Source organism: Hellea balneolensis DSM 19091, assembly GCF_000428525.1.
GTDB classification, from domain to species: Bacteria; Pseudomonadota; Alphaproteobacteria; order Caulobacterales; family Maricaulaceae; genus Hellea; species Hellea balneolensis.
On sequence record NZ_AUAC01000003.1, the window covers coordinates 512,086 to 569,756 of the forward strand.

Below are 57,671 nucleotides of genomic sequence, written 5' to 3' on the forward strand. Positions count from 1 at the left end.
GTGAATAAGACCGGCCTCATTCGCCGTAAGCCTCATGTCGTTATTTGTGTGCCTTCAGGCGCCACCGCTGTTGAGCGCCGCGCCATTCACCAATCCGCTGAACAAGCCGGTGCGAAGCGCGTTTATCTTATTGAAGAACCTATGGCGGCGGCACTCGGTGCGGGACTACCTATTCATGAACCTTCAGGTTCTATGGTTGTTGATATTGGCGGCGGTACAACCGAAGTTGCTGTCTTATCTCTGGACGGTATCGTTTACTCTCGTTCTGTCCGTGTGGGCGGCGATAAAATGGATGACGCTATTATTCAATATGTGCGGCGAACAACAAATCTGCTTTTAGGTGAAATGTCTGCTGAGCGCGTGAAAAAAGAAATCGGATCCGCGATGATGCCCTCAGACAATGAAGGCATGACAGTTCAGATTAAGGGCCGCGATCTGATGAATGGCGTTCCGCGCGAAATTCGTGTCACCGAAGCCATGATCGCAGAGAGTTTGGCGGAACCTGTCGAGCAAATCGTTGAGGCTGTGAAAATGGCGTTAGAAGCGACGCCGCCTGAATTGGCCGCCGACATTGTGGATAAGGGTATCATGCTGACGGGCGGCGGAGCATTACTGAGAAATCTGGATGCTGAGATCAGCAATCGCACAGGGTTGCCTGTTTCAATTGCGGACGATCCGCTTTCTTGTGTTGTCCGAGGCTCAGGCACAGTCGTTGAAAATTTGAAAAAGTGGAAGAGCGTCCTTTCCAGCGGCGTCTAAACCTACTCATAAAGGAGTGTTTGGGGGTCAGCCCTGACGTCAAATATGTTTGGTAGCCCTACTGATAACACTCGCGCTTCGACGATTGCGTTCATTCTGGCTTTCATAGCCTCTGCCATTCTTTTCATCTCTGATCGCGGGAGTGAGCGTCTTTTACTGAGAACCCAAACAAATGCTGAAGCTGTCACGTCACCCGGGTTAGCCATGCTTTCAAAACCCTTACGTGGAGCTGAAAGCCTTGTGGCAGAATTCAAAGACCGCTCACGCGCCTTAGAGGAAAATAAATCCTTGAGGGAAGAGCTCTACGCTCTTCGGGAGGATAAACAACGCGCGGAGCTAATAGAAATGAAGCTGCGCAGATTTGAAGAAATATTAGGTGCGGATAGTGGATTGGATATACCCGCACAAAAGATTGCGGCGCGTGCCGTCAGCGAAATTGAGGGCCCATTTGTGCGATCTGCACTGATAAATGCAGGCCGCAAGCAAGGCCTTAAAAAAGGTCACCCTGTTATGACAGTTGAGGGGCTTTATGGTCATATCTTAAGAGCTGGGCCAAAGGCTTCGCGTGTTTTGCTGCTGGGGGATTTGAACAGCCGTATTTCTGTTATGTCCATGCGCTCAAGTGCCAGGGCGATTTTATCGGGTGATAATAGTGACCTTCCGCGACTGGCTTTTGTAGATGATCGCGCTGATTGGGCCGATGGAGATAAAGTCATCACGTCCGGAGATGATGGAGTTATGCCTGCAGGTCTGCCCATTGGCGTGGTTAAAGAGCAAGCCCCACGAGACTTTGTTGTCGAGCTATATTCGAGTCAGAAAAATAATGATTGGGTTTGGGTTTACCCTTACGAACCTATCGTGCTTTCCGAAGCAACAGAAGATGATTTGCCAGACTCAGATCAAGTAACAGCAGCAGACGGGCCTGATGAGGTTCAACCTGAAACGCTTGAGAGCCAAACTCTGGTGCCGCAGCCGGGGACACCCTAATGGTTATGCGCGGCTCCTCACAGACTTATGGAAAAGGCGGCGTATGGAAGGGGGCAGCCTTTTTATTCTTACTGGTTTTAATCTCTGTGCTAAACATAAACTTGGCCGGCCGCACAATTGCATTCATCTTTATACCCCTCATGGGTGTTTGCTTATGGCCGCGAACGGATAATGCGATAATGTCAATCCTCGTAATTACATTGATGGGGCTGTTTCTTGATCTTCTCTCTGCAGGACCTTTAGGTTTATGGGCGTTGATATTCTTAGCGGTTTTCGGTGTCTTCCGGCCACATATGCGCTCAAAACCACATAGCTTTAAGTCGGCTTTCACATTGTGGATTATGGCCTTGTTCATGGCGCTTACCGCTTCTTTCTTTTTAGGCTGGTTTGCATTGGGCAGCCGCCCAGAAATCACGGCTCTGGTCTATCAAGCCTTAGCCGCATTGGTTTTATTTCCATTAATTTACGCCATACGACATCTTGGCCGTTATATTCTGACTGATCCTGATTTGAGGGGGATGTAATGCCAGAATTTGATGAAGGCATTATCACGCGCCGTACCGCTATGTTGGGGGCCGGAGGTCTTGGCGTTTTCGGAGTTCTGGCCAGCCGCCTTTATTATCTTCAAGTGGTTAAGGCGGAGGATTACCGAGTTCTATCAGATGATAACCGCTTTAACTTCAACATTACCATCCCGTCTCGGGGGCGTATTTTAGATCGGTTTGGAGAAAACCTCGCGGTCAACAGTCAAGACTACCGCGTGGTTATGGTGCCAGAACAGGTCAAGGACATTGAGGCGACACTTAAGCGTGTTTCAGACGTGATGCCACTTAATGATAAGACTATAAAGCGTATTAAAAAAGATATTCGGGAACATGCGGGATTTGTGCCCATCCTTATTGATGACCATTTGGATTGGAAAACATTCTCAGCGCTTAATCTGAATATTCCCGATTTGCCGGGCGTCATCCCCGAAGTCGGGGAAGGACGATTCTATCCGAATGAAGGTATATTTGCTCATACGCTTGGATATGTCGGACGTGCTGATCCGCGCGATGTACAGAAAGATGATGACCCAATGCTGCGGCAACCCACATTCCGTATTGGGAAAACGGGGGTAGAGGCCGCCGCAGACAAGACGCTTCGTGGGGCCGCCGGAAAATTAAAGGTTGAGGTCAATGCGCTTGGACGTGTGGTTCGGGAATGGCCTGAACCCAAAGACAAAGCCGTGGATGGCAAAGACATTTGGCTGACCATTGATGCAGAGCTACAGCGTTATGCTGCAGAGCTTTTCGAAGAGGATAGCGGGGGTATCGCCGTTATCGACGTTATGACGGGGGAGCTGAGAACCTTACTCTCAATGCCAACATTTGACGGCAACATGTTTGTCTCAGGCCTCACGCAAGACGATATGAACAAGCTCAATAATGACGAAAAACGCCCGCAATATAATAAAGTTCTAAGCGGTGGTTACCCTCCAGCCTCAACTTTTAAAATGGCGGTCATGTTGGCAGGTCTTGAGAGTGATCTGATAAATGTTGAAGGAAAGACGGTTTGTACGCAAAAAATTCGTGTCGGGAATCGGAACTTTCATTGCTGGAAACGCGGCGGGCACGGGCTTGTCAATATGAGAGACGCGCTCAAGCAATCTTGTGATATATATTTTTATGAACTCGGCCAAATTATAGGCATGGACAGAATTGCGCAAATGGGCCGTAAGCTGGGCTTTGGAACGGCCTTTGACGTTGGCATTTCAGGCGTGAAATCGGGCATTATGCCAGACCCTGCGTGGAAACAAGCCAAGCTAGGTAATGGTTGGCGGACAGGCGACACGTTAAATGCTTCGATTGGGCAAGGCTTTGTTCTGGCAACGCCGCTACAATTAGCGGTCATGGCTGGACGTCTCGCAAATGGACGCAAAGCCTTGGTGCCCAACCTTTTAATTGGTCAGGATTTGCCTGAAATGGAAGACCTTGGCATTGATCCAGAGCATATTGCAATCGTTCAAGATGCGATGTGGTCTGTTTGCGAAGAGCCAGGCGGGACAGCTTACCGTGATAATGGAGTCGGGATAAAGGGCTTTGATATGGCCGGGAAAACCGGAACAGGGCAGGTTCGCGGGATATCAACATCAGAACGTCTGTCTCGCTTGCGGAGAAATGAGGAACTGCCTTGGAAGCTAAGGGATCACTCCATTTTCGTGGGGTATGCGCCATATACTAACCCTCGCTTTGCCGTGGGCTGTATCGTCGAACATGGCGGATCGGGCTCTAAGCGGGCAGCGTCAATTGTCAGGTCTGTATTAAACAAAGCCTTAGAGCGCGATGGTGTAAAACCTGTCACAGAAGCTAAAACAGGGGAGCAATCCCTTTGATGAATACGCTATCCTCAAAGGCCGGCCTTACAGCAAAGCTTTATGAGATAAATTGGTTATTGGTTGCGCTCGTCACGCTTGTTGGTCTTGTTGGCGTTGTGATGATTTTTGCGGCCACAGATGGCGTTTGGTCGCGCGGAGCACAGCAGCACCTCATGCGCTTGATTGTGGCCGGGGGCCTGATGATTGGTGTTGCTATGGTCGATGTGAAGGTCTGGTATACCTTAGCATACCCAGCTTATATCGGCGCTTTGTTATTATTGATTGGCGTTGATGTTATGGGGGTTAGCGTCAACGGTTCGCAAAGGTGGCTTGATCTTCAAATCATACGTTTGCAGCCTTCTGAAATTATGAAGCTCGCTATTGTTTTGGCGTTGGCCCGCTATTATCACGATTTGCCTAAATGGCGCGTCTCACGGTTTTTCGGACTATTAGGGGCCGCTATTTTAATTTTAATGCCAATGGCATTGATCCTGCGCCAGCCTGATTTAGGAACGACTTTACTGGTTGCGGCAACGGGTGTCGCAATTGCCTTTTTGGCCGGCGTGAATTGGCGGGTCATAGGCGGCGCGGCTCTCGCAAGTGCTGTGGCTTTGCCTCTGTTTTTTCGGTTTGGGTTAAAGGAATATCAGCGCTCGCGCATCCTTACATTTTTAGACCCTACGCGTGACCCGACTGGGGCGAGTTATCATATTACTCAGTCTAAAATTGCTTTGGGCAGTGGCGGCGTTTCCGGCAAAGGTTTCATGAACGGCACACAAAGGCAGCTTGAATATGTTCCTGAAAACAGAACCGACTTTATCTTTACGGTCATAGGAGAGGAGTTCGGTCTTATCGGTAGCCTTCTGACGATGGGATTATATATGTTGGTCATCGGGCTTTGCATTTGGTTATCCATGCAATGCAAGCACATATTCTCAAGATTATTGGTCTTGGGGCTTACCACAACCTTCACGCTTTATATCTTTATCAATTTGGGCATGGTGATGGGGCTCGCGCCTGTTGTCGGCGTGCCCCTGCCTCTGATATCTTATGGTGGCACCGTTATTCTAACGGTCATGACAGGGTTCGGCCTTATTTTATCGGCGCATTTACACCGAAAAAATGAATTGCCGCGCAGCTCTTTCTGATAGTTCAACGGATCAAAGTTTTTGGCGCTGAGCAAACTAATCAAAAGCACATCTTGACCCTAGGGCTGAATGTCTTAACGTGCGGAAAAATTAAAAATAACCTGTAAGGGGGTTCTCATGGCGGCAGCCGGTACAGCACAATGGTCATCAAAATTTGCATTCGTAATGGCAGCCGTCGGCTCGTCGGTCGGGCTTGGAAATCTTTGGCGGTTTTCCGCTGAATTAGGGACAAATGGCGGCGCGGCTTTCTTGGTTGTTTATGTCGCGTGTATCTTCTTTGTCGGCATTCCTGTTCTTATGAGTGAATTCATGATCGGACGTGCGGGACAAGCCTCTAGTGCGGTTGGGTCTCAGAATGATCTCACTGTCAGAAGTGGTGTCTCCAAAGGCTGGAGCGGCGGCGCGTGGCTCGGCATGATCGCCTCGTTTTTGATTGTAAGTTTCTACTGCGTGGTCGCAGCTTGGGTATTGAATTACTTGGTGCGCTTCCTTGGTGATTCCTTTTCAGGCCTACCTGCCACCGATATTGCCGCGAAATTCCCCGCTATGCTTGAAAACCCGACTGGCAGTGGCAGCATATTAACGGATGTTTGGCCCTACTTCTTTATTTTTGCGGGCCTAACGACATGGCTTGTCGCGCGCGGCGTGAACCGCGGAATTGAGCTCGCAGCCAAGTTGCTCATGCCACTCTTCTTCATACTTCTTGTGGGGCTTGCACTTTACTCTATCATCAGCGGCATGCCCTCTGGCGGAACAAAAGAAGCAATCGGCTTTATGTTTACGCCTGACTTCTCCAAGATATCACCAGAAGTAGCTGTCTCCGCTTTGGGTCAAGCCTGTTTCTCAATTGGTATTGGGAATGCAATTATGATTACCTATGGCTCTTATCTGCCGCGTAATGTGAGTATTCCAAAAGCGGCCGTCGGTATTAGTGTTGTTGATACGCTCGTTGCTATAACAGCGGGTCTCGCAATTTTCCCAATTGTCTTCGCCAATGACCTCGATTTTAGCGCAGGAGCAGGCATCTTCTTCCAGACCCTTCCAACAGCTTTGGCAGAATTCTGGTATGTCGGAGCCGCCTTCTTCTTTTTAGCCTTCTTCGCAGCGATTACCTCGTCGGTCTCACTACTTGAACCCTCCGTGGCTTACGCAGCTGAAAAATTTAACATGTCGAAGAAGAAAGCCGCTTGGATTACAGGCGCTGCGATAACAGTTTTTGGCCTCGGCTCATTATTCTCACCTGCGTTCTTTGACTTCATTGATACAGGACTTGCGGGGCCGATTCTCGCGCCGCTCTCAGCCCTCCTGATCGTTCTTTTTACAGGTTGGCGTTTGAGACCAGCCTTTGTAGCCTTGGAGCTGAACGGCCCAGGGTTCCACTTAGGGCTTTTTATAATGTTCTTCGTCAAGTGGATTGCTCCTGTCTTTATGGGCCTAGTCTTGATTCTCGGTACGACATCACGGTTCCTTCCAAAGCTAGGTGAAAAGCTTTCCAGTAATGTTGGGCTTTTCGCTATGTTACTTGTAGCGTATATTTGTCTCGCGACGTTTCATAACGTCACGAAAAAAGAGTAGCTGCATTACAAACTTGTAAAGCGCTATTCACGTCTTGCGAGTGCGAATTGGCTGCCGTAAGCAATCTTTAACGCTATTCGTTCAGACAATATTCAACATGGCATGCTTAAAGAGGCGCATAGATTCTTTGCTTAAGCCATTATGCTTTCGTCAATGAAGTGTGGGATTAGATTTATGGGACTTAGATTGACTATTGCACTTACGGCTTGCCTGTCTATGACGGCTTGCGCGACGGTTGACCTTAACGAAGTTGCCCTTCAGTCCAAACCTTCTGCAAGCAAAGCGGTTGACATAAATGTTGTGCAGCGTGCGACGGCTAAACTCTATGCGGCTTTTACCAGCCGTGGATTTGTTGACAAAGACAGCCGCAATAAAATGCGTTCTGCCGCGCGTGTCTTACTTGAAGGGCTTGAAGAAAAAGATGTAACGTCGGAAGCTTCTGTCGGTTACGCGGCCCTCGCGTCTGACAGCCGTATTGTTTTATCAGATATCCGCATAGCCTCAACTCATGTTGAGCAAACGACCAAAGCTGCTGAAGTTTATTTAGCTATGGCCCCCGCAGAGAAGAAGCTTCGCAAAGAATTAGTAAGTCTTGAAAAATCTCTTATCGCGTCCCGCGAAGCGGCAACGATATTTGAAGAGGCTTTAATTAAAACAACAGGCCGGGCTTCTGATACAGAATTTGTATCCTTCAAAGTCTCAGTGAATGAACTAAGAGATGTCACCAATGCTTTTGGTGACCGTGTTCGCGAGTCGCAAATGCACAAAGCTAACCGCATCAACTAAAGACTCTTAGATTATCCCCAAAGCGCTCGCGATGCCGGGTGAACATAAGCGCCTTCATAAATTATTCCGTCACGTCTATCTTTTGCAAGTAATAGCGCACCATCCAAGTCAATGTAATCGGCGTAACTTTCTAGCATCATCATAGGGGCCATGGCGAGTGATGTGCCAACCATACATCCCGCCATTATGATAAAGCCCTTCGCCTTAGCAGCTCTCATCAATTCAAGCCCTTCGGTCAGTCCGCCGCACTTATCAAGTTTCACATTCACAGCGCGATAGCCAGCTTCCCAAAGCCGCTCTAGGTCTGTGGCGACATGTAAAGACTCATCGGCACAGAAAATTGGCAAAGCTTTGGGCGTATTAGGAATAGAGGCAAAATGGTCTCTGGAGAGTGGCTGTTCGATCATAATGACAGGCATGTCTTTCAGAGCCGCTTGAAAGCCCGCTATATCTGAGGGACTTAAGGCTTCATTTGCGTCTATGATAAGCTGGGCATCGGGCCTGGCCTCCATTACGGCCAAACATGATATAAGACCCTCCGGGCCTCCTATTTTGATTTTTAAGAGAGGATAAGCTTTTGCGTTAAGAGCTGCCTTTTGCATATTTCTTGGACTATCTATCGATAATGTGAAAGCGGTCAAACGCGGAAGTGGGGCAGGTAGTCCCAATAGTTGCGAAATGGTGTTTCCGCTTTTCTTTGCTTTCAAATCCCACAGCGCACAATCAACAGCGTTTCTGGCCGCGCCCGAGGGAAGAAGATTTTGCAGCTCATTTATATTAAGGCCATTTTCAATTTGGGTCTGAACGTTTTTAATCTGCGCAACGACACTCTGGGCGCTTTCGCCATATTTCATATAAGGCCGGCATTCACCGCGCCCCATGTGATCATCTTCTTTAATTATAGTCGTAACTACAGTGATTTCTTTAAGGGAACTCTTGGCAATTCGGAATTCTCCCGCCACGGGCCAATGCTCAATTGCTATTTTTACGTGCCGCAAAGCTAATCCTGTCTTGACCAATCGCCGGTAGATACGCACGTTAGAGGAATGTCGTCAAACAGCAATTCACACCCCCCGGAATATGAGCTGTCCCAATCTGGACGGATTATTACCTTCCGCGCGAAAGGGTCTTGGACCTTACGGGATATCGGGCCTATTGACGAAGCTTTGAGTCAAAAGCTGGAGGCTCTGGATTACGACGCGGTCCATTATGATGTGGCTGATGTAAGTGAACTTGATACGGCAGGGGCTTATATGTTTGCGAGGGCTGTACGAACAGCATCAGGTGAGTGCCATGAGTGGGAGGTTATTGCCGGAAGCACAGGGCAACGTACACTCGTACAGGCTGCCGCAGATGCTGTTATGGGGCGTCCGCCTGAGCCGACCCGGCAATGGTACGACTCTCTAACCAATATGGGCCGCGCCTCTGAACGGTTTTTTCTCGAATCCATTGATACAATTGCTTTTATTGGTCAGTTCTTCGTCGTGCTCTTCAAGATGCTGCTAAGACCAAGGACGATCCGTTGGAAGTCTGTGGTAGCTTTAACTGAAGAAATCGGACTCAACGCCGCGCCGATTGTGATGACGCTTTGTTTTTTTATCGGAGCCGTGATCGCCTATCTTGGTGCGAACCTGCTCTCCACCTTCGGGGCCTCAGTTTTCATGGTGGATCTGGTTGGCGTCTCTGTCTTGCGTGAATTAGCGCCGATCATTACAGCCATTCTGATAGCAGGGCGCTCAGACTCAGCCTTTACAGCCCAAATAGGCGCTATGAAAATGCGCCAGGAAATTGACGCTATGACGGTTCTCGGGTTGGATACATTTGAAGTGTTGGTTGTTCCTAGGGCACTGGCTTGCCTTATATCTCTGCCTATCCTCACATTTTTAGGAATGATGAGCGGTATTTTTGCGGGTATGCTGATTGCCTGGCTTGGCGGATTGGATATCTCGCCTATTTTATTCTTTGCGCGCTTGAACGAAGTTGTAGAGCTTAAGCAATTTTGGATCGGTATGGCGAAAACTCCGTTTTTTGCCATTATCATTGCTCTAATTGGGTGCCGACAAGGCTTAGCTGTTACGGGCAGTGTCGACTCTCTTGGAGCGCGTACGACAACAAGTGTTGTTCAGGCGATATTTGCGGTTATCGCTGTTGATGCTGTCTTCGCGCTCTTCTTCTTCCAAATGGGTATTTAGGATGGCTTTGAAAATTGATAAGACAGCTTCGCCCATGGAAGCGCGCGGAATTCTCACACAATTCGGATCGAACGTTATTCATGAAGATTTGAATTTTCATCTGCCAAGAGGCGAAATTGTCGGCCTGGTTGGCGGATCCGGTACGGGTAAATCTGTTCTGATGAACACGCTTTTAGGTCTTAAAGAGCCTGAAGGCGGTATGATCCGCTATTTCGGCTATGATAGAGAAGAACTGTCTGCAGAGCAAAGATTTGAATTAAATACTCAGATTGGCGTGTTGTTTCAGGGCGGAGCTTTGTTTTCCTCACTTACGGTGCGTGAGAATATAATGGTGCCCTTGCGGGAGCATACAGACTTGCCCGTAAAGCTGATGCGTGAATTGGCGGATATGAAGATACATATGGTCGGATTACCGCCGCAATCTGCCACGCTTTATCCGTCGGACCTTTCAGGAGGAATGAAAAAACGCGCAGGTCTTGCGCGATCGCTCGCGCTTGACCCAGAGATATTATTTCTGGATGAACCAACAGCAGGGCTGGACCCAGTAGGTGCTAATGCGTTTGACGAGCTGATACTGGGTCTGCGAGAAGCCATGGATCTGACTGTTTTATTGATTACCCATGATTTGGATACGCTTTACACAACGTGTGATAAGGTTGCTGTTCTGGTTGATAAACACATTGCCATTGTGGATAGTCTGCCTAAAGTAATAGCATATGAGCATCCCTGGGTGCAGGAATATTTTGGTGGGCCGCGCTCTAGAGCAGCTCTCTCAGCAGGAAAGACTTAAATCGGGCGAAAGATGGAAAATAAAGCACATTATGCCTTGATTGGCGCGTTTGTACTGACTGTGCTTTTCGCAGTAATCGGTTTTATTGCCTGGCTGTCTAATGCGCAGCTGGATCAGCGCGTTGATAAATATGAGGTCTCCTATGTTGGCGGCGTTCAGGGTATGTCTCAAGGAACAGAAGTCAGGTTTAACGGGCTTAAAGTCGGCGAGGTGACCCGTCTGAGGATTGACCCTAATGATACCAACTCCGTCTTGGTGGATATTGAGGTGGAGCCGGGAACCCCAATCGATACGAAAAGCATCGGGCGGATGGAGCCTCTGGGCTTGACCGGATTGAACTATATTCAAATCATCCCCGGGGGTGAAGGCTTTCCGCTTATCAAGGATTTACCAGGCAAGGGGCCATACCGCCTTGTTGGGGAGGCAAGCCGTATTGACGTTCTTTTAGGCGGCGGCGGCAACGTTATCGAAGCGGCGCAGTCTGCCTTGGCGCGCGTAAATACCGTGATGTCTGACCAAGGTATCGCGGATTTCCACGATATACTGTCAAATGTGAGTCAGATGACCGGCAATCTTAAAGACCTTGATATAGACGGCGCTCTGGTAGAGCGTACGCTGGCTGCGATTGAACAGGCCGCTAAAGATGTTTCAGCCGCCGCAAATGCGGTAGATGTCGCGGCAAACGACTTTGATTTGCTTATTAATGAAGACGTGAAATCTGCTTTATCCCGCGCGGAAGTCTCTATGGCAGAGCTTGATAAAGCTCTAGGCTCCATTGGCACAGCCGCTGATGGAACTGGCGCACTGATCACGGATAGCCGTGATGCGATAAACAGGCTGTCAAATTCAGGCCTTACTGATCTGGAGGAAACAGTGGATGGGTTACGCCGCCTGATCGTGACATTGGGACGTGTAGCGGATAGCCTTGAGCGCAGTCCGGCGCAATTTATCGCCGGAGAAGAACGCGAAACAGTAGAGTTACCGCAATGATCAAGATATCTTTTTTCAAATCTTCATTCGCCTTATCCATATTTGCATCACTGAGCGCTTGCGTGTCTTTGCTGCCTGAACCTGCTCCTGCAGATAATGTTTACCGTCTCAATGTTGCGCGTGAGCGTGCACCACAAGCCGCAAGTGCGAAAGTTATCAGGGTTGATCGCCCAAGCGCCTCAATTGTTTTTGAAACTCAGGATATTATCGTCTCTCCAGATGGCCGCCGCCTTGCTGTTGCTGGCGGCGCGAAATGGGCTGAGGTCATTCCTGTATTAGTCCAAGAAGCCTTGATCGATGTCATGGGCCAGAGACCAAATTTGGTTGGAGTTATCCCGTCTTCGGGCGCGCGCACAAATACGCGCATTCATTTGACGATTAAAAGCTTCGAAGCACGTTTTGACAGAGGTGAGGCGAATGCGCCTCTGGCCGTCGTGCATTATTCCGTGACACTTTCCAATGCGTCTGACAGAAATTTTATGGGGTCTTTTGATGTGGAGGAAACTGTCCGCGCCGATGCCGCCCGCGTGACAGCTATAGTTGATGCGATGGATGAGGCGAATAAAGCCGCCATGAACGCCATCGCAGATTGGCTTCAATTACCCGAAAATCAAAGCCAGAGTTAAGAGCTGTCTGCCTCTTTATTGCGCCCTAGTTTGCTCCGTATTATTTGAACCGTGACAAATATAAAGGCCGCGCTAACCCCGATAATGGGTAAGAGCCATTCAAACTTCTCGCCCATAACTTCGCCTAACAGGTGGCAAATCGCAAATATTATGATCGTATAAAGCGTTGCTGTTAGCGCAATAATTAAGCAGAATTTCGCATAATTTACCCCAAAAAAACCGCATGCTACATAGGCGGGAACGCGCGCAAGCGGTATAAAGCGGGCGCCGAATAAGGTTGCCAGAGTATAGCGCTGCACTTTGTCTTTCAGATCAATAACATGTTTCTTTTCTGCAAAGGCTCTTGCACGCTCATTCTTAAGCGCCGCCCAGCCTATCCAATATTTCCAAATATCAGATAATATCAATCCGGCCAGAATAACAAAAAACATGGTCGGGTAATATGACGGGTTATTGGCCGAAAGGCTCGCGGCTAATAAGACCGCAGCATCTTCTTGCACAAAGGGACCGAAGAAAACGCTAATATAAGGAAGTAACGGGGAATCCATCAGCCAATTCATTAATCTGTCTCAGCCTTTTTCTAAAGAGTCCCGATTCTTTACCTAATGAGCGTTTTGAGTGCTGATTGGCAAGTAAACACTGAATTTTTGCGAAAAACATCGTTTAACAGGCGTTGCGTTCATATAATGAAAGTGACATAAGGCGCGAAATTTCACTGACAGACATGGGTGCTGAGCGAGACGCGTTGGCACTCTTCCTGTTTAAGACGATGGACGAAAGTCATGAATATTAAAGAACTCAAAGCCGAAGGCCTCAGCAAAACTTTCGCGATTACGGTGCCCAAAGAAGATTTGGACAGCAAGCTCGAAGCCAAAATCAAAGAGATGCAGCCACAAGTTTCCCTGAAAGGTTTCCGCCCCGGTAAAGTTCCTGTGTCGCATATCCGCAAAATGTTCGGCCAAAGCATCATGAAAGATGTTGTTGAAGAGACCGTAAACGAGACAACACAGCAAGCCATCAATGATAATAAAATTCGTCCAGCGGGTCAGCCCCAAGTTGACCTTCGCGCCAATGGCGAAGAGGTTACACAGGGCAAAGCCGATCTTGAATATCAATTGACGGTCGAATCCATACCTGAGTTTGAACCTGTTGACCCTGAAACTCTAAAATTCACGCGCCTTACACATGAGGCCGATGAAAAAGAACTCGAAGAAGAAGTCGCTAAACTTGGCGAAGGTCAAAAGTCTTATAAAAAGAAAGCTAAGACTGCCAAAGCTAAAAAAGGTGATGCGGTTCTGATTGATTTCATTGGCACTGTTGACGGCGAAGCCTTTGACGGCGGCACAATGGAAGGCCATCAGCTTGTTCTTGGGTCAGGTACATTTATTCCAGGCTTTGAGGATCAACTTATTGGCGCCAAGGCGGGTGATGAGCTTGACGTTAAAGTGACATTCCCGGACCCGTATCAGGCGGCTGATTTAGCTGGTAAAGACGCTGTCTTTGCTACGCGCGTTATCGAAGTGCAGGGCGAAAAAGACGCAGTTATTGATGATGAATTCGCACAGAAATTTGGTCTTGCAGACCTAGAAGCGCTTAAAGCGGCTGTTAAAGATCAGTATTCCTCGCAGCTTGACATGCAATCACGCATGAAACTCAAACGGGCGATATTGGATGAGCTTGATAAGAAGCATAAATTTGATCTCCCACCACAAATGGTGGAAGCGGAATTTTCAAATATCTGGTCACAGGTTCAGTCTGAAAAAGAAGCTGGCCAGCTTGACGAAGATGATGCGAAGAAGACAGATAAGCAGCTTGAAAAAGATTATCGCAAAATCGCCGAGCGCCGTGTGCGCCTCGGCCTTGTCCTCGCTGAAATGGGACAAAGGCAAGAGATCCAAATTTCTAATGAGGAATTGCAGCAAGCTATGATCGCTGAAGCCCGTCAATACCCGGGACAAGAGCAACAAGTCATCGAGTTCTACCAAAAGAACCCGCAAGCTATTGCTCAGCTTCGTGCACCGATTTACGAAGAAAAAGTGGTTGATCTCATCATCGAGAAAGCAAAAGTTACAGATAAGAAAGTCACGAAAGACGTTCTCTTTGAAGAAGACGAAATGATTTAGTTTCGTAAGCGATACGTAAAAATAAAAAGCCCGGCTCACACGCCGGGCTTTTTATTTGGCTAAATACTTAAGACTTAAGCCGCTTTAAGAAATTCTTGGAGTGCGTTTTGTATACTGCGCGCCTCTTCAATGTCTATGCGGCCATCGATGAACTTGATAAAATTATGTACTGAATTAGCGCCGTCATTATTCATATAATTGTGTAAAATTTGTTCTTCTCTGTCCAGAGCAGGGTGGCTAATATTCAATCCCGCCCGTGCAAAATTATAAAGCTTTGGCATGATTATAAATTTTTGAACATTTGGCTGACCTGAGGCCCCGATGAGAGCTTCCCAAATTGCGACATCTTGCTTTGCAATGGTTTGAGCACGTTTCATACGCGCAAGTTCTTTGTCTGACATAATTTCGCCCCTAAATTTGATAAGCTGATACTAAAACTCACAGCATAAAGCACCAGTGGATACTCCATCTTAGTGATGCCTTAAAGAAATTTTCGCCTCTAAACCGTGATTTCCATCACGAAGGACACATCATGTGCTATGCGGCGTAAAATCTTGAAAGGGCCCCTTGTAAATAGGTGTTGAAAGACGAATATAGGAAGCTAGCCGTCGCGTATTAAGCCTTAATAATATCGCTACCCTATGTGTATAAAAGCACGATATGATTCGAATCCAAGGAAGTTTTCATGCAAGATCCACAAGACGTTTTAACCAATTATCTCATTCCAACTGTTGTTGAGCAGTCCAGCCGCGGCGAACGCGCCTTTGATATTTATTCGCGGCTTTTACGCGACCGTATTATTTTTCTCTCAGGCGTTGTCGAAGATGGCATGGCGGCCTCAATAACCGCGCAACTCCTATTCTTGGAGTCTGAAAACCCGAAAAAAGAAATTTCCATGTACATCAACTCACCTGGCGGCGTCGTGACGGCAGGCATGGCGATTTATGATACAATGCAATATATCAAATCCCCGGTTTCAACAGTCTGCATGGGGCAGGCCTGTTCTATGGGCTCATTGTTATTGGCCGCAGGTGAAGCTGGACAGCGTATTGCGCTTCCAAATGCCCGTGTCATGGTTCACCAACCTTCCGGTGGCTTCCGCGGACAAGCTTCTGACATTCAGCGGCATGCCAATGACATTTTAGCGATGAAGAAGCGCCTGAACGAAATCTATGTTCATCACACTGGCAAAAAATATGCTGTGATCGAAAAAACGCTCGACCGTGACCACTTTATGACCGCCAAAGAAGCACAAGAATTCGGTATAGTGGACCACGTTTATGAAAAGCGCGGCGACGACAAGTAAAACAATCGGCGGGAAGGGTAAGACACTTCGAAAGTGTTTTTAACTTGCCAGCACTATGATAAAAGTGTTCCTTAATCAGGCAAGACAAGGCTTGATTAAGGAAAACGTCATATATCTGCGGCATAGATGTCACAAATGACGGTATGATCTTTGCAAGATAGCGCTGATAATATGCGCGAACGGAATGGACTTATGAGTAAAACGACAGGTAACGACAGCAAAAACACACTTTACTGCTCATTTTGCGGTAAAAGTCAGCATGAAGTGCGCAAGCTGATTGCGGGTCCAACAGTGTTCATTTGCGACGAATGTGTCGAACTTTGCATGGATATTATCAAGGAAGAGGGCAAGGGCTCTGTTTCCAAAGCACAGGAAGGCGTGCCAACGCCGCAAGAAATCTGTGAAACGCTGGATGATTATGTTATTGGACAGTATCACGCTAAACGCGTCCTCTCGGTTGCCGTTCACAATCATTATAAACGCCTCAATCACGCAACATCTAACCCTGATGTTGAATTGGCCAAATCAAATATACTTCTCGTAGGTCCGACGGGTTGCGGTAAAACGCTTCTCGCGCAAACATTAGCCCGTATTCTTGACGTGCCTTTCACTATGGCTGATGCCACGACGCTCACAGAAGCAGGTTACGTCGGTGAAGATGTTGAAAATATCATTCTAAAGCTGCTGCAATCCGCTGAATATAATGTTGAACGTGCGCAGCGCGGGATTGTCTATATCGATGAGGTCGATAAAATTAGCCGCAAGTCTGATAACCCGTCCATCACGCGCGATGTGTCAGGTGAGGGCGTACAGCAAGCGCTTTTGAAAATTATGGAAGGCACAGTCGCATCAGTTCCTCCGCAAGGCGGTCGTAAGCACCCTCAGCAAGAGTTTTTGCAAGTCGATACAACAAATATTCTCTTCGTCGTTGGCGGAGCCTTTGCAGGACTTGATAAAGTCATTTCAAATCGCGGTGAGGGTGCATCTATTGGGTTTGGCGGTAAGGTCAAAGAACTTGATGAGCGCCGTGTCGGTGATATTCTTCAGGGCGTAGAGCCAGAAGACCTAACCCGCTTTGGCCTTATCCCTGAATTTGTAGGCCGTTTGCCGGTCATTGCGACTCTAACAGACCTTGATGCGGATGCCCTCGTGACGATTTTGACAGAGCCAAAAAATGCACTCGTGAAGCAATATCAGACATTATTTGAAATGGAGAGCGTGCGTCTCTCATTCTCTGATGATGCTTTGAAGGCCATTGCTAAGCGCGCACTTGACCGCAAGACAGGGGCTCGGGGTTTGCGCTCTATCATGGAAGGTATATTGCTCGATAGCATGTATGATCTGCCAACATATGAGGGCGTGGAAGAGGTCGTAATTAACGGCGAAGTCGTGACGGGCGAAGCTAAGCCTCTGCTAATTTACTCTGATAAAAAACAAACAAAAGAAAAGGCCTCTTAAAGGTCTGTTTTATTCAGTCAGACAGCTGGTTTTTCGGGTGTGAAGGCTTGAAACCACTGCCTTTGCATCCCACCTTTGTAAGACTTGATACGTATATAACGTGTCTTCCAAATTGAGATGTATTATGTCTGACACAGCTTTATTCCCCGTCTTGCCGCTTCGCGATATTGTCGTTTTCCCACATATGGTCGTGCCGTTATTTGTAGGCCGCGAAAAATCCATCAAAGCACTCGAAGATGTCATGAGTAATGACAAACGTATTTTGCTTCTGACGCAAAAAGATGCAGAGTCGGATGAGCCGGGCCAAGACGATATTTTCCACCGCGGTAGCGTTGCTAAAATATTACAGCTGTTAAAACTGCCTGACGGGACTGTTCGGGTTCTCGTTGAGGGTGAAGACCGGGCCGTGGTTGAGGCGTTTACAGACCGTAGCGACTTTATGGAAGCTTATGCTGAACTTACCCCGTCATCTTACAAAGATGCGTCCAAGGCCAAGAAGTTAGCGCAAGATGTTTCGACGCAATTTGAAACTTACGGAAAGCTCAACAAGAAGATTGCCGAAGAGGTTGTTGCCTCTGTTACAGAAACAAAAGATCCTTCAAAACTATCAGATATTATTGCAGTTCACCTGAATGCTAATATTGCTGAAAAGCAAGCCCTTCTAGCCGAAGCAGAAGTCTCGGCGCGGCTAAATAAAATACTAGATCTTATCAGCGGCGAGGCGAGCGTGCTGAAAGTCGAAAAGAAAATCCGCGGCCGCGTCAAGCGTCAAATGGAAAAAACGCAGCGTGAATATTATCTCAACGAGCAAATGAAAGCCATTCAGACCGAGCTTGGCGGACCTGACGGTAATGATGAATTTACTGAAATTCAAACACGTATTGATGAAACAAAGCTCACAAAGGAGGCCAAAGAAAAGGTCGAGAAGGAGATGAAAAAACTTCGCCAAATGAGCCCAATGTCTGCCGAAGCCAATGTCTCGCGCAATTATCTGGATTGGATGCTCTCTGTGCCCTGGGGCAAAAAGAAGCGTGTTCAGCGTGACCTCAAAAAAGCGCAAGAGATATTGGACGCAGATCATTATGGTCTTGATAAAGTCAAAGAACGCATCATTGAGCACCTAGCTGTTCAAACGCGTACCAAGAAAGTCAAAGGCCCAATCCTGTGTCTCGTAGGCCCTCCGGGGGTAGGTAAAACCTCATTAGGCAAGTCTGTTGCGCGCGCGACGGGGCGTGAATTTGTACGCGTCTCATTAGGCGGCGTGCGGGACGAGTCTGAAATTCGCGGTCACCGAAGAACCTATATTGGATCTATGCCGGGCCGTATCATACAATCCATGAAAAAAGCGAAATATAACAATCCGTTATTCCTGTTTGACGAGATCGACAAAATGGGGTCAGACCATCGCGGCGACCCGTCTTCGGCCTTGCTCGAAGTGCTCGACCCTGAACAAAATGATACATTCAATGATCATTACCTCGACGTGGATTATGACCTTTCGGACGTCATGTTTATTACCACGGCCAATTCACTAAACATGCAACAGCCTTTGCTCGACCGTATGGAGATTATCCGTATTCCGGGTTACACTGAAGATGAAAAAGTTGAGATTGCTAAGCGTCACCTCGTGCCGGATCAAGTGAAAGAGCACGGCCTTACAAAGGGTGAGTTCTCCGTAAAAGACGAAGCCCTGCGCGATATTATTCGCTATTACACACGCGAGGCAGGTGTGCGGAGCCTTAAGCGTGAAATCGCATCTATGGCTCGTAAAGCGCTGACTAAAATTGTCTCCAAAGAGACTAAAAAAGTCATTGTGACATCGAAAAATATCGAAGACTTCCTAGGCGTGAAAAAATTTCGCTTTGGTATGATCGACACAGAGGACCAAGTCGGTGTTGTTACAGGCTTGGCATGGACATCGGTCGGTGGAGACACGCTGACCATCGAAGCGGCCTCTATGTCTGGTAAGGGCAAGATGACGGTGACGGGTAACCTCAAAGACGTTATGAAGGAATCAATCTCAGCGGCAAATTCTTACGTTCAAGCCAAAGCGCCGGAGCTAGGCATAAGTCCGCGTCAATTCCGCAGTACCGACATTCATATCCATGTGCCAGAGGGCGCAACGCCTAAAGACGGGCCTAGCGCAGGCGTGGCGATGATAACCGCTATGACCTCTGTTCTGACCGGCATTCCCGTCAGCAAAGATGTGGCCATGACAGGCGAAATCACCCTGCGTGGACGCGTCCTACCAATTGGCGGCTTAAAAGAAAAACTTTTGGCCGCGTTAAGGGCAGGCGTTACGACAGTCCTCATTCCGCAAGATAATGAAAAAGACTTGGCAGATATCCCGGAAAACGTGAAGGGCGCGCTGAAAATCATCCCTGTTAGCACGGTGGATGAAGTCTTAAAGCACGCCCTTACGCGTAAACCTAAAAAGATAAAATGGACGTCCAGTGATGAGGCCGCTCTTGCGGGGATCATGGTAGGACAAGATACGCCGCTAGGCGGCGGCGCTGCAGCGCATTAATCCCTAAATTATACTCAAAATAATTATGCGCCAAGGTGTTGACCTTGGCGCTTTTTCTGCGCATTAAGCGCGCTCCTAATGTGGGCGGTTAGCTCAGCTGGTAGAGCATCTCGTTTACACCGAGAGGGTCAGCGGTTCGAACCCGTTACCGCCCACCATTATACAGGAAATTAGTTTCAATATCTCTGTATTTCCGATTGACGGAGAGGGGTGTTGTGGCTAAACCCCGCTCACATCTTAGCGGGTGTAGCTCAGTTGGTTAGAGCGCCGGCCTGTCACGCCGGAGGCCGCGGGTTCGAGTCCCGTCACTCGCGCCATTTCTTTTGAAATGGCCTTTTCCCCTACTAATTATAAATCCATAAATATGTCGCCCTCTTGTCTACCTATGACGTTTGCGATGCCCTTTGCTCAAAGAGACTTTTCTCCAAAATTAAACTCACAAGAACATTTACAGCTATATTGACAAATACAACTAGTAATAGTTTTATTTGTCAATATATACATCTTTAGATGGCGCAATAAATCAATTTCACTTATGAGATGGGCTGCGTCCATAGCCGCTTTACCCAAACGGCTGCCATAAGGCCTCGCCCATCAAGCCCGAGCTCTGCGGAGCTCTTATGACAGATGCCAAGGAGGATAATATGTCAGTTAAACTTAAAGCCACAGCCAAAGCGCAAACCCAAAACGCGCCTATCGACACGAAAGCTGTATCCAGAGCGAGCTTGGGGCTTGTAACCCTAGAGCCACGCATTCTGTTGGATGCGGCGGGATTTATCACAGGTGCCGACATCGCAATGGAGAATGCAATCGCTCAAGACGTGCAAGCAGGTGTTGACGCTATATTTGGCGAGAGTAGCTCAGGTGATGTTAATCCAACGGGCGCACCTTTAGACGGGCCTTGGCTCGATGAAATTACAGCAGATAATGCTGATACATCAAATAACGGCGATCCAACCGGCGCCCCATTGGATGGCCCGTGGCTTGATCAACTGTCAGCAGATGATAATGGCGGGGAGGGCGAAGATCCAACCTCAGCTCCACTAGACGGTCCATGGCTGGACGAAGTTTCAGTTGATGATACTGATTCATCTGATGACGATCCTACGAGTGCTCCGCTTGACGGACCGTGGCTCGATGAAGTCACCTTAGAGGGTGAGGAAAATTCAGGTGATGGCGATCCTACGGGTGCGCCTCTGGATGGACCGTGGCTCTAAGCTGTTCTATTTAAAGACTTATGCCCCGGCCAAGGCCGGGGTTTTTGTATTTTGGGGACGCCCGATTACTTTTGCGCAAGACGAATGGTGAGTGAGGCTTTATTCGTCTCGGCGGGTTCATAATTCGGACGTAACTCTAGGGCCGCAGCACAAGCTTGTCTGGCTTCATCCAGCATATCCAGTTTTGCATAGGCGGCACAAAGATTGGAATGTGCTATAGCTGCACGCCTGGGCGATAAAGACGTGTTCAGCGCAGCCCGTGTCATCCGTACCGTTTTTTCGTAATTGCCCTGCTTATAAGCTTTAACGCCTATCTTGATGCGGCCATCAGTTGTTGATTTGACAACAAAGCTGTCCGTAACCTTATCCGCAGCCATGGCACTGGCCGCCGGTAATGTTGCGGTGAGGGCAAGCGCCGTAAGAGACGCAATCGCTGCTTTTTTCAAAAGAGTATAAGTCATATCGTTTCCTTTCGTTTGACGGTTTCCGTGTATTTTAGTTTAAAAAAGAATGAAATTGACAATATTTGTATAAATGCTATTCACATCCGTATGAGTAACTGGTCAGACTACCCAATTTTATTAGCTGTTGCGGAAACCGGGAGCCTAACGGCTGCGGGCCGAAAGCTTTCAATGAGCCAGCCTACGGTTGGGCGCCGTATTCGCGCATTGGAAGATCATTTTGGCACGCCGCTTCTGAAGAAAGAAAATGGGGAACTCGTACCAACCTCATTTGGTCATTCCATGCTTGATCATATCCGGCGCATGCAGGACGAGGCATCGGCAATTGACCGTTCCTCTGCAACGCTTGAAGACTCTCTTGCGGGTGTTGTCCGGCTCTCGGCAACAGAGGGTATTGGAACGGCATGGCTGCCGGCTGTTTTGCAAACATTTCGGGCCAGTCACCCTGACATCCTTATCGATATGGGCGTCGGCTTTAAGAATTATAATCTCGCGCAACGCGAAGCCGATATCGCCGTGAGGTGGATGGGGCCGGGGGATCAAAACAGTTTAATTGGCCGTAAGGTTGCGACGGCTACCTTTGGACTATTTGCGTCTGAGACTTACCTTCAACAAAAAGGCGCTCCTCAGTCATTAGATGACTTAAAGAATCATGATGGGGTGATGGCGACAATCATGGATGATAAGCAGCTTTGGATTATGGATAATAATCATCAGCCGCATTACCTCCCGGGACGTGTGACGTTCAGAACAAATTCGATTTGGGCTTTCGATGAAGCGATTGCCAATGGTTACGGGATTGGCGCATTACCTGTTTTTGGCGGCTGTGCGCCTGGCCGCGACGGTAACATCCGCCGCGTTTTGCCCAATGTTTCTCAGCAAGAAGATATCTTTCTTGTCGCCCATGAGGATCTGCGTCGATCAGCCCGTATTCGCGCTGTGTTTGATTTTTTAGTAGAAGCTTTTGCCCAGGACGCAGCCTATTTTCTCAATGGCGGAACATCAGTTTTTGATAATGTTGCGTCAGGTCTGTCTTGCGGCGGGGTTAATGCTGACAACCCGGACCATGTACATGCCCCGGGGCCCCGCAGCCTTGATGTGGCGGAGTAAAATCTTTTCCTAGAATTTCTGCGATGTCTTCCGGTGTGAAAACCAAACCCGCAGGGCCGGGATTTAGTATCGCATGATGCCCCATTAGTGAGGGGAAAAAGCTGCCTCCATTCGCGCGAGCGAAACGTGTTCCGGACGGGGCGAAGGCATTCATACGCTCTTCTGAAGAAAAGATAACAACATGTGGTGTGTTATTGACCACCACGGCTTGCAGAGAAATTCCGCTTTTATCGGCTTGCTTTTTTTCATTTTCTTCGACGGGCAGATAAAAATCGCTAGCGAGCATAGCAACACTAAAGGCTTTGCGCGCTATGGGATCCCCCGCAAGTTGCTCAGGCGTTGTATGGGCAAGCATGTCCTCAAAGTCAGACATTACTTCTGCTGTCCCTTTGGCAGAACAGACAAACCTTTTTCAGACATGTCCAAGATAAGTTTCGTCAGTGTTTCAGCATCCTGTTTACCCTCATAGACATCACCATTGATATAAAAGGCCGGGACGCCTTGGAGCTCTGCGCTATTGGCCCGCTCATTGCTGAGATGAATATGGGCTAATTTCTCTTTATTTGCGAGACAAGCGTTAATGTCCTCCTCGGACTTCAGTCCCGCTAGCTTGCCAATTTTATCATACTCAGCGCGGGCTTCGCCTTTTTCAGCGGCTTCAAATATCATCTTCTGATTTTCCATTTGATATTCAATGAGCTTGAAATAATCGTCAGACGGTGCGCATTCTGCCATCATAAATCCAACCATGGCGAGCTGCGCCGGAGCAGTGGGCAAAGGACGGAAGACAAACCGCATTTTGCCAGGCTCGATAAGCTCTTTCTTTATTGAAGGCCACTCATTGGTAAACCAGTCAGAGCAGTGCGGACAAGTTACTGACGCCCAAACAATCATCGTTATCGGCGCAGTGTCAGAGCCTACCACATGATCTTCGGGGGCCTCAGACAAGGCAAACGGGACATCCTTGGCCGGCATTTTTGTCTGCTGAGAATGCTCATGCTCACTATGGGCATCCGCTTTGGGCATGGGCGTTGTTTGTGCAAAAGCCGTGCTTGCAAAAAGTGATAAAGCCAAGAGGCCGGCAGTAAATTTAATCATCCGTAAGGACTCCTCTTCCGAGTTTTTCCAAGGCCTGTTTTAGACTGTTATTCTCTATTTTTGAAAGGCCCTCTTGCAGTTGAGCCTCTTCTCGCGGCGAAAGGCCACGCTTGGGTATAGTGGTTTTACTTTCGGTGCTCATTTTGGTTTGAGTCACGCGAATGCGGGCAATATATCCCTCGCCCAAATGATTGTTCAGGCGTTCAATTATAGGACCGCTGGCTGACATAATAAGGGTGGCCGCTGCGCCCGGCGCGGCAATTATAAGGGTTCTGCCGTCTCTGCCGCCTGAAAACTTTACAGGCTTGGAAATTTTTGACCAGCGCGCACCGACGATATCGGGCCAATGTTTCGAAAGCATCGCTGCTGATGCGCCGCCTCCGCCAAATTTCTTTGAAAGCGGTTTGAGAACTTTATTGACAGCTGTTCCAGCTTTAGGCGCAGGACGATATTGCGGTTTTCCGCGTTTTTGCTCAAGCCAATGATTGAGCGTCTGCTTATCTTTACGAGAAAGTGACACGCCTACCATTTGGCCTATTGCGCCTTGCGCGTAAAGCGGTCACATCGGTTTTACGGATGAAAAAACAGACAGACATAGTGCATTTGCAAGAGCAGCTTCTCGCATGGTATGACCGGCAGGGGCGGATTTTACCATGGCGTATAAGGCCGGAGGACCGTGATGCGGGGCAGGCGGCTGATCCTTATGCGGTTTGGTTGTCTGAAATTATGCTTCAGCAGACAACAGTGCCGCATGCCACGCCTTATTGGCAAAAATTCCTTGTCGAGTTTCCAACGGTAATTGATTTGGCAAATGCAGATCGCGATCGTATCCTGACGTTATGGGCGGGACTTGGATATTATGCGCGAGCGAGAAACCTTCATAAATGTGCGGGCGTCATTCGAGATGAGTATGACGGCATATTTCCCCGAACAGAGGCAGAGCTTCTTAAGCTTCCCGGTATTGGCCCCTACACAGCCGCTACGATTGCCGCCATTTGTTTTGATGAAGCGACGAATATCGTTGATGGAAATGTGGAACGGGTGGTCAGCCGTATTTTTAAAATTGAAGCGCCGTTACCCAAAGCCAGATCAGAATATCGCCGATTGGCGGGCACGCTTGCGCCGCAGAAACGCCCCGGTGATTATGGTCAGGCGATTATGGATTTGGGCGCTACGATTTGTACGCCGCGCTCGCCAAAATGCGCGGACTGTCCTTGGCAGGGCCATTGTGAGGCCCTTAAACAAAGCCGTCCTACCGATTATCCCAAGAAGGTAAAAAAAGCGAAGCTGCCTGTTCGTCATGGGGCTGCATTTGTATTACGCCATGATGAATGTGTATTGCTGCGCCGCCGCCCTGATAAAGGTTTGCTCGGAGGCATGATGGGATTTCCGGGAACGGATTGGGGCGATATACCAACCGAGCCGTTAAAGTCGGCGCCTATTAACAGAAATTGGGAAAAATGTGAGACTGTTGTAAAACATGTTTTCACGCATTTTGAGCTTCGCTTGGACGTTTACCGCGCTGAGGCCATGGATAAATCTGTGAACGGGGTTTGGGCGCCTCTGAAAGATATTAAAGATTTTGCGCTGCCAACGGTCATGAAAAAAATATTGTCAGTCTCAAACGCATAAAGACGCGGCCTAGCACCGTGTAGGCAACCTAGCCGCGTCCATCATTTGTGCTTGCGCACCAATATATTAAAACTGTCTATTTGTTGTAGACGCTTTCTTTCTTAAAGTGTTTCGCAAGTAGGTAATAAACCACTGCGCGATATTTCGCTTTTGTTGACCGGTCATATTGATCCATGACGGCATCGATGGCTTCGTCAAGAGCAGGGCCATCGCTCAGGCCAAGTTTCTTGATAAGGAAGTTGTTCTTGACTGTTTCCAACTCGCTTTTGTCAGACGCCGATACTGTTGACGCGTCGCGATTATAAATGGATGGTCCGCAACCAATTGTTACTTTGCGCAGAAAGTCCATGTCTGCTGAGACATTGCATTTTTCTTTCAAATCAGCAGCATATTTTTCGATTAGGTCGTCACGTTTACTCATAGGATTATCCCCCGTTAGCTGTTTAAGTCACATGCGGGGGACGCCCCTCGCAATGTAATAATGCTTAAAATAGGGAAGTTAAACAAGAGCTGAACGAAAAATTTACCCTGATACGGCCATTCCGGCACGAATTTCAGTGCGAATTGCATCGATCGGTGTGAGGCCTTTATCCGTTTTAAAGTGCCAGAATGTCCAACCATTACAGCTCGGCGCACCTTGAACATGAGCCCCGACCTTGTGAATAGAGCCTTTGAAATCCGCAGTCGCCAAGCTTCCATCCGGCCTGATACGGGCTGCAATTTTACCATTTGGGGAGAAGAGTTTCGTTCCGGATTTTAAGAAGTTACGCTCGACCAAGGTTCCAAAAGGCACTTTGGGTTCTGCACGTTTGGATTTGGTGACGGCGACATTTTCCAAAGACCCTTCATTGATTTTCTCAATACGGCGGCGCGCATGGATTATATATTCTTCCTCCATTTCAAAGCCGATAAACTTGCGGCCAAGCTTCTTTGCGACAGCGCCGGTTGTGCCTGTGCCAAAGAATGGGTCCACAATAATGTCGCCGGGATTTGACGTAGATAAGATAACGCGGTGGAGTAGGCTTTCAGGTTTTTGTGTTGGATGTGCTTTTTTACCGTCTGACTTTTTAAGGCGCTCCATTCCAGTGCAAATTGGCAGAGTCCAGTCTGAGCGCATTTGCACGCCGTCATTCATCATTTTCATGGCGTCATAATGAAATGTCGGTTTTGCGTCTTCGGTTTTGGTCGCCCAGATAAGCGTTTCGTGAGCATTGGTAAAACGCGTACCACGGAAATTGGGCATCGGATTTGTTTTGCGCCAGATAATATCGTTTTGAATCCAAAATTGTTGGTCTTGCAATATAGCGCCAACGCGGAAAATATTGTGATAACTGCCAATAACCCACATAGAGCCATTAGGTTTTAGGATGCGCCGCGCAGCTTGTAGCCAGTCATGGGTGAACAGATCATAGGCATCCATCGTATCAAATTGATCCCACTCTTCCGTCACGCCGTTTACAACCGAATTGTCAGGCCGCGATAAATTTCCGCCAAGCTGTAGATTATAGGGTGGGTCAGCGAATACCAGATCGACGCTATTTGCGGGCAGGGCATTCATATTTGCGATGCAATCGCCTTGAATGATTTGATTTAAAGGCAGTTGGCTCACGTTTTATCCTTCATGCGGCAGGCCCCTGACTGAGCCCGCTTATTATCGTTAAAGGAATCTTTGCCGCTGTTTTGGCTAACATAAGGTTAAGACACTGAAAAACTTATCTTTTTAACCTTTTGTTAGGAGGGGTTAATATTCACAGTCTGTTTGCAAAGCCGCAGATAGCTTAAAGGGCCTATAGGCACTATTTAAGGTTAAGTGCATATGAGCGCTTCCAAGCTTGAGAGCTTATCAGCCTCTGCAGCGGGTTTGTCCCACCTTATCCTGTGAATGCGCGGAAAGCGCAGTGCATAGCCTGATTTATGACGTTTGCTCTCTTGGGCAGAGTCAAAGGCAACCTCAAAGACAAGACCCTTTTCGACTTCTTGCACAGGACCAAAGCGCTGAAGTTTGTGATTACGCACCCATTTGTCGATCTCTTTAAGCTCTTCGTCTGTGAAACCGAAATAGGCTTTCCCGATCGGGAGTAATTCACCGTCTTCATTCCAAAGTCCAAAGGTGTAATCCGAATAATAGGATGAGCGTTTTCCTGTGCCTCTCCGCGCATACATCAACACTGCATCCAAAAGAAACGGATCGCGTTTCCATTTATACCATGCATGTTTAGGGCGTCCGGATACATATATGCTTGAGACATCTTTAATCATCAGGCCTTCAATCAAGCCGCCTGTTTGGGCCGCTTGCTCTCGCAGATAATGCAAATCCTCAATCGACTCAAATGGGAGTATTTCAGAGATGTCTATCCGTGATTGCGGAGTCTCTGACAGCGCTTCGCCCAGTCTTTCCCGCCGTACTAAAAGAGTTTCTTGGCGCAGACTATCATTCTCCAGTTCCAAGATATCATAAGCGATAATGTGAGCGGGTAGTTTTTCTATCAACGCTTTGGTCGGTTTCTTTTTATTCAAGCGCTGTTGCAAATCATTAAATGACCCCAATTCGCCGCCCGTCTTCACGAGCAGCTCCCCGTCAATGACACCCTGCAAGGTCACGGAGCCAGCAAGGTCGGGAAAACTATGCGTGATGTCTTCGCCTTTGCGGGAGAATATTTTCGTCTCTGCGCCGTTACTCGAAAGCTGCACACGAATGCCGTCCCACTTCCATTCGGCAATATGGGTCTCAGGCGAGATGCGCGGCAGATCTTTGTCCTCATCAATCGGGTGGGCCAGCATGACAGGTGAGAATGTCAATTTATCGCTTAAGTCAGGCAAGTCGGCTCTACCGTCTATCCAAGCAAATAAATCCAGATAGGGCGGGATAAGGCCGTGCCAAATCGACTCAATCACGTCAATTTCAACCGCTTTCATCTTTGCGAGGGTCAATTTCACAGATCGCGCGGACATACCGATTCGCAAGCCGCGCGTGCCTAATTTCAAGAGCGCCCATCTTTGAGAGGGGGTCATATTGTCGAGAAGAAGGACAAGATAATCGCGAATGCCGGCCTTATTGCGGGATTGAAACTCGGCAATCACCTCGTGTAGCTCAGGCAAACGGTTTAGGCGCACAGGTTCAGGGGATTGCGGCCAAGCGAGGGCGATTGTCTCGCTCATCTCGCCGACATAGTCTTTGGACATATCAAACAAAAATGGATCCATTCTCTCCATCATCAGAGATTTAATGACATTGCGCTTGAACAGATCAAATGAAAGCGTTCCGGCAATGGCCGCAATCGTCCACCCGCGATCCGGATCAGAAACCTGCCGCAGATAGTTGGTGAGAATTATCTCTTTCGCCAAATTTGAATTGGTAAAATAGAGATCATCCAAGAGTTGCGCGAATTCATCCATTATTCGACGCTCTCATCACGGCCAATCATGTTGAGCGCTTTCGCATTTATACCGCGTTTTTTAAGCGCGTATTGCAGAGCTTCAACGCGGCCATGGGTAATCCAAATATCTTTGGCCCCAGTCTCTTCGCAAGTGCGGATCAAGTCCCCCCAATCGGCATGATCGGACACGACCAATGCCATCTCGGCTCGCTTTTGTCGTGCTCGCGCCCGAATTTGCATCCACCCACTTGCCACAGTTGGCAGGGGGTCTTCAAAACGCCGTGACCAGCGGTCATTAATCTGTGCGGGCGGACAAAGAACTATCTTGCCTTGGAAAACGTGTTTATCCGCGCGGGGAATATCGCTGACCATGATCCATTCACCAAAATCCTGGCCATAACTTTCATATAGCTGCGTAAGCTTCTTAAGGGCGCCATGCAAATAAAAGGGCTCTTCATAACCCGCCAGACGCAATGTTTTCATGACGCGCTGGCATTTACCTAACGCATAAACGCCTACAATATGCGTGCGGTGGGGAAGGGTCTTCAAAGACCGTAAAAGCTTTTCAACCTCAATCTCCAAAGGCGGATGTTGAAATACGGGCAGGGCGAATGTCGCCTCCGTTATAAAGACATCGCAAGGCACGACTTCAAAAGAGACGCAGCTCGGATCGGGATGGCGTTTGTAATCCCCTGCGGCAACAACACGGCTGCCGTCATATTCCAGAACTGCTTGAGCAGAACCCAGTATGTGCCCCGCGCTGGCAAACCACAAAGTCACGCCATTACCTAAATCAACGCGTTGTCCATAAGGCAGACCCGTTTCGGCCGTTTCATCTTTGAGGTAATAGCGTGTTCGCATAATCGCGAGTGTTTCAGGCGTCGCGAAGACTTCGCCGTGACCCGAACGCGCATGATCCGCGTGACCATGTGTGATGATAGCCCGATCAACGGGGTGGTGCGGGTCGATGTAAATATCTGCCGGTGCGCAATAGAGCCCTTCGGGCCTTACTTGCATCCATTTTTCTGGTGAGGCGTTCGAGATGTAGGACTCCCAAGTCTGCTTGCGAAAGGCTATCGTAATAAAGTTATGCTTGATACGGTATCACATAAGAAAAGTTTGGACGTCGCAGAAGTTCCAAAACTCTTTGAGACGTGGTTTACGGCTCAAGGCTGGAGTGTCCGCGATTATCAGCGCCAAATGGTTCAGGCTTTCACGCGCAGTGAAGACACGCTTTTAATTGCGCCGACAGGCGGCGGGAAAACGCTTGCAGGATTTTTGCCAAGCCTGATCGAACTCTCGCGAAAGGAAGCGTCACTAAAGCCAAAACTACACACGCTTTATATCTCTCCGCTTCGTGCCCTAACAAATGACATAGAGCGAAATCTCAATCGCCCCATTGCTGAACTTAGCTTACCCATAAGGGTTGGGGTTCGTACCGGAGATACAAAAAGTTATCAGCGCGCCAAGCAGCGCAAAACACCTCCTGATATATTGCTGACGACTCCTGAAAGCTTGATGTTATTATTGTCCTATCCAGATGCAGAGACATATTTTTCATCTTTGCAGACCGTTATTATCGATGAGCTTCATAGTTTCTCCTCCAATAAGCGCGGAGATTTTACATCTCTGGCTTTATCACGGCTGAAAACGCTTGCGCCGGACCATATCCGTTTCGGCTTGTCAGCGACAATCGCTGATGAAACCTCTGCTGCAAAGTGGTTAGGGCCAAGCGGATCACCCGCAAACATTATTTCCGTGAGCGGAGACACACCGCCAGAGCTAACAATTATGGAAGGTAAAACCCGATATCCTTTGGGTGGACATAACCCCCGCTTTGCTGTGCGGGATATTTATAGCGTCATTAAAAAAGCCAAGAGCGCTATCATTTTCGTAAACACTCGTGCTCAAACGGAACTCCTCTTTCAGCAGCTCTGGCAGGTCAATGATGATAACCTGCCCATAGGGCTGTATCACGGCTCACTGTCCCGAGAGCGGCGGCAAAAAACGGAAGACTTGATTGCGACGGGGAAGTTGAGAGCGGTTGTCTCTACATCGGCACTCGAAATGGGCATTGATTGGGGTGACATAGATTTGATTTTACAAGTTGGCGCGCCTAAAGGCGTCAGTCGTTTGCTACAGCGCATTGGGCGGTCCAATCACCGCATGGATGAACCCTCAGAAGCGGTGCTTGTGCCTTGTAACCCTTTGGAGGCTGTAGAGTGTGCAGTCGCCATAAAGGCCATTCAAAACGGCAAGCGCGACGGTGAAGATTACACATCCGGCGCGATGGATGTGGCTGTGCAATATATCGTCAATCGCGCCTGCGCCGGAAAATTTAAGAAACGCGAATTATTAGCCGAAATTCGGCAAGCTTGGCCTTATCGCAATACCACCAAGGCTGATTTTGATTTACTTGTAAACTTCGCCCGTGACGGCGGCTATGCTTTGCAAAGTTATGATCGATTTGCACGGCTAAATGCAACGTCCAGAGGATACCAAATATCATCTCCGCAGCAAGCGCGGCGACATCGTATGAATATCGGCACCATTGTTGAATATGCAAAATTAAAAGTACGCCGCTTTCCTAATATGAAATCTAAAAGAGGCCGAAATATCGGAGAGATCGAAGAGCGTTTTGTGATGGGTCTTGCCCCGGGTGACAGCTTTGTTTTTGGCGGTGAAGTCCTTCGCTATCACGGCGTGCGGGATATGGCACTTGAAGTCAGCCCTATGCCCAAGACATCGCCGCCCAAAGTTCCGGCCTATGCCGGCGGTATGATGCCGCTTTCGACTTTTTTGGCAGAGGGCGTGCGACGCACACTGTCCGATCCATTACAATGGATGGCACTGCCGCTGCAAATAAGAGCGTGGCTGGAGCTGCAATCAGAGTTTTCAAAATTGCCCAGTGCACAAGGGGTTCTGGTCGAAGGGTTTTTCGACAAGGGAGCCCATGTCATTGTCATTCACAGTTTCGAAGGGCGTAAAGTCAATATGGCTTTGGGACTGCTGATGTCGCGCCGTATGGAAAAAAGGGGTCTTAAACCACTAACATATTCTATCACGGATTACGCACTGACTATCACATCTATGGAGCCTGTGAATGATGTTGAGAGCTTGATGTCAGAGGATATATTACAGGAAGATTATCAAAAATGGGTAAGTGAAGCGCCTATGGTAAAGCGCGGCTTTCGTAAAATTGCGACGATTGCAGGTCTTACCGAACAACGTCTGCCCGGGGCAAAGCGTACAATGAAGCAAGTCAGTTTCAGCACTGATCTGATCTATGATGTTCTGCAAAAATATGATCCAGACCATATCTTATTGCGGATTGCCAAAGAAGAAGCGGAAAGGGACTTACTTGATATGGATCGGCTTAGAAATTGGCTTCATGATGTCCAAGGCCAGATTGATTACGTAACATTGCCCCATGCCTCTCCTTTATCTATTCCCTCAATGATGCAGCTTGGCAAAGAAACGCTTATTGGGGATGCCAAGATTGCGATTTTAGAGCAAGCCAGTCATGAGGACATGGCCGATATGCGGCTGGACACAGTAAAGGCTTTTGTGGATGCCAAAAACACAAAAATATGAAACACATAGTCTAAAGACCTGCGCGGGAGAGCTGGTTCTGGACTCACGTAAAGTCGCTTTTATTCCCGAGAGCAAGACTCTTCTCGTCGCGGATATGCATTTTGAAAAGGGCAGCTATTTACGTGAAGTTGGGCGCTCCGTATTGCCGTCATTTGATACGCATGACACGCTCGAACGGCTTAGCGAAATTGCATCTGATTATGGGCCTAAATCGATTATCGCTTTGGGGGATAGTTTTCATGATGTGGCGGCGGATGAAAGATTGTCTCCTGACGCCGCAACGCGTCTCAACCAACTTGTAACACCTGACCGTGATTTAATTTGGATATTAGGCAATCATGACCCGGATATTCCGAAGACGCTTTACGGCCAAAGAGAAGATCACATTCAAACAGGCGATTTCCTTCTCACCCACCATCCTTATGCGGTTGAGCAGGGCGTAAATATTTGCGGTCATTATCACCCCAAAGCTAAAATAAAAGCTAAGCTTGGCTCTGTCTCATCGCCATGTTTCGCAATTAGTGAGAGCTGCATCATTTTGCCGTCTTTCGGCACATATACAGGCGGGCTTTATGTGTCCGACCCAGCATTCAAGGCCGCCATGCCGGACATGGCAGCAGTCGCAATGACCTATCAGAACAGAATTTTTATGATCAAAAGCGCTTAAGCCATAATTGATGCGGCGACGTCGGTGAAAACCTCTCCCACTTTTTCGAATTTATTTGCAAGGGGGGAAGAGCGCCGCCAGATGAGGCTGATCTGTCGTTGGGCGCTAGGATGATCAATAGGGCGGACGATAAGCTGCGGGTCTCGCTTGGCTTCCGAGATCGCATAAAGGCTTGGCAGTACAGCGACGCTTCCCCCCATTGCGGCCATTTGCCGAATAGTGTCCAGGCTTGTGCCTTCATATTCGCCGCTGGTCGTTGCCCCAGCGAGACCGGCAAGATTTTGAACGACCGTCGTAAATTTATGGCCATGTCCAAGGGTAAGGAATTCACGTCCTTTAAGATCTGTAATTGACACTGATTTGCGGCTCTCGGCGAGCGGGTCATCCGGCGCGACACATATATATATGTTCTCTTTGACTAACGGCAAAGTTTTGGTGTCCAGATGGTCTTCGGGTGTTGAAATAATGACATCAAATTCACCCGATGCGAGATGATCCTGCAGATCAACTGTGCGTTCTTCTCTGACAAATAGCCGAAGATCTGGATAGGCTTTATGTAGTTTTCGCGTCGCTTGCGGCAGAAGGTAAGGGCCAACAGTTGGCAAAACGCCTAATTTTACGCGGCCCGCTAGAGTGCCTTCAGCCTCGCGGCCCAAAACTTTCATCTCTTCAACTTGGCGCAGGACAATGCGTGCTCGTTTGACCATTTCCTCCCCAATAGGCGTAAGCAGAGCGCCGTGGCGACCGCGTTCTAATAGGGAAGCGCCGATATGCAGTTCCATGTCTTTGACTTGCGCCGACAAGCTGGGTTGGCTGACAAATGTGCGTTTGGCGGCTTCTCCAAAAGTCCCCGTATCTGCAATGGCGACTAAATATTCCATCTGTCGGAGAGTGGGCTTCATAATCTTTTCCATAGTTTAAAGCTGTATAAAGTATAGTATATTTATATTTTAACTATGGCAAGCCATTAGCTACTTAGTGTTTGTAACCAGCAATAAGGAGTTTGAAATGTTACGGACTAATCAAATGAAGTCGTCATCGCAATCTTTGTCTAAGATGTTCGCGAAGCTATTCCCTAGCATGGAAACATCGGCTCTTATTCCGGTAACATATGAGGCTGATCCAAGCCGTGACCGTTTGGAATATGCTAGGTTTAACCGCCAGTCTCCGCGTCGCCGCAGATATCGCCGGTCTGGCGCAGCTAGGCCGCCGGCTGACGTCAAAAGCTCGTGGTTCTAGCAAAGTCATAGACCCACAACATTTTGTCTGGCGTACCCCTCGCAACGCCAGACAAGAACTCAACCCGAAACAAACACAGGAGACTCATCGTGACGACATTAAAATCCAAAATAGGAAAAATGAAAGCTGAGCTCACGCTGATAGGCCTAATGTTATTTTTCGGAATGGCGGCCTAATAGCCTAGCCGCTTTACATTCACATAATTATAGTCTTTCGCCGACCTGCTGCTAAGCGGGCCGGCTCATTTATATTGGAAAAAAGATGCCCCGTATTGTTAATAAAATTCAGGACTTTCTAAAATACGAAACCTCAGCGGGTTTTGTCTTGATGTTTGTAGCCGTACTGGCTCTCGTGGCTAATAACTCGCCGTTAAGCGGATTTTATTCGGGCTTTTTATCAACCCCTGTTGAAGTGCAATTCGGCACGTTCGAGATCGCCAAGCCCCTGCTTCTCTGGATCAATGACGGTTTGATGGCGATTTTCTTCTTCCTAGTGGGATTGGAAATTAAACGGGAAGTGCTGGAGGGTGAGCTTTCTAGTTTTGATAAAGCCGCTTTGCCGATTTTTGCAGCGATTGGCGGTGTGGTTGTTCCCGCGCTTTTCTATGTTTACTTCAATATAAGCGATCCTGTCGCCGTGCAGGGTTGGGCTATCCCCGCCGCTACGGATATTGCTTTTGCTTTGGGTATTTTAGCGCTGGTCGGATCGCGCGTGCCGGTGTCTTTGAAAATACTATTATTGGCCGTCGCGATTATCGATGACCTTGTCGCCATTATAATCATCGCGCTGTTTTATACGCAAAACCTCTCTTTGACAGCACTCGCTTGGGCGGCGCTAGGCATATTAGGCTTAATTGCGCTGAACCGCAGCAAGACCATGCGGATTATGCCTTATGCGCTAATCGGTGTCTTCGTCTGGGCTTGTGTTCTGAAGTCAGGTGTTCACGCGACACTTGCCGGCGTTATAACCGCTTTGGCGATACCGCTCAAAGCGAATGATTCCACTAAGACGTCTCCGCTGCACCATGCTGAGCATTCCCTTCACATCTGGGTGGCATTCCTGATCTTGCCGCTCTTTGCCTTTGCCAATGCGGGTGTATCGCTCAAAGGCATTACATTTAGCGATGTGCTCGCGCCCATACCGCTAGGCATTGCTTTGGGCCTCTTCCTGGGTAAGCAAATCGGCGTCTTTTCTTTCTCTTGGATAGCCGTGAAGCTAGGCCTTGCGAAGCTACCAAGCGGGGCGAATTGGTGCCAAGTTTACGGCATTGCCTGTCTCACTGGTGTCGGCTTTACGATGAGTCTCTTTATCGGAACCCTCGCCTTTGAGGGGGATGAGACGTTAAATTCTGTGCGCCTAGGTGTGCTAATGGGCTCTATCGCCTCAGGTGTATTAGGATTTACATTATTACGCTTTTTCTGCAATAAATCCGAAGAATCAACACGAGCTGTAAAAGCTTAAATATCTGCGTGAAGGTGTTCCCGCGTCTTACTTTATAAGGACGCGGGGGTATCGTTCCGCACGGTATTATTTTGAGGACTTATCATGGCAGAAACAAAATCGTTAAAGAAAAATCTGACCCTGTTCGATGTATACGCCATGTCAACGGGCGCTATGTTCAGCTCAGGTCTGTTTTTACTGCCGGGCATTGCCGCATCGTACACAGGTAATTCTGTTTGGTTGGCCTATTTATTGGCCGGGTTTTTAATTCTGCCGGCCATGTATTGCATGGCGGAGTTATCCACGGCGATGCCAAAAGCGGGCGGGACATACTACTTCTTAGACCGGGCCATGGGTCCGCTTATGGGAACAATTGGCGGGCTAGGGTCATGGATCGCCGTTGTCTTTAAAAGCGCCTTTGCTCTGGTCGGCATGGGCGCTTATCTGGGTCTATACCTCGATCTTCCTTTTACAGTCACCGCGATATTACTAACCATCGCCTTCGGTCTTATCAATATCTTTGGCGCCAAAGAAACGACGCTTTTACAGCGCATTCTTGTGACGACTCTCGTTGTGATATTGATCGCATTTGTCATTTTGGGACTAAAAGAAACGGGCATCGTTAATGCTTTTAAGGCCGATGCTGATTATGGGACCTTCTTCAAGTCAGGACTCGTTGGCTTTGTTTCGACGATCGGATTAGTCTTCGTCTCTTATGCTGGCCTGACTAAAGTTGCGAGCGTGGCTGAAGAAGTAGAAAATCCTGACCGCAATATCCCCTTAGGCATGACCCTCTCGCTTATTACAGCTACCGTTATTTATACTTTGGGAACTATGGTTTTGATTACCATTTTAGAGCCTCAAACTCTATATGGGAGCTTAACGCCTATTGCCGATGCCGGGCGAGAATTTCTGGGGTGGGCACCCTTTGACTTAGGCGTGATACTCATTGTTGTGGCCGCTATCGCCGCATTTGCCTCGACAGGTAATGCCGGTATCATGTCAGCCTCGCGATATCCTTACGCCATGGCGAAAGATAAGCTTGTGCCCGAAAAGCTCAGCCAAATCGGCAAATATGGTACGCCCACAATTTCAATTATCGTGACAGTGTTCGCGATGATAGCGGTATTGGTTTTGTTTGATGTCGCCTCCGTCGCGAAGCTCGCAAGTGCGTTTCAGCTTCTGCTCTTTGGTCTGGTCTGTGTCGCGGTTATCGTTATGCGCGAATCCCGCATTCCAACCTATAAACCCGGCTACAGAGCGCCGTTTTATCCTTGGCTCCAAATCATAGGCATATTGGTATCTTTCTGGCTGATTATCGAAATGGGTATCCTCGCGATAGCCTTTACCGGCATGGTCACGATTGCCTGTGTGCTGTGGTATTACTTCTATGCCTCAGACAGAACAGAGCGCCGCGGCGCGATCTTCCATATCCACGAACGCCTGGGGCAGCAGCGCTATGAGGGGTTGGAGCGTGAACTCATGACCATCATTCATGACAGGACCCAAGCTGAAAACCTCTCTTATGAAGCCCTGATTGCGCGTTCCGTGATGATGGATTTCCGTTATGGTATTTACGATAATTCACACATTGCAGAGATACTTGCCGAGCAAGCCACTGAAAAGTTTGATATCGCGCCTGATGTTATCATGGAGATGATGCAGAATAAGGCCTTCACCATGCACCCCATCAGTGAAGGTGTTCATATAGCCTATCAGACACATGAGGATGTCATAGAGCCGGAGCTGTTTGTCTTGCGCTTTGGGCCGCAATCAAAACTTAATATTGAAACGGCAAGCGAAGCGCACACACTTATGTTTCTCATAACGCCTAAAAAGCCGGTTGGTCTTGATTTACGCCTTGCGGGTCACTTGGCCGAGGTTGTCCAAAGTGATCATTTTGAAATTCGCTGGATGTCTTCTCAGACTGAGAGGGATATGAATGAAGTGCTGATGCGTGATGATCACTTCCTGCATGGGCCTGTCGGCAATTTCCCGGCGCTGCTCAAGCAAGCGGGACAGAAAATTTCAGACATTTCGCTTCCGGCCTCTTGCTTGATCGCTATCATTGAACGCGGAGGAGACATTATCGTGGCAACCGCAGCTGAGACTCTTCTGGAGACGGATGAAGTGGCGATTATTGGTGAGCCTGAAGATTTGGAAAATCTACGCTTGGACCCGTCCGGCTAAGGGCAGCACTTACTTTAGGGGCTACTTATGTCTGCAGACCTTATTCTTTCGACGATTTTGTCGCCCATCGTACTATTCTTTGTTCTAGGTTTGGGGGCCGCGCTATTGCGGTCTCAAATGTCCGTACCCGAAGCTTTCGCTAAGGGCCTCGCCATTTATCTTATGATGGCTATCGGCCTGAAGGGAGGGGTCGAAATGTCCAAGACAGCTCTCACGCCAGAAATTTTACTAATTGCTTTAGCGGCATTGCTTTTGTCATTTTTAGGTCCATTTCTGGCTTACAGTCTATTGCGTATGACAAGTAAAATGAGCCGCATAGACGCTGCTGCGACGGCGGGTCATTATGGATCAATTTCTATTGTGACCTTTGTGGCAGCAACCCAAGCGCTGGAATTGGCCGGGGTTGTGACATCGGGTTATATGGTTGCAATGGCCGCTTTAATGGAGGTTCCTGCGATCATGTCGGCTCTATGGTTGGCGAGCCGTGGGCTTCAAAAAAGCGGCGAGGTCGCAGGCTCCGAAAAAGGGGAGCTATTTCGCGAGGTGTTCTTAAATGCCTCAGTTGTCGTGCTGGTCGGGGCATTGGCCATTGGCTGGATTACGGGCGAGCGAGGCATGGAAAAAATCTCGCCTTTCTTTGTCATCCCATTCCAAGGGGTGCTCTGTCTCTTCCTTTTGGATATGGGACTGAATGCGGGGCGCGGCCTTCGCCAAGGGTGGCGTCAGCTTGATCTCGGGGCGCTGAGTTTTGGCGTGATAATGCCGCTCATGAGCGCCGTTATCACAACCGTAATATGTTGGGGTATGGGATTATCTGTGGGCGATGCCGCGCTCTTAATTACCTTGGCGGCATCAGCCTCATATATCGCGGTTCCTGCGGCGATGCGCTTAGCATTGCCTAAAGCGCAACCGTCTATATATTTAACCTTATCATTAGGCGTGACATTCCCGTTTAACCTGACTTTGGGGATTCCGCTTTATATCATGCTCGCCCAGTGGGTAGGGGGTTAAAACGTCATGCATCAGAAAAAACGATTAGAAATAATCATTGAAAAGCCCGCCCTCAAGCGAGCATGCCGTGTTTTGGAAGAGGCGGGAGTAAAGGGATACACTGTTTTTCCGGCTATGGCAGGGTTCGGTAACTCTATGCGGTGGCAGCGCGGTACAGACTTATCGGCGAGCCGAGATATGGTCATGATCATTTCCATACTTGATGCGGCAGTGGTTACAAAGGCAACTGAAGATTTAGAGAACCTCATGGGCGCTCATATAGCAGTGCTAAGCCTTTCAGACGTTCAAGTTCTAAGAGCTGAAAAGTTTTAACGTGTAAGGGAGTTTTTGGAGGCACCACCCGGAATTGAGCCGGGGTACGCGGATTTACAATCCCCCGCCGCGCGACGACATGACGTAGCGGATTGCAAGTGAGTTAGCCTATTGTAATTTGTGAAATTATTGGAGGCACCACTCGGAATCAAACCGGGGTATGCGGATTTACAATCCCCCGCCGCGTGACGACATGACGTAGCGGATTGCAAGTGAGTTAGCCTATTGTAATTTGTGAAATTATTGGAGGCACCACCCGGAATCGAACCGGGGTACACGGATTTGCAATCCGCTGCGTCACCACTCCGCCATGGTGCCTCATAAATCGCGGTCTATAGCCAGACTATGGTCAATATGCAACGCGAAAATGCGCGTGAAGGTGACTTACGAAATTGTATGGAGTTTATGCGGCAATAGGGCATTGCGCGGCATGGGGGCGCTGGTTTATAGCAAAGTTATATTTCATAATCCGAGTCCCCTATGTTTGATTTTTCTTCGGCCCGCGACCATATGGTTGAAAGCCAAATCCGCACTAGCGATGTTACTGATCTAGAGCTTCTCGGCGCATTTCGCCGTGTCTCACGCGAAAAGTTCATTCCCAAGTCCCAGCAAGCTTTGGCATATGGGGATGCACATATAGACCTAGGCGACGGACGCACAATGATCCGGCCCCGAGATTTTGCGAAAATGATACAAGCGGCAGAGATTATGCCTACGGACGTTGTCTTGGATATCGCCTGCGGAAGAGGCTACTCTACTGCGATATTGTCTTATCTGTGCGAGACCGTCGTGGGGCTTGAAGAAAATGATGAGGCGGTGGAGCGGGCGACAAACCTTCTGATCGACGCTGACATCACCAATGCGGCCGTGGTCAAAGGTGATTTAAAGTCTGGTGCATCTGAGCATGGCCCCTTTAACGTAATATTTGTGAACGGGGCTATCTGCGATATTCCCAAAACATGGCTGGATCAGCTCGCAAATAATGGGCGTTTAGTTTGCTTGGTTCAAAATGGGCCCATCGGACGGGTTTGTGTCTATACCAAAGCTGGCAATACTGTGGGTGAACGTATCATTTTTGATGCTTCTGCGCCTGTTTTGACTGGATTTGCGGCTGAACCGGAATTTGTATTTTAGGGCTCTATTAACCCTAAAACTTGTAGAACTATTTAATAGGGCGCGCATTTACAGGGTGCGAGGACATTGAAAGATACTTCATAGGACACCGCATGAGCCTTTTTAAGACAACGATTTCAAGCCTTGCCGTCTTTGCGATTCTGGGATCCTCAGATTTGGTTTGGGCCGAGACTTTTCAAGAAGCCTTGATTTCTGTTTATAACGGGAATCCGCGTTTGCAAGCCGAGCGTTCCCGCGTGCGTGAAGTCGATGAAAATTATATTCAAGCGAGGGCGCAAGGCCGCCTTACGGCGAATGTATCGGGAAGCTACGGATATATAAATTCTCGGAGCAGAGGAGCGTCATTTATACCGGGTGTTCCTGCTGAGAGTAATTATGCTGAAGGCTACCCAGGATCCGCACAGTTACAGGTCATTCAACCTCTCTATCAAGGCGGACGTGTTAAAGCACTGAAAAAACAAGCCAAATCTGCCATCCTTGCCGCAAGAGAAGGGCTCAGAAATGCTGAGCAAAGCATATTTCTCTCAGCGGCCAATGCTTATATTGACGTCATTCGCGATGAGGAAACAGCCCGCATTCGCCGCAATAATGTGATGGTGCTCTCGCGCCAACAATTAGCGGCCAAAGACCGTTTCGATGTCGGGGAGGGCACCCGAACCGATATTGCGCAAGCCCAAAGCCGTCAGGCCGCAGCAGAATCGGGACTGGCCCAAGCCGAAGCCCAACTGCAATCAAGCCGGGCGTCTTATACCCGGATTGTCGGGCATCCACCTGTTGACCTTCAACGCGTTCCTCAATTTGAACTTCCCGCCTCGCTGCAAGCGGCGATTGCTCTGGCGCGCGATAATAATCCACAACTTTTATCTGCATATTTTAACGAAGAAGCGGCAGGCGCGGCGATCGATGTTGCGAAATCAGCGTCCCGCCCCGTTGTTTCTCTGAACGGCACAGCCAGTGCGTCTCGTGATCAGGTCTTGGGGTTCAATGAAGCCGACCAAGCTGCGCTCACTGCTCAGATCACGGTTCCGATTTTCTCTGGCGGGCTCAACAAATCGCGCCTAAGACAAGCGAAACACGCGAAAACGCGATTGGCTTTCGAAGTCCGAGATACGGAATTAGCCGTTGATCAAACTGTCGCGCAGATTTGGGCGCAATTGGATGCTGCGCGCCTATCGCTGCGCGCTAGCCGCCAACAAGTTACAGCGGCTGAAGTGGCGTTTGAAGGCGTCGATTTGGAACAAAAGGTCGGCACACGCACGACTTTGGATGTTTTGGACGCGGAACAGGAAGTGCTTAATGCTAAGCTTTCTGTAGTGGAGGCGGAAAGAAACCTGAATTCAGCGACATTTCAATTGCTCACAACCTTAGGTGTATTTGATACGGTTGGCATAAGATTACCTGTCGAAACATATGATCCGGCCCAGAATTTTGACGCCATGCGTTATCAAGGCATGAGCGCGATTATTGACAGATATGTTCCTGAATTCGTGCAGGATGTAGCCGACGAAATTGCGGACATTCCAGGGGATTTAGAGGAAGCAGCCGTTAATTTGGTCAAGCCAACAGGTATTGCCGGAGCCGCCGAAACCATAGGTGATGCGGCTATTGGCCTTCCGCAGGATGCCGCTTATGGCGTCAAAACAGGTATTGACCGACTTACGGGTGACGACCCTGATTATGATCCTCAGGACGCCATTCCGGCGCGGCCAGTCATCATTGAAGACCAGAGAATGCCCCCTGAACCGAGTGTTGTCGAAGATTTAGATCCCGGCATTGTAAGTGATAAAGAGCGTCCTGACCTGATTTCTCCCAAGAATTGAGTCGGTTCGCATCTAGACAAGCGTGACGTGTTGTCTTAACTCTATGTTAATGACAGGGGAATTTCGCCAAGGCTGGCTAAGGGAAAAATATGTCTGAGCAGACAACGGACACACATAATGGGGTATCTGACGGGCAAGATCCGAGCATGGAAGATATTCTGGCGTCTATTCGAAAAATCATCGCAGAGGATGATGCGCCGGGTGAAGCCCTGTCCAAACCTGCTGATATTTTCGCCCCGCAAGATATAACAGGTGATGTTGCTGACCTCGTCGAGGACGATATACTTGATTTGAACATTGCCGAAGACACAGCTCTTGAATCGCCGCAAATGAACGCGGCAGCTTATGCGCCAACTGTTGATAATTTAATTGGCGATATGGACCCGCAAGGCCGGACTGATCTTGAAATACCTGAATTAGAAGTTTTGGCCCCTGAAGACGATACTCTAGGCTATGATGGCGGCTCTAATGACGTGCTGGACCTGCTCATCCCTATGGAAGAGGACAGCACTCCGCAAGAAAGCTCTTTGGCTGTTGATGCCACAGCTTCTGAAACAGTCACAGCAGCAGATGAGCTTGACCTCATGGCCGCTGATCTCGTTTCTGACGACGCCCCTGTGCTTGAGACTGTCGAGTCTCTTCAAATTGAACCTCCCGAAGATGATTTATCGGCGCTGCTCGATAACATGCTTGAGGACAGTTCATCTTTTGCGGAGACTGAAATTTCTGCCTCTGAAGAGCTGCCTATTGCGCAGGAAACCGTTATTGATCCGGCGGCTGATTTACTCGAAGACGATGATATTCTTTCAGCGCTTGATCAGGCCGACATTGAGGAGAGCGTGGAGGCAGAGATCACGGCTGAGTCTGGTGCTTCGCAGGTCGATCCGGATATGATGCTCGTGAAATCGCTCATGGCGGACTTGACAGAGGAGCCTTTGCACGAAGTTGAGGCCAGCACAGAAGATCAAGTTGCTCTAGAGCTCAGCGCAGAAGATGATGATACAAACGATGTGCTTGATGATATATTATCCGTCACATTGGATGAAGAAGCTCAACTGTCGGAAGAGACGGTTGCGGCCGACGCACAGCCAGAGCTTGAAATTCAAGAGCCGCAAGAGATAGCTCAAGAGATAGCTATTGAGACCACTGAGGTCGAAACAACCTCTGAGCCGGCTATGACCCTCAAAGAAATCGCTGCTCAAGCTGAAGCAGATGCGCAGAGTGCGGATGCAGGACTCGTCGCGGCAGCAGCATCGGTTGCAACAGTCGGCGCGGCAACTCTGCTCTCAAGCGACGATGAAGATGATGAAAACATTGATGACGACGTCGAAACAGAGCCATCAGAGCTGCTAGAGCTCATTGACGAAGACGCCGAAGCAATTGAAGACTTAACACCGGATAATCCGGACACGATTGATACCGAATCTACTATTGAGGAGACTCCCGATATGCCCACCACTTCCCGAAAGAGTGCCAAGAAAACAGACTCAATTATTGACGAAGTGACGGAGTCCGCCACAGCCGGAGCCTTTGCGTCATTGACGAGCGTGGTGGAAGAAAAAGCCACAGTGGCGGAGCGCGGTGACCGTATTGGCGACCTTGTTATGGAAGCTCTTCAGCCTATGCTTAAAGAATGGCTCGACGCGAACCTCAAAGGCATCGTCGAACGCGCCGTAACCAAAGAAGTCAAGCGCATTAGCTCTGGCAAATAAGCCTCTTTAAATCCCTGTCTTTTCAGGGTAGAGCACTGATTAAATAAGCCCTGCTTCGGCGGGGCTTTTCGTATTAGGTCTCAGATATGCTCGACAATAAATTCAACCCCAAAGAAGCTGAACCCCGCCTTTATAAAATGTGGGAAGAGAGCGGCGCGTTCAAACCTCGCCCCGCCAAGCCTACTGACACCAAAGACGATAATTTCTCCATCGTCATCCCGCCGCCCAATGTGACGGGCAGCCTGCATATGGGCCATGCGGTCAATAACACCATCCAAGATATCCTCGTGCGTTACAACCGCATGAAAGGCAAAGCCGTGCTCTGGCAGCCGGGCACAGACCATGCAGGCATCGCCACGCAAATGGTGGTCGAACGTAAACTCGCGGGCGAGGGCAAAGCCCGTAAAGATATGACCCGCGATGAATTTCTGGAACACGTCTGGGCGTGGAAAGCCGAGAGCGGCGGCAATATCAATCAACAGCTGCGCCGTTTGGGCAGCTCCTGTGATTGGTCCCGCGAGAAATTCACCCTCGGTAACCCCGAAGACTCCACGGATAAAATGGCCGAAGCGGTTACCAAGGCTTTCGTTGAAATGTACGAAGCAGGTCTGATTTACCGCGATAAACGATTGGTCAATTGGGACCCGCATTTCCAGACCGCGATTTCTGATCTTGAAGTCGAAAATATCGAAAAAGACGGTCATTTCTGGCACTTCAAATATCCGCTGGAGGGCGGCGAGACTTATACCTATGTCGAGAAAGACGAAGACGGCAATATCACCCTGTCCGAGGAACGCGACTATATTTCTATCGCAACAACGCGTCCTGAAACCATGCTCGGTGACGGCGCGGTGGCGGTGCATCCTGATGATGAACGCTATGCGCCTATTGTCGGCAAGATGGTACGCCTCCCACTCGCAAATCGCCTTATCCCGATTATCACCGATGAATATCCTGACCCTGATTTTGGTTCAGGCGCGGTGAAGATTACGGGCGCGCATGACTTTAATGACTATGAAGTCGCCACCCGAAATGACATCCCGATGTATAGCCTCATGGATGAGCGCGGCGCGATGTGCGAGTCCGAGATTATGCCAGCCAAATATGTGGGCATGGACAGGTTCTTGGCGCGTAAAGAAGTCGTCAAAGATATCGATGCTGAAGGCTTGCTGATTGCGGTTGAAGATAAGAAAGTCATGCAGCCCTTTGGCGACCGCTCAGGCGTCGTCATTGAACCCATGCTCACAGACCAATGGTTTGTGGCTGCGGATAAGCTTGCCGGGGAGGCGATGGCCAAAGTCGATGACGGTTCCACCCGCTTCATCCCCGAAAACTGGAAAAAGACCTATGACCACTGGATGAAAGACATCCAGCCTTGGTGTATTTCGCGGCAGCTCTGGTGGGGACATCAGATACCCGTTTGGTATACGCCCACAATTACTATGGCGAAGGATAGTAAGAAGCTTCCTGACGCAGAAGTAAACTTTGATAAGCCAATAATTTTTTCCGCAGAGACAGAGGAAGAAGCATACGAAAAAATCCAAGCTTATTATCGCGAACGTGGACTTGAATTTCCCTATATTCATAGTGGTTATGACAATAGAGCTTCCTTAGAAATGGAGTTCTTGGATGATGATAGTTGGGGTTTACCAATATGGCGCGACCCCGACGTCCTAGACACATGGTTCTCCTCTGGCCTCTGGCCATTCTCCACACTCGGCTGGCCTGAAAACACAGACGAGCTTGAACGCTTCTATCCAACCTCTGTTGTTGTCACCGCCTTTGATATTATCTTCTTCTGGGTGGCACGGATGATGATGCAGGGTTTGCATTTCATGGACGAGGTGCCGTTTAAGGATGTCTATATCCACGCGCTTGTGCTGGATGAAGACGGTAAGAAAATGTCTAAATCCATCGGCAATACGCTCGATCCGCTCGATTTGATTGATGGCGTCACCATTGATGAGCTTGTCGCTAAGCGCACACGCGGTCTGAAAAACCCAGAGAAAGCCCCCAAAATCGAGAAAGCCACGCGCAAGCAATATCCAGACGGGTTCGAGCCTTATGGCGCGGATGCGCTGCGCTTTACGCTCGCAAGCATGGCCGGGCAGGGCCGCAATATCCGCCTCTCTGTAGACCGTATTGCAGGCTATCGCAATTTCGGCACCAAGCTCTGGTCAGCCGCTAATTTCGGCCAGATGAATGGCTGTGAATTTAACCCCGCATTCGGCCCTGACACAGCCATCGTGCCGATGAATAAATGGATTATCTCGGAAACCGTCAAAGCGGCAAAAGAGGTTAGCCGCTGTATCGAGGCTTACCGCTTTAATGACGCCGCCGATGCCGCTTATAAATTTACGTGGGACACATTTTGCGCGTGGTATTTGGAATTGTCCAAACCGCTCCTTTCCGGCGCGGATGGTTCGGCCAAAGACGAGACCCGCTCTGTCTTTGCCTGGGTGCTCGACCAAATCTTAAAACTCCTCCATCCCTTTATGCCCTTCATTACCGAAGAGCTGTGGGGAAAGATCGTCCAGAACCGCGAGACTCATCTGATCGTCGCGTCATGGCCTGAACTGGATGAAGCCTTAATTGATGCAGAGGCCAGCGCAGAGGTCGAATGGCTGCAAACGCTTATCACCAATATTCGCTCTGTACGCGCCGATATGAATATCCCGCCAAGCAAGAAAGCTCCGCTACTTATGCTCGCGGATGAGCTGGACCCGCGCCTGGCTTATTTCGCGCCGCAGCTCTCGCCTATGGCGCGGGTGGAAAGCGTCAAAACGGCTAAGGCCGCGCCTGATGGGGCGCTGCAAACGGTCGTCGATGGCGTGACTTATGCGATCCCGCTGGACGGTTTGATCGATAAAACCGCAGAGCGTAAACGCCTGTCCAAAGAGATCGAAAAGACCGAAGCCGAAATTTTGAAAATCGACAAAAAACTCATGAACCCGGCCTTCACCGACAAAGCGCCTGAAAAGGTGGTCAACCTGCAAAAGGAGCGCCGCGAGGGTTATGTCGCAGAGCTTGAGAAGTTAAAAGAGGCGCTCGCAAATTTGGGGTAGGGATAGCCATCCCTATCTTTCCTCATTGCAAGACTTGTTCTTGCAATGAGGAAAGATAGAGAGGGAATTTCCCCTAACACCCCAATGACAAACCTTGCGCTTTCCGCTAACAAATTTCCATGCACTCATTCAACGAACATCATGCCGAATTAAAAGGCTTCTCTGAATATTATCATGAGACGATTTTTCCGCTTTTGGCGGCGCAGGATGGGCAGCGGCGAGAGGCGCTTAGCAAGGCTAAGCTTTACGGGGCCGGGATTATTATATTTGCGCTGTGTATCGCCGCCGCGCTTTATCTGTCTTCGGGCCAAACCAATTTTATCATTTTTATTTTATTTGGCAGCGGTATGGGCGTTTTCGCGCTTTACACATGGCTTATGAAATCTGTTCGCGGCGAGACGAAAGACAAAATCGTCGGCGGTATTTGCACCTATGTTGGATGGACATTTCAGGCCAAGGCCGTGGACATTCCGGACCTAGCGCTTTTATCGCTTCATGGCTTGATGCCTAAAGGATATCAGGAAAAAAAGACGGGCGGAATTGATTGGAATGCTGGCAAACGCGCCTCTTTCGAAGATCAGATGTCAGGCGAAGCCCATGGCGCACAATTCACATCCGTTGAAACGCATCTCGAACGAAAGAGTGATGATAAATGGGTCACCGCCTTTCGAGGACAGCTGATGACGCTCACATTCCCAAGACAGTTTTTGGGAACGACGGTGGTCCTGCGCGATAAAGGTATGTTCCAGCGTAAGAAGAGGGGCGATATGAAACGTGTCGGTCTTGTCGATCCCGTATTTGAGAAAATCTTCGAAGCTTATAGCACGGACCAAGTCGAGTCGCGCTATCTGCTCGACCCAGTCTTTATGCAAAAACTCGTGGATCTGGAACGCTCTGTTGATGGCAAAAATATCCGGTTTGGGTTCCTTGACGGAAAGCTTTTTATTGTCGTCGAGACTCCCAATCGTTTCGAAGCAGGGTCAATGTTAAAGCCTCTGACGGCGCCCGACCGCACCCAAAAAATTCTCGATGAGGTCGGTGCCGTTTACGATATTGTGGACGGCGTGATGAAACCGAGAGGATAAGGGGTGAGGACAATCCTCACAAAAATACCTCAAAATCTCCACACCTATTGCACCTTTCAACAATCCTATCCTCGCCTTCTCATTTGCCCTTATATTTAAATCGTTCTTTTGGTTTGGGACAGGTAGGACGTCACCTACTAAGCTGAAAGACGGTGTTAGGGATTGTAGCTGCCTTGGATTGACACCGAGGCGGGCGGATCCTCGCAGGTGAGCTGTTTGACCTGAACTGGTCAGCTCGGCCCTGGCGATAAAAGATGCCGCCGCAGAGCAAAAGCGATGCGAAACATATATATTTTCGGCCATTCAGGTATATCCTGCAATCGCTGGAGCTCTGCGGGCGTCCCACTTACCTATGGCGCACATACAATTGACTCTTCATTCTGACGTAAGAGTCCTCCAAGGATTGCGCATGGCTGCTCACCTAATCTTAAATTTTTTGTGTTAGTTTTTTCTCATGTTGAAGACGGAAGACTTTTATCCGCCCAAGGATTTCAGTGCGCAGGTGCAAAACCTGCGCAGCTATATCTATGAGGCCTTGGGGTGGTCTTATCGGCCCAATGTCAGCGCGCCGAGTATTTTGATGGCGCTGCAAGCGGCGTCTATGGTGCATAGCTTTACGGGCGCGTTTAAGTTTCGCGGTGAGATTATGGGGCAAGGCTATAAGGGACAAAAATTTGAATTGGTTGATGTCACAGCGCAAAACCTACCCAAAGCTGTCGCGCGAGGACATGAATGGCAATGGGGTGCGGAGACGAGAATAGAGCAAGAGTATATTTCTCAATTTGACGCGACCAATAAAGATACGCGCGGCGGCTATGAGGGTATCGTTTTATCTCTGCCGCATACAGATAGATTTCTCGGCCATACGATTATTCGCCGCGATTTGGGCAAACGCAATCCCGCTCAGGTAAATGGTTTAAAGCGTGTTGGTTTTGCCAGTCTCGAATTTGAGCGCAAATTCGAAGTTTATAGTGATGACCAAGTCGAAGCGCGATTCCTCTTAAGTCCTGACTTTGTCGCCCGCCTGACAGATTTCGCCGAGGATTATATGGGCCGCAATGTGCAATGCGTTTTTGCGGGGAATCGCTTTCATATCGCGCTTGAAATTGATGACCGCTTTGATTTCTCGCGTGATTTTAAGGCTTTTGATTATCAAGAAGCCGCCACCAGTATTATCAATGAAGTTGGGGCTGTGTTTTATCTGCTTGAAAAAGTTCACGAACTACAAGCCCGGATTGGCCGCGAGGGCGCAGAAGGGGCGGATGAGGCGCGCGGGGAATTTTACCGCGGCTTACTCCAAGGTCTCATACCTGCCATTCAGGCGGCGGAAAGCGCATTGGAAAAACCTGAAAAATGGAAAGAGGGGCAGCGCCATGCGCTACCTTATTTCTGTGAAGGGCTGCAAGGATTGCTGCGCCCCCGTTTCTAAAGATCAAATGTCCCGATGACAGGCACATGATCAGACGGTTTGATGCCGTCTCTGACATTTTTGTCGATCCGAAAGCCTGTAAGCTTATCTGCCGCTTGCGCAGAGAGCAGAAGATGATCGATGCGAATGCCCATATTGTTCTGCCACGCTCCGCGTTGATAATCCCAAAAGGTGTATTGTCCCGCGCGGCCATCAAGGTGCTCAAAGGTTTCCGTCAGCCCGAGATTAAGAAGCGCTTGCCAGGCCGCATGGGTTTCGGGGCGGTAAGCGGCGTCGCCTTGCCAAGCTACGGGGTCATGAACGTCTTTGGCTTCGGGGATGACATTGTAATCCCCCGTGAGGATAAGCGGCTCTTCATATGCCAAAAGCATGGCGGCATGGTCTTTTAAACGCCGCATCCAGTCGAGCTTATATTTATATTTGGCCGTGAAACCGCCCGCCTCTTCCATAACGGGATTTCCATTGGGAAGATAAATCGAAGCCACTCGGAAAGGGCCTTGAGGACCCGATATGACAGCTTCGATATAGCGGGCTTGCTCATCCGACACGTCCCCAGGCAGGCCGCATATCACCTCTTCAATCGGGTGTTTGGACAGAATGGCGACGCCGTTATAGCTCTTTTGCCCATGGGTCTCGATATTATAGCCGAGCGCCTCTATCTCTTCTCTTGGAAAGGCCGCGTCCACCGTTTTGATTTCCTGCAGACAGGCGACATCAGGCTTAGCCTCTGCAAGCCATTTTGTAACGGCATGCAGACGCGCATTGATGGAGTTCACATTCCAAGTGGCAATTTGCATTTTATCGCTTTCGGTAAACTTGATAACCAAAGCCCTTAGCCGGCTCTTTAACGAGTTTCTCAAATTTATCTTCCGGGAAGGCCGTATCAACACAATGCTGTGGGATATACCCGAAAGAGCGCCGCGGGAAATAATTAGCAAGCAGTCCTTTCAAGGTTCTTACAGTTGTGTTTTCAATGAGATTGACGTTGAATACGGCGATCCCTCCAGGCTTTAAAACTCGCGCAAACTCAGTTAGGTAATTCCATTGTTTTACAAAGGGCATGAAATAAAGGCAGGAGGACGCCACACAAATATCCATAGAATTATCTGAAGTTTCAGAGAGTGATTCTCCGTCGCATTGTTTTGAGTCGACTCCGAGATTGTCTTTGAGCCATTGTGCCCAGCCAGTATCAATTTCATACACATGATAATCTTCAGGCGCATAACGGTTAAGCATATATCGAGTAGCTGCGCCCCATGCCGCACCAATCTCACACACGGAATTAACGCGTTTAGGGTTGATGAAGCTCTTTTTTATAATTTCATCAAAACGTTCAATTGTAATTTGAATGTGATTCGCTTTAAGTTCATCCAAGCTCATGCATTTACTTTTAGCATAAGCAATATCTGTCTTGCCACGTTGAAATGTTACAATTGGACGAAGGCCTGTGAAGTCAAAACCTTGAGCCATATCCATTTCAACGGAAAAAAGTTGTTCATAAAAGGCGCGGTGTTGGGTCTTATCCATTTCTTCGCGAAAGACCTTTATCTTATCTTCCGTTGCATTGTCTTTACATTTAGCAAGGAAACGCTGATACGCTTCTTCAGGAAGTCGTAATTTTGTGCCTGTAAAAAATGTATCAATACGTTCAAGAGTAAGATCTTTGCGACTATTGATCCGCATGGCGTTAAGCTCAGATTTCTGAGTGTCCACTACATTTTTGAGAGTTTTATTCATCTCAATGCGTTCAGCTAAGCGTGCGCGATATTTTTCATTCGCCGTTTCTAACTTGTATATCTTTTGGCGCAGATCAGATACAGAGTGACCAAGAGAACTCGGAGAGGATGCGCTCGGACCGGAGCCTGTGAAAAATCGCGAAATAATACCCATCCTTACAGACCCTGTACTACTTAACTTCCAACAGCTGCATGTTGAATACAAGCGTCGCATTTGGCGGAATGCCTGGACGGCCGCGAGGACCATAAGCAATGTCTCCCGGAACATAGAGGATCCAAGCAGAGCAAGGCTGCATAAGAGTCAGAGCTTCGTTCCAACCTTTGATGAAAGCATTGGCTTTATATTCAAGCGGTTCATTGCGCTCATAGGAACTGTCAAAAACTTCGCCATTTGGGAAATAGCCGTGATAATTGGCGCGAATAACTTGAGGGCCCACGGGTGAGGGGCCGTTCTTTACGCCGGGCTTTATGATTTTATATTGCAGCCCGCTCTCAAGGGTTACAACGCCTCTACGCTTGCCATTGGCCTCATGCCATGCCGCATAATCTTCAGAAGCGGCGGGCATTTGGTCGCCAGCATAGGCTGCAACATCTGTTATGACTCGCTCGGAGGGACAGACGCTGGGGCCCGTTCCGTCACTGGCTTCGATTATAGGTGCTGAGCTCTCGTTAGAGGTTCCGCCTGAGCAGGCGATTAAAGTCAGGCAGGCTGTGGCTGCGAATAAGTGTTTTACGGTCATAATAAGTCCTCTTCTGATAAGTCCTTTTGGCGCATTTATCGCGCTAATTCTTTCATGGCTGATTCGAGCCCTGATAATGTCATAGGAAACATACGGTCTTGGCCGATAATGTCTTGTATCATTTTTGTGGATTGCGAATATTGCCAGTATTTTTCCTCTGTTGGATTGATCCAGATAAGGTGCGGATAAACTTCGACAAGGCGCTGTAGCCAAACCGCGCCGGGTTCTTCGTTCCAATGCTCAACAGAGCCGCCGCGCATGGCCACTTCGTAAGGGCTCATGGCGGCATCGCCGACAATCACGACACGATAGTCGCTGGCAAATTTATGCAAGATATCCCATGTAGGCGTAACTTCACGCATGCGGCGGATATTATCCTTCCAAACATGCTCATAAATGCAGTTATGAAAGTAGAAATATTCAAGGCGTTTAAACTCGCTCCGCGCGGCCGAAAACAACTCTTCGGCTTGCTTGACATGGGCGTCCATAGATCCGCCTATGTCAAAAAATGTGAGGACTTTAACCGCATTACGCCGCTCGGGCCGCATCTTGATATCAAGCCAACCTTGCTTGGCTGTCCCGCGAATGGTGCCGTCTAAGTCGAGTTCTTCAACAGCGCCTTCGCGGGCGAATTTACGCAGGCGCCGTAGGGCCACTTTGATGTTGCGCGTGCCGATTTCACGGTCGCCGTCAAGGTTCTTGAATTGGCGCTTATCCCAGACCTTCACGGCCTTTCCGTGGCGGCCTTCTTTTTGGCCGATACGCACGCCTTCAGGATTATAGCCGTAAGCTCCGAAAGGCGATTTTCCGGCCGTGCCGATATTTTTGTTACCGCCTTCATGACGCTTATCTTGATTTTCCAGACGCTCTTTCAAAGCTTCCATTATTTTATCAAAATCACCCAAGGCTTCAATCTCAGCCATCTCTTCGGGGGTAAGATGCTGTTCTGCCATTTTTCGAAGCCAGTCTGCAGGAATTTCATGCTCATCTTGACCAAAAATATCAGACAGATAATCCAAGCCGCGAAAGACATGAGAGAAGACCTGATCAAATTTATCGAGATCCCTCTCATCCTTAACAAGGGCAGTTCGCGCTAAATAATAAAATCCGTCCAAGCTGTCATTGGCTACATTTTTATCAACCCCTTCAAGTAGGGTTAGATATTCACGAATTGTGACGGGGAGCTTAGCCGCGCGAAGCTCTTTGAAAAAGGTTTGAAACATTACTCAGCGAGTTCCTCAGGCAATGACGGATCAGGGTCAACAGGGTTTAACCCTTTACTGGTCCATTTGAACACAACAAATTGTAAGGCACTGTTCGGAGCCGCTTTAATGCCGTGATAGTCCCAAGGCCTCGCATAGAGCATATCACCTTCTTTGGCAGGGAAGGTTTCGCCGTTTAAATACCATTCGCCAACGCCCTTCGTGACCATCAAAAATTCCTCGTCGCCATGACGATGAGGGGGATGGATTTGTTGACCTACATTGATGTTCGCTACCCCTGCAAGAGTAGGGTTGGTGCCATAGGTTGTCCCTGCAAAATGTGGATAAAATGAGCCCCAATCCGCATCATCTCTGTCAATGTCTTCCATAGAGATTATGCGGGATTGAATATCTGTTGGCAGATCTGGTTCAACGGCTTTGGGGCTTGAACATGCTGCCAGAATTATCACAGAGGTGAGGGTAACAAATCTCATGAGTTACAAGCTCCTTGTGAGGCTGCGCTTACACCCTTTGAATTGGCAACGCATTCATTAGAGTATGTGTTACCGTCGCACCCACAGACAGGGCGATATTCGCGCGTGCAGATTTCAGGACGGATACGGCAAACACCGGGTGCATCGGCGGCGCCGCAAATATCCTTAGCGTCGCGATGGCAATATTCTCTAGGGGTATCACAAGCGGGTCTTGGACCAGATCTCAGATTGCCGCAATAACGCTCACCATCTTTTGGCGACTCACTTACGGGAAAGCCAGGCGGGGGAATGTGTTCTCCTGCGGTCGGAAGCTGCTGCCCTTGCGGCGCTGGCGTGTCAATCGGTGCCGCACAGGCGACAAGCAGGAATGCGAATATGAGTGTGACAATGCGCATTAGCCAGTGCGCATTTCTGTTTCAATTTTTGCAGCTAATTCAGGGTCTAGCTTTAAGCCCATGGCAAGTTCGTCCAGATAATCGCGCTCTTTGGGGTTAAGGCCATTTGCGACGCGGCAGGACACAGCATATATTTCGGCGGCGGCTTGGTCGCTATCGGCCAGAGCGGCAATAGCTCTAGCATTTGTGGGTTGATCCATCACCGCCTGAACCGCGTCCACGCTCGCGCCTTCATAGGCGTTGATAATATCAAGTTCATCTTCATGTAATGACCCGTCAGCTTTAGCTGCAGATACCATCGCTTTTAGCAATGTGGCCGCACGCTCATTAGCTTGTGGTCCCTTTAAAAGCCCGATAACGTCTTCAGCGTTTGTGGGCATTTTTCCAGCCTTATGTGCCTTATAAGCCAGAATGCCGAGAGCCCCTAAGCCGCCCAGTGTCGCCATTTTTCGTCCCGAGCGAGATGACAATAGAAGCGCTACGGCACCCGCAGCCGCTCCAGCCCCGACGCCTTTGCGAAGGGCTTCGCGGCTAACATCTGTATCTTCGATGTTGAGCTTATCGACCAAATAGTCCTCGCCTTTTGAGGCGAGCTCTTTACCTTTAACGGTTAAGTCCCCTGTCTGAGCTTGCCCTTGTTTTACAAGGTCTTTACCCGCAGCAAGAATTTGTTCCAGTAATTCCTGAGCGTTAATCTCGGATAAGTTCAACTGTTTATCTGTCATAATAATCTCCACAATTTCGTAAAAGACTACATCAGCCCTAGGTGATTTCCAAATCTTACTTGCGTTTATAGCTGTATTTAACAAAAAGGGTTCATGAGAAATTTTCTGAAATCAGCAGGTGTTTTGGCCATAGTGGCCGCAGTCGGAGGGTTGCTTTATTTAAAAACACCCTCCAGTTCGGCGCCTGATGCGGAGTCTATTCGTGATATTGCGGCAAAATATGACGCACGTATCATTCGTGATGAGTGGGGCGTGCCGCATATTTTCGGGAAAACAGATGCCGATGCCAGCTTTGGGTTTGGCTATGCGCATGCAGAAGATGATTGGAAACATATACAAGAGTCGGTGATGGGGGCGCGGGGTATGACGGCTCAATATAAAGGTAAAGAGTCTGCCCCTCAGGATTATCTCTACGACCTTTTCAAAGTCAGGGAAGCCGTAGAGGCAAAATATGAAACAGATTTAAAACCTGAAACACGCGCTATTGTGGAAGGCTATGTGGCTGCCATAAACTTATATGGCATAGAGCATCCTGAAAAAGTTGCGCCAGGGATTCTGCCCGTTACAAAGCATGACGTTATCGCGGGCTATACGTGGATGACGCCTTTTTTCTATCGGCTTGATGGGAAATTAGAGGAGCTGTTTACGGATGAGAACAAGCCTACTGTGTCGCCATGGCAGCAGCAATCCTCACTGAATTTGCCCGAAGCGGTGCGCGGGTCAAATGGCTTTGCCGTCGCGCCGTCGCGCTCAGATGACAGGCATACAAGGCTTATCGTGAATTCACATCAACCCATGAACGGGCTCTATGCTTGGTATGAAGCGCATATGGTCTCGGAGGAAGGGTTAAATATAGCGGGGGCTAGCTTTCCCGGGACGCCTATTTTGGCGCAAGGCGTGACACCGGATTTAGGGTGGACGCATACAGTTAATCAGCCAGACCTAGTTGATGTATATGTTCTTGAAACCCACCGAGATAAGAAGCCGACACAATATAGGCTAGATGGGGAATGGCGCGATTTTGAGATCACGAAATCCAAGTTTCGCGTAAAATTATTTGGACCATTTTCTCTCCCAATCACCCGCGATGTTTTGTGGTCAGAGCACGGCCCGGTATTGGAAACGCCCAGCGGATTTTACGCCATTCGTTTTGCGGGTCTTCAAGAGGTGAGAGCTGTAGAGCAGTGGTACGAGATGGGGAAAGCCGCGAACATGCAAGAGTGGCGTGAAGCATTGGAGCAAAATGGTGTTCTGAGCTTTAATATTACCTATGCTGATAAAGAGGGTAATATCGGCGAAGTTTACAATGCGCGCATGCCAAAGCGTATAGAGGGCCCTGATTGGAGTAAGGCTTTGCCGGGTGATCAGTCCAAACTTATTTGGCAAGATTATCGTGAGGTTTCCGAGCTACCCCAAATCTGGAATCCGGATTGCGGGTGGCTATTTTCAGCCAATGCGACGCCTTTTAAAATTACCAGCGCGGAATGTAATAACAGTCGTGAAGATTTTTCTGAAACGATGGGCCTTGAGCCTCGCATGACCAACCGCGCGAGGCGTGCTTTGGAGTTGTTCGAGCCCGATATGACAATCACGGAAGATGAGCTTTTAAGATACCGCTCGGATACGCGCTATCACCCCCAAAGCGCGATCATGCAGATGGTTGTTCAACTTGTGGCAACACCATCCGATGACCCTCTGATTAAAGAGGCTCAAGAAGTGCTCCGTAATTGGGATGGGGACACGACAAAGGAAAATCGCGGCGCAGCTTTGGCCATCATTACGGGTACACGCGCTTTGGGGTATGAATATATCAAGCCCGAAGCAGATCCGATGGAGATGGTCAAAAAAACGGCTTCTGAGCTGATGGAAAAATATGGCCGTCTGGATCCTGAATGGGGCGAAATAAACCGCCTGCAACGCGGTGAGGTCGATGTACCGCTTGACGGCGGGCCAGATATATTAAGAGCGATCTATGCGGATAGAGACGGAATTTCCAAAGAGGGCACGATGAATGCTTTCGCAGGGGATACACATATCATGTATGCGGATTGGGATGAGAGCGGGAAGCTCACGCTAGAATCTATCCATCAATATGGCGCGGCGACACTGGATGAAAGCTCGCCGCATTATGATGACCAAGCTCCACTTTTCGCGCGCGGGGAGTATAAGCTTATGCCGATGACACTCGAAGAGGTTTTGCCTAAAGCAAAGCGGGATTACCGTCCGGGAAAATAAGATCCCTAACAAAAAGGCGCCCCAAAACTGAGACGCCTTATTTTAAAATCGATGGAGCGGCTTCTTAAGCAACGTGCGCCAATTTTACGTCAAAGCGATCATTCATCATCACCTTGTCCCAAGCTGCGATGAAATCAGCTGTGAATTTGGCTTCTGAACCCGCCTCGGCATAAACTTCTGCGAGGCCGCGAAGGATTGAGTTAGACCCAAAGACGAGGTCGGCACGTGTGCCTGTATATTTCACCTCACCGCTCTTACGGTCTTTGCCTTCAAAGGTCTCTTCGGAGGCATCCGTGGATGACCAAACGGTATCCATGCTCAGAAGATTGACGAAGAAGTCATTTGAAAGGGTTCCAACATTGGCGGTGAGGACACCATGAGTTGACCCAGCTGCATTCGCCCCCAGTGAACGAAGACCGCCCACAAGAACCGTCATTTCCGGTGCTGTAAGCCCTAGAAGCTGAGCGCGGTCAACGAGAAGTGCTTCAGTTGAACGTGGGTCTTCTGTGTTTTTGTAGTTACGGAAACCGTCATATTTTGGCTCCATATATTCGAAGGACTCAACATCCGTTTGCTCATCTGTTGCATCGGTACGGCCCGGCGTGAAGGGAACGGAAGCGCCACTCGCTTTTTCTATCGCAGCGCAACCCCCGAGAACAATGAGGTCAGCTAGAGATACATTCGCGCTTGAGCTGGACTGGATACCTTCAAGTACAGAGATAACGTCTGCTGTGCCCTTATTGACCTCCCAATCCTTCTGAGGTGCCAGACGAATGCGCGCGCCATTTGCACCGCCGCGCTTGTCAGACCCGCGGAAAGAGGCCGCAGATGCCCAGGCTGTGTTGACAAGTTGTGAAACTGAAAGGCCAGACGCGAGGATTTCTGTCTTAAGGCTCTCAATCTCAGTATCACCAATGAGCGCACCTTC

The 57,671-nt window shown here is 48.9% G+C and carries 52 protein-coding genes and 3 tRNA genes (2 of these 55 only partly in view); 34 read left to right on the forward strand and 21 right to left on the reverse strand.

Annotation, left to right across the window (positions count from 1 at the left end):
• The 7 genes from F569_RS0108630 to F569_RS0108660 all read left to right on the forward strand — a co-directional run.
• On the forward strand, positions 1 to 759 hold the 3' portion of the coding sequence (locus F569_RS0108630) for a rod shape-determining protein (RefSeq protein WP_026941871.1). It extends 285 nt beyond the left edge of the window; the window shows 759 of its 1,044 coding nt (coding positions 286-1,044); its start codon lies beyond the left edge, outside the window; its stop codon occupies positions 757 to 759.
• Between the two features lie 45 nt (positions 760 to 804).
• The gene (gene mreC, locus F569_RS17260; protein WP_051279615.1) at positions 805 to 1,746 is read left to right on the forward strand and encodes a rod shape-determining protein MreC; all 942 of its coding nucleotides are present in this window, start codon (positions 805 to 807) and stop codon (positions 1,744 to 1,746) included.
• A gap of 179 nt (positions 1,747 to 1,925) precedes the next feature.
• Entirely contained in the window at positions 1,926 to 2,270 is a 345-nt protein-coding gene (locus tag F569_RS0108640) for a hypothetical protein (protein ID WP_162143759.1), read from the forward strand.
• On the forward strand, positions 2,270 to 4,120 hold the full coding sequence (gene mrdA, locus F569_RS17265) for a penicillin-binding protein 2 (RefSeq protein WP_034388077.1): 1,851 nt from the start codon (positions 2,270 to 2,272) through the stop codon (positions 4,118 to 4,120). Before F569_RS0108640 ends, mrdA begins: the two co-directional genes overlap by 1 nt.
• Positions 4,120 to 5,250 (forward strand): rod shape-determining protein RodA, encoded by a 1,131-nt coding sequence (gene rodA / locus F569_RS0108650; protein WP_034388080.1) that lies wholly within the window; start codon positions 4,120 to 4,122, stop codon positions 5,248 to 5,250. The genes mrdA and rodA overlap by 1 nt, the downstream gene beginning before the upstream one ends.
• Before the next feature lie 117 nt (positions 5,251 to 5,367).
• The gene (locus F569_RS17270; protein ID WP_084168917.1) at positions 5,368 to 6,825 is read left to right on the forward strand and encodes a sodium-dependent transporter; all 1,458 of its coding nucleotides are present in this window, start codon (positions 5,368 to 5,370) and stop codon (positions 6,823 to 6,825) included.
• A 174-nt stretch (positions 6,826 to 6,999) separates the two neighbouring features.
• Complete coding sequence (locus tag F569_RS0108660) at positions 7,000 to 7,611, forward strand: hypothetical protein (RefSeq protein ID WP_026941874.1); 612 nt, start codon at positions 7,000 to 7,002, stop codon at positions 7,609 to 7,611.
• Between the two features lie 11 nt (positions 7,612 to 7,622).
• On the opposite strand, the gene F569_RS0108665 is transcribed toward F569_RS0108660, so the two are convergent.
• A complete protein-coding gene (locus F569_RS0108665; RefSeq protein ID WP_026941875.1) occupies positions 7,623 to 8,609 on the reverse strand; it encodes a dipeptide epimerase in 987 nt (328 codons plus the stop codon).
• 48 nt (positions 8,610 to 8,657) lie between these two features.
• Here F569_RS0108665 and F569_RS0108670 point away from each other — a divergent pair, with 48 nt between their 5' ends.
• From F569_RS0108670 to F569_RS0108685, 4 genes are read left to right on the forward strand one after another with little or no spacing between them, the layout of a single operon-like run.
• Complete coding sequence (locus tag F569_RS0108670) at positions 8,658 to 9,803, forward strand: MlaE family ABC transporter permease (protein ID WP_026941876.1); 1,146 nt, start codon at positions 8,658 to 8,660, stop codon at positions 9,801 to 9,803.
• A gap of 1 nt (position 9,804) precedes the next feature.
• Positions 9,805 to 10,593 carry an ABC transporter ATP-binding protein gene (locus tag F569_RS0108675; RefSeq protein ID WP_026941877.1) on the forward strand — a complete coding sequence of 263 codons (789 nt, stop codon included), beginning with the start codon at positions 9,805 to 9,807 and terminating at the stop codon, positions 10,591 to 10,593.
• Positions 10,594 to 10,605: 12 nt separating this feature from the next.
• Positions 10,606 to 11,583, forward strand: coding sequence for an MlaD family protein (locus tag F569_RS0108680; RefSeq protein ID WP_026941878.1), 978 nt, complete (start codon positions 10,606 to 10,608; stop codon positions 11,581 to 11,583).
• Entirely contained in the window at positions 11,580 to 12,209 is a 630-nt protein-coding gene (locus F569_RS0108685) for an ABC-type transport auxiliary lipoprotein family protein (RefSeq protein ID WP_026941879.1), read from the forward strand. The genes F569_RS0108680 and F569_RS0108685 overlap by 4 nt, the downstream gene beginning before the upstream one ends.
• Here F569_RS0108685 and F569_RS0108690 read toward each other — a convergent pair.
• Positions 12,206 to 12,757, reverse strand: coding sequence for a DedA family protein (locus F569_RS0108690; protein WP_162143760.1), 552 nt, complete (start codon positions 12,755 to 12,757; stop codon positions 12,206 to 12,208). The genes F569_RS0108685 and F569_RS0108690 overlap by 4 nt on opposite strands.
• Before the next feature lie 234 nt (positions 12,758 to 12,991).
• On the opposite strand from F569_RS0108690, the gene tig reads away from it, so the two are divergent.
• Complete coding sequence (tig, locus tag F569_RS0108695; RefSeq protein WP_026941881.1) at positions 12,992 to 14,332, forward strand: trigger factor; 1,341 nt, start codon at positions 12,992 to 12,994, stop codon at positions 14,330 to 14,332.
• Between the two features lie 74 nt (positions 14,333 to 14,406).
• Here the strand turns inward: tig and F569_RS0108700 are convergent, their stop codons facing one another.
• Positions 14,407 to 14,733 carry a hypothetical protein gene (locus tag F569_RS0108700; RefSeq protein WP_026941882.1) on the reverse strand — a complete coding sequence of 109 codons (327 nt, stop codon included), beginning with the start codon at positions 14,731 to 14,733 and terminating at the stop codon, positions 14,407 to 14,409.
• A 284-nt stretch (positions 14,734 to 15,017) separates the two neighbouring features.
• Between F569_RS0108700 and F569_RS0108705 the strand changes: the two genes are divergently transcribed.
• The 6 genes from F569_RS0108705 to F569_RS0108730 all read left to right on the forward strand — a co-directional run bounded on the left by F569_RS0108705 (position 15,018) and on the right by F569_RS0108730 (position 20,840).
• Positions 15,018 to 15,638 (forward strand): ATP-dependent Clp protease proteolytic subunit, encoded by a 621-nt coding sequence (locus F569_RS0108705; RefSeq protein WP_026941883.1) that lies wholly within the window; start codon positions 15,018 to 15,020, stop codon positions 15,636 to 15,638.
• A 192-nt stretch (positions 15,639 to 15,830) separates the two neighbouring features.
• The gene (clpX, locus tag F569_RS0108710; RefSeq protein ID WP_026941884.1) at positions 15,831 to 17,096 is read left to right on the forward strand and encodes an ATP-dependent Clp protease ATP-binding subunit ClpX; all 1,266 of its coding nucleotides are present in this window, start codon (positions 15,831 to 15,833) and stop codon (positions 17,094 to 17,096) included.
• Between the two features lie 124 nt (positions 17,097 to 17,220).
• On the forward strand, positions 17,221 to 19,623 hold the full coding sequence (lon, locus tag F569_RS0108715; RefSeq protein ID WP_051279617.1) for an endopeptidase La: 2,403 nt from the start codon (positions 17,221 to 17,223) through the stop codon (positions 19,621 to 19,623).
• An 82-nt stretch (positions 19,624 to 19,705) separates the two neighbouring features.
• Positions 19,706 to 19,781 (forward strand) — tRNA-Val (locus F569_RS0108720).
• A gap of 82 nt (positions 19,782 to 19,863) precedes the next feature.
• Positions 19,864 to 19,940: transfer RNA gene (locus tag F569_RS0108725), tRNA-Asp, on the forward strand.
• Positions 19,941 to 20,267: 327 nt separating this feature from the next.
• Complete coding sequence (locus tag F569_RS0108730; RefSeq protein WP_154813692.1) at positions 20,268 to 20,840, forward strand: hypothetical protein; 573 nt, start codon at positions 20,268 to 20,270, stop codon at positions 20,838 to 20,840.
• Positions 20,841 to 20,905: 65 nt separating this feature from the next.
• Here the strand turns inward: F569_RS0108730 and F569_RS0108735 are convergent, their stop codons facing one another.
• On the reverse strand, positions 20,906 to 21,301 hold the full coding sequence (locus tag F569_RS0108735) for a tetratricopeptide repeat protein (protein ID WP_026941887.1): 396 nt from the start codon (positions 21,299 to 21,301) through the stop codon (positions 20,906 to 20,908).
• Positions 21,302 to 21,391: 90 nt separating this feature from the next.
• On the opposite strand from F569_RS0108735, the gene F569_RS0108740 reads away from it, so the two are divergent.
• Positions 21,392 to 22,411: a LysR family transcriptional regulator gene (locus F569_RS0108740; protein ID WP_154813693.1), complete on the forward strand. Its 1,020-nt coding sequence runs from the start codon at positions 21,392 to 21,394 to the stop codon at positions 22,409 to 22,411.
• Here F569_RS0108740 and F569_RS0108745 read toward each other — a convergent pair.
• Genes F569_RS0108745 through F569_RS0108755 form a run of 3 tightly spaced genes read right to left on the reverse strand, consistent with a single transcriptional unit; the run spans position 22,347 to position 24,038 of the window.
• Positions 22,347 to 22,784, reverse strand: coding sequence for an SseB family protein (locus F569_RS0108745; RefSeq protein WP_026941889.1), 438 nt, complete (start codon positions 22,782 to 22,784; stop codon positions 22,347 to 22,349). The genes F569_RS0108740 and F569_RS0108745 overlap by 65 nt on opposite strands.
• Positions 22,784 to 23,509 carry a thioredoxin domain-containing protein gene (locus F569_RS0108750; protein ID WP_026941890.1) on the reverse strand — a complete coding sequence of 242 codons (726 nt, stop codon included), beginning with the start codon at positions 23,507 to 23,509 and terminating at the stop codon, positions 22,784 to 22,786. Before F569_RS0108750 ends, F569_RS0108745 begins: the two co-directional genes overlap by 1 nt.
• On the reverse strand, positions 23,502 to 24,038 hold the full coding sequence (locus F569_RS0108755) for a DUF721 domain-containing protein (protein ID WP_026941891.1): 537 nt from the start codon (positions 24,036 to 24,038) through the stop codon (positions 23,502 to 23,504). The genes F569_RS0108750 and F569_RS0108755 overlap by 8 nt, the downstream gene beginning before the upstream one ends.
• 47 nt (positions 24,039 to 24,085) lie before the next feature.
• Here F569_RS0108755 and mutY point away from each other — a divergent pair, with 47 nt between their 5' ends.
• Entirely contained in the window at positions 24,086 to 25,141 is a 1,056-nt protein-coding gene (mutY, locus tag F569_RS0108760) for an A/G-specific adenine glycosylase (RefSeq protein ID WP_026941892.1), read from the forward strand.
• Positions 25,142 to 25,217: 76 nt separating this feature from the next.
• Here mutY and F569_RS0108765 read toward each other — a convergent pair whose 3' ends face one another.
• From F569_RS0108765 to F569_RS0108780, 4 genes are all read right to left on the reverse strand, one after another.
• Positions 25,218 to 25,562 (reverse strand): DUF2853 family protein, encoded by a 345-nt coding sequence (locus F569_RS0108765; RefSeq protein ID WP_026941893.1) that lies wholly within the window; start codon positions 25,560 to 25,562, stop codon positions 25,218 to 25,220.
• A 102-nt stretch (positions 25,563 to 25,664) separates the two neighbouring features.
• Positions 25,665 to 26,699 (reverse strand): site-specific DNA-methyltransferase, encoded by a 1,035-nt coding sequence (locus tag F569_RS0108770; protein WP_051279772.1) that lies wholly within the window; start codon positions 26,697 to 26,699, stop codon positions 25,665 to 25,667.
• Positions 26,700 to 26,947: 248 nt separating this feature from the next.
• Positions 26,948 to 28,537 carry a cisplatin damage response ATP-dependent DNA ligase gene (locus tag F569_RS0108775; protein WP_026941895.1) on the reverse strand — a complete coding sequence of 530 codons (1,590 nt, stop codon included), beginning with the start codon at positions 28,535 to 28,537 and terminating at the stop codon, positions 26,948 to 26,950.
• Positions 28,537 to 29,535 (reverse strand): ligase-associated DNA damage response exonuclease, encoded by a 999-nt coding sequence (locus F569_RS0108780; RefSeq protein WP_034388084.1) that lies wholly within the window; start codon positions 29,533 to 29,535, stop codon positions 28,537 to 28,539. Before F569_RS0108780 ends, F569_RS0108775 begins: the two co-directional genes overlap by 1 nt.
• A 72-nt stretch (positions 29,536 to 29,607) precedes the next feature.
• On the opposite strand from F569_RS0108780, the gene F569_RS0108785 reads away from it, so the two are divergent.
• Positions 29,608 to 32,112: a ligase-associated DNA damage response DEXH box helicase gene (locus tag F569_RS0108785; protein WP_051279619.1), complete on the forward strand. Its 2,505-nt coding sequence runs from the start codon at positions 29,608 to 29,610 to the stop codon at positions 32,110 to 32,112.
• Entirely contained in the window at positions 32,090 to 32,779 is a 690-nt protein-coding gene (gene pdeM / locus F569_RS17275; RefSeq protein ID WP_051279621.1) for a ligase-associated DNA damage response endonuclease PdeM, read from the forward strand. The genes F569_RS0108785 and pdeM overlap by 23 nt, the downstream gene beginning before the upstream one ends.
• Here the strand turns inward: pdeM and F569_RS17280 are convergent.
• Positions 32,776 to 33,681 (reverse strand): hydrogen peroxide-inducible genes activator, encoded by a 906-nt coding sequence (locus F569_RS17280; protein ID WP_162143761.1) that lies wholly within the window; start codon positions 33,679 to 33,681, stop codon positions 32,776 to 32,778. The two genes, pdeM and F569_RS17280, sit on opposite strands and share 4 nt — an antisense overlap.
• 106 nt (positions 33,682 to 33,787) lie before the next feature.
• Between F569_RS17280 and F569_RS19555 the strand changes: the two genes are divergently transcribed.
• The 5 genes from F569_RS19555 to F569_RS0108820 all read left to right on the forward strand — a co-directional run bounded on the left by F569_RS19555 (position 33,788) and on the right by F569_RS0108820 (position 38,971).
• Entirely contained in the window at positions 33,788 to 34,018 is a 231-nt protein-coding gene (locus tag F569_RS19555; protein ID WP_154813694.1) for a hypothetical protein, read from the forward strand.
• Between the two features lie 270 nt (positions 34,019 to 34,288).
• Positions 34,289 to 35,479, forward strand: a complete 1,191-nt coding sequence (gene nhaA, locus F569_RS0108805) for a Na+/H+ antiporter NhaA (protein ID WP_407637009.1) — start codon at positions 34,289 to 34,291, stop codon at positions 35,477 to 35,479.
• 84 nt (positions 35,480 to 35,563) lie between these two features.
• Positions 35,564 to 37,648 carry an amino acid permease gene (locus F569_RS0108810; RefSeq protein WP_026941900.1) on the forward strand — a complete coding sequence of 695 codons (2,085 nt, stop codon included), beginning with the start codon at positions 35,564 to 35,566 and terminating at the stop codon, positions 37,646 to 37,648.
• Positions 37,649 to 37,675: 27 nt separating this feature from the next.
• Positions 37,676 to 38,659 (forward strand): sodium-dependent bicarbonate transport family permease, encoded by a 984-nt coding sequence (locus F569_RS0108815; protein WP_026941901.1) that lies wholly within the window; start codon positions 37,676 to 37,678, stop codon positions 38,657 to 38,659.
• Positions 38,660 to 38,665: 6 nt separating this feature from the next.
• Positions 38,666 to 38,971, forward strand: coding sequence for a DUF190 domain-containing protein (locus F569_RS0108820; RefSeq protein ID WP_026941902.1), 306 nt, complete (start codon positions 38,666 to 38,668; stop codon positions 38,969 to 38,971).
• A 244-nt stretch (positions 38,972 to 39,215) separates the two neighbouring features.
• On the opposite strand, the gene F569_RS0108825 is transcribed toward F569_RS0108820, so the two are convergent.
• Positions 39,216 to 39,289, reverse strand: a tRNA-Cys gene (locus F569_RS0108825).
• Between the two features lie 162 nt (positions 39,290 to 39,451).
• On the opposite strand from F569_RS0108825, the gene F569_RS0108830 reads away from it, so the two are divergent.
• The 6 genes from F569_RS0108830 to F569_RS0108855 all read left to right on the forward strand — a co-directional run bounded on the left by F569_RS0108830 (position 39,452) and on the right by F569_RS0108855 (position 49,216).
• Positions 39,452 to 40,105 carry a protein-L-isoaspartate O-methyltransferase family protein gene (locus F569_RS0108830; RefSeq protein WP_026941903.1) on the forward strand — a complete coding sequence of 218 codons (654 nt, stop codon included), beginning with the start codon at positions 39,452 to 39,454 and terminating at the stop codon, positions 40,103 to 40,105.
• Between the two features lie 92 nt (positions 40,106 to 40,197).
• Positions 40,198 to 41,925, forward strand: a complete 1,728-nt coding sequence (locus F569_RS17285) for a TolC family outer membrane protein (protein WP_051279627.1) — start codon at positions 40,198 to 40,200, stop codon at positions 41,923 to 41,925.
• A gap of 89 nt (positions 41,926 to 42,014) precedes the next feature.
• Positions 42,015 to 43,637, forward strand: coding sequence for a DUF2497 domain-containing protein (locus tag F569_RS20010; RefSeq protein WP_026941904.1), 1,623 nt, complete (start codon positions 42,015 to 42,017; stop codon positions 43,635 to 43,637).
• A gap of 86 nt (positions 43,638 to 43,723) precedes the next feature.
• Positions 43,724 to 46,702 (forward strand): valine--tRNA ligase, encoded by a 2,979-nt coding sequence (locus tag F569_RS0108845; RefSeq protein WP_026941905.1) that lies wholly within the window; start codon positions 43,724 to 43,726, stop codon positions 46,700 to 46,702.
• Between the two features lie 119 nt (positions 46,703 to 46,821).
• Positions 46,822 to 47,787 (forward strand): DUF3137 domain-containing protein, encoded by a 966-nt coding sequence (locus F569_RS18955; RefSeq protein WP_051279629.1) that lies wholly within the window; start codon positions 46,822 to 46,824, stop codon positions 47,785 to 47,787.
• A 454-nt stretch (positions 47,788 to 48,241) separates the two neighbouring features.
• Positions 48,242 to 49,216: a DUF3137 domain-containing protein gene (locus F569_RS0108855; RefSeq protein ID WP_026941906.1), complete on the forward strand. Its 975-nt coding sequence runs from the start codon at positions 48,242 to 48,244 to the stop codon at positions 49,214 to 49,216.
• Here F569_RS0108855 and xth read toward each other — a convergent pair.
• From xth to F569_RS0108890, 7 genes are read right to left on the reverse strand one after another with little or no spacing between them, the layout of a single operon-like run.
• On the reverse strand, positions 49,213 to 50,013 hold the full coding sequence (xth, locus tag F569_RS0108860; RefSeq protein ID WP_026941907.1) for an exodeoxyribonuclease III: 801 nt from the start codon (positions 50,011 to 50,013) through the stop codon (positions 49,213 to 49,215). The genes F569_RS0108855 and xth overlap by 4 nt on opposite strands.
• 1 nt (position 50,014) lies before the next feature.
• Positions 50,015 to 51,106, reverse strand: a complete 1,092-nt coding sequence (locus F569_RS0108865; protein WP_026941908.1) for a methyltransferase domain-containing protein — start codon at positions 51,104 to 51,106, stop codon at positions 50,015 to 50,017.
• A gap of 16 nt (positions 51,107 to 51,122) precedes the next feature.
• The gene (locus F569_RS17295; protein WP_051279631.1) at positions 51,123 to 51,692 is read right to left on the reverse strand and encodes an FKBP-type peptidyl-prolyl cis-trans isomerase; all 570 of its coding nucleotides are present in this window, start codon (positions 51,690 to 51,692) and stop codon (positions 51,123 to 51,125) included.
• A gap of 35 nt (positions 51,693 to 51,727) precedes the next feature.
• A complete protein-coding gene (locus tag F569_RS0108875) occupies positions 51,728 to 52,915 on the reverse strand; it encodes a vWA domain-containing protein (RefSeq protein ID WP_026941909.1) in 1,188 nt (395 codons plus the stop codon).
• Complete coding sequence (locus F569_RS17300) at positions 52,915 to 53,388, reverse strand: cupin domain-containing protein (protein ID WP_051279633.1); 474 nt, start codon at positions 53,386 to 53,388, stop codon at positions 52,915 to 52,917. The genes F569_RS0108875 and F569_RS17300 overlap by 1 nt, the downstream gene beginning before the upstream one ends.
• A complete protein-coding gene (locus F569_RS17305; protein ID WP_034388088.1) occupies positions 53,385 to 53,783 on the reverse strand; it encodes a Kazal-type serine protease inhibitor family protein in 399 nt (132 codons plus the stop codon). The genes F569_RS17300 and F569_RS17305 overlap by 4 nt, the downstream gene beginning before the upstream one ends.
• Positions 53,783 to 54,508 (reverse strand): DUF533 domain-containing protein, encoded by a 726-nt coding sequence (locus F569_RS0108890; RefSeq protein WP_026941910.1) that lies wholly within the window; start codon positions 54,506 to 54,508, stop codon positions 53,783 to 53,785. The genes F569_RS17305 and F569_RS0108890 overlap by 1 nt, the downstream gene beginning before the upstream one ends.
• 93 nt (positions 54,509 to 54,601) lie before the next feature.
• Here F569_RS0108890 and F569_RS0108895 point away from each other — a divergent pair, with 93 nt between their 5' ends.
• Positions 54,602 to 56,743 (forward strand): penicillin acylase family protein, encoded by a 2,142-nt coding sequence (locus F569_RS0108895; protein ID WP_026941911.1) that lies wholly within the window; start codon positions 54,602 to 54,604, stop codon positions 56,741 to 56,743.
• 64 nt (positions 56,744 to 56,807) lie between these two features.
• On the opposite strand, the gene katG is transcribed toward F569_RS0108895, so the two are convergent.
• Positions 56,808 to 57,671, reverse strand: partial view of a catalase/peroxidase HPI gene (gene katG / locus F569_RS0108900; protein WP_026941912.1) — the 3' portion only. It continues 1,377 nt past the right edge of the window; 864 of the gene's 2,241 nt are visible here — the last part of the coding sequence; the start codon falls outside the window, past its right edge — the gene reads right to left on this strand; it ends in the stop codon at positions 56,808 to 56,810.

Coding starts and splice junctions, on each gene's coding strand:
- F569_RS0108875 (WP_026941909.1), bottom strand. CDS start 52,915: ATGTTTCAAACCTTTTTCAAAGAGCTTCGCGCGGCTAAGCTCCCCGTC.
- F569_RS20010 (WP_026941904.1), top strand. CDS start 42,015: ATGTCTGAGCAGACAACGGACACACATAATGGGGTATCTGACGGGCAA.
- F569_RS0108820 (WP_026941902.1), top strand. CDS start 38,666: ATGCATCAGAAAAAACGATTAGAAATAATCATTGAAAAGCCCGCCCTC.
- F569_RS0108685 (WP_026941879.1), top strand. CDS start 11,580: ATGATCAAGATATCTTTTTTCAAATCTTCATTCGCCTTATCCATATTT.
- xth (WP_026941907.1), bottom strand. CDS start 50,013: ATGCAAATTGCCACTTGGAATGTGAACTCCATCAATGCGCGTCTGCAT.
- F569_RS0108700 (WP_026941882.1), bottom strand. CDS start 14,733: ATGTCAGACAAAGAACTTGCGCGTATGAAACGTGCTCAAACCATTGCA.
- F569_RS18955 (WP_051279629.1), top strand. CDS start 46,822: ATGCACTCATTCAACGAACATCATGCCGAATTAAAAGGCTTCTCTGAA.
- tig (WP_026941881.1), top strand. CDS start 12,992: ATGAATATTAAAGAACTCAAAGCCGAAGGCCTCAGCAAAACTTTCGCG.
- F569_RS0108815 (WP_026941901.1), top strand. CDS start 37,676: ATGTCTGCAGACCTTATTCTTTCGACGATTTTGTCGCCCATCGTACTA.
- mreC (WP_051279615.1), top strand. CDS start 805: ATGTTTGGTAGCCCTACTGATAACACTCGCGCTTCGACGATTGCGTTC.
- F569_RS0108775 (WP_026941895.1), bottom strand. CDS start 28,537: ATGGATGAATTCGCGCAACTCTTGGATGATCTCTATTTTACCAATTCA.
- F569_RS0108785 (WP_051279619.1), top strand. CDS start 29,608: ATGCTTGATACGGTATCACATAAGAAAAGTTTGGACGTCGCAGAAGTT.
- F569_RS0108740 (WP_154813693.1), top strand. CDS start 21,392: ATGAGTAACTGGTCAGACTACCCAATTTTATTAGCTGTTGCGGAAACC.
- F569_RS0108765 (WP_026941893.1), bottom strand. CDS start 25,562: ATGAGTAAACGTGACGACCTAATCGAAAAATATGCTGCTGATTTGAAA.
- F569_RS0108670 (WP_026941876.1), top strand. CDS start 8,658: ATGTCGTCAAACAGCAATTCACACCCCCCGGAATATGAGCTGTCCCAA.
- F569_RS0108865 (WP_026941908.1), bottom strand. CDS start 51,106: ATGGGTATTATTTCGCGATTTTTCACAGGCTCCGGTCCGAGCGCATCC.
- F569_RS0108890 (WP_026941910.1), bottom strand. CDS start 54,508: ATGACAGATAAACAGTTGAACTTATCCGAGATTAACGCTCAGGAATTA.
- F569_RS0108730 (WP_154813692.1), top strand. CDS start 20,268: ATGTCAGTTAAACTTAAAGCCACAGCCAAAGCGCAAACCCAAAACGCG.
- F569_RS0108680 (WP_026941878.1), top strand. CDS start 10,606: ATGGAAAATAAAGCACATTATGCCTTGATTGGCGCGTTTGTACTGACT.
- F569_RS0108640 (WP_162143759.1), top strand. CDS start 1,926: ATGTCAATCCTCGTAATTACATTGATGGGGCTGTTTCTTGATCTTCTC.
- F569_RS17280 (WP_162143761.1), bottom strand. CDS start 33,681: ATGAAGCCCACTCTCCGACAGATGGAATATTTAGTCGCCATTGCAGAT.
- clpX (WP_026941884.1), top strand. CDS start 15,831: ATGAGTAAAACGACAGGTAACGACAGCAAAAACACACTTTACTGCTCA.
- F569_RS0108855 (WP_026941906.1), top strand. CDS start 48,242: ATGTTGAAGACGGAAGACTTTTATCCGCCCAAGGATTTCAGTGCGCAG.
- lon (WP_051279617.1), top strand. CDS start 17,221: ATGTCTGACACAGCTTTATTCCCCGTCTTGCCGCTTCGCGATATTGTC.
- F569_RS0108830 (WP_026941903.1), top strand. CDS start 39,452: ATGTTTGATTTTTCTTCGGCCCGCGACCATATGGTTGAAAGCCAAATC.
- pdeM (WP_051279621.1), top strand. CDS start 32,090: ATGCCAAAAACACAAAAATATGAAACACATAGTCTAAAGACCTGCGCG.
- F569_RS0108690 (WP_162143760.1), bottom strand. CDS start 12,757: ATGGATTCCCCGTTACTTCCTTATATTAGCGTTTTCTTCGGTCCCTTT.
- F569_RS17300 (WP_051279633.1), bottom strand. CDS start 53,388: ATGAGATTTGTTACCCTCACCTCTGTGATAATTCTGGCAGCATGTTCA.
- F569_RS0108810 (WP_026941900.1), top strand. CDS start 35,564: ATGGCAGAAACAAAATCGTTAAAGAAAAATCTGACCCTGTTCGATGTA.
- F569_RS19555 (WP_154813694.1), top strand. CDS start 33,788: ATGTTACGGACTAATCAAATGAAGTCGTCATCGCAATCTTTGTCTAAG.
- F569_RS0108705 (WP_026941883.1), top strand. CDS start 15,018: ATGCAAGATCCACAAGACGTTTTAACCAATTATCTCATTCCAACTGTT.
- mrdA (WP_034388077.1), top strand. CDS start 2,270: ATGCCAGAATTTGATGAAGGCATTATCACGCGCCGTACCGCTATGTTG.
- F569_RS17270 (WP_084168917.1), top strand. CDS start 5,368: ATGGCGGCAGCCGGTACAGCACAATGGTCATCAAAATTTGCATTCGTA.
- F569_RS0108755 (WP_026941891.1), bottom strand. CDS start 24,038: ATGGTAGGCGTGTCACTTTCTCGTAAAGATAAGCAGACGCTCAATCAT.
- F569_RS17295 (WP_051279631.1), bottom strand. CDS start 51,692: ATGACCGTAAAACACTTATTCGCAGCCACAGCCTGCCTGACTTTAATC.
- F569_RS0108770 (WP_051279772.1), bottom strand. CDS start 26,699: ATGAATGCCCTGCCCGCAAATAGCGTCGATCTGGTATTCGCTGACCCA.
- F569_RS0108780 (WP_034388084.1), bottom strand. CDS start 29,535: ATGCAAGTAAGGCCCGAAGGGCTCTATTGCGCACCGGCAGATATTTAC.
- rodA (WP_034388080.1), top strand. CDS start 4,120: ATGAATACGCTATCCTCAAAGGCCGGCCTTACAGCAAAGCTTTATGAG.
- F569_RS17305 (WP_034388088.1), bottom strand. CDS start 53,783: ATGCGCATTGTCACACTCATATTCGCATTCCTGCTTGTCGCCTGTGCG.
- F569_RS0108895 (WP_026941911.1), top strand. CDS start 54,602: ATGAGAAATTTTCTGAAATCAGCAGGTGTTTTGGCCATAGTGGCCGCA.
- F569_RS0108750 (WP_026941890.1), bottom strand. CDS start 23,509: ATGATTAAATTTACTGCCGGCCTCTTGGCTTTATCACTTTTTGCAAGC.
- F569_RS0108845 (WP_026941905.1), top strand. CDS start 43,724: ATGCTCGACAATAAATTCAACCCCAAAGAAGCTGAACCCCGCCTTTAT.
- F569_RS0108745 (WP_026941889.1), bottom strand. CDS start 22,784: ATGTCTGACTTTGAGGACATGCTTGCCCATACAACGCCTGAGCAACTT.
- F569_RS0108735 (WP_026941887.1), bottom strand. CDS start 21,301: ATGACTTATACTCTTTTGAAAAAAGCAGCGATTGCGTCTCTTACGGCG.
- mutY (WP_026941892.1), top strand. CDS start 24,086: ATGAAAAAACAGACAGACATAGTGCATTTGCAAGAGCAGCTTCTCGCA.
- F569_RS0108660 (WP_026941874.1), top strand. CDS start 7,000: ATGGGACTTAGATTGACTATTGCACTTACGGCTTGCCTGTCTATGACG.
- F569_RS17285 (WP_051279627.1), top strand. CDS start 40,198: ATGAGCCTTTTTAAGACAACGATTTCAAGCCTTGCCGTCTTTGCGATT.
- F569_RS0108675 (WP_026941877.1), top strand. CDS start 9,805: ATGGCTTTGAAAATTGATAAGACAGCTTCGCCCATGGAAGCGCGCGGA.